The organism is bacterium (assembly GCA_035529855.1).
In the GTDB taxonomy this organism is placed as follows: Bacteria; RBG-13-66-14; B26-G2; order WVWN01; family WVWN01; genus WVWN01.
Genome location: DATKVX010000063.1, coordinates 1 through 54,334, shown reverse-complemented (window position 1 = coordinate 54,334; position 54,334 = coordinate 1). Strand labels below are relative to the sequence as shown.

General features: G+C 60.8%; 44 protein-coding genes. 41 read left to right on the top strand and 3 right to left on the bottom strand.

Annotated features, from left to right (window positions below; all coding sequences use genetic code 11):
• The 5 genes from VMX79_06920 to pckA form a co-directional block, all read left to right on the top strand.
• Positions 1-1,405: TonB-dependent receptor (locus VMX79_06920; GenBank protein HUV86828.1), on the top strand; the 1,405-nt coding region annotated here is incomplete at its 5' end.
• Between the two features lie 81 nt (positions 1,406-1,486).
• Positions 1,487-3,448 carry a glycosyltransferase family 39 protein gene (locus VMX79_06915; protein HUV86827.1) on the top strand — a complete coding sequence of 654 codons (1,962 nt, stop codon included), beginning with the start codon at positions 1,487-1,489 and terminating at the stop codon, positions 3,446-3,448.
• A gap of 21 nt (positions 3,449-3,469) precedes the next feature.
• Positions 3,470-5,443: a glycosyltransferase family 39 protein gene (locus VMX79_06910; protein HUV86826.1), complete on the top strand. Its 1,974-nt coding sequence runs from the start codon at positions 3,470-3,472 to the stop codon at positions 5,441-5,443.
• On the top strand, positions 5,440-7,398 hold the full coding sequence (locus VMX79_06905) for a glycosyltransferase family 39 protein (protein ID HUV86825.1): 1,959 nt from the start codon (positions 5,440-5,442) through the stop codon (positions 7,396-7,398). Before VMX79_06910 ends, VMX79_06905 begins: the two co-directional genes overlap by 4 nt.
• Before the next feature lie 90 nt (positions 7,399-7,488).
• Positions 7,489-9,069: a phosphoenolpyruvate carboxykinase (ATP) gene (gene pckA, locus VMX79_06900; GenBank protein ID HUV86824.1), complete on the top strand. Its 1,581-nt coding sequence runs from the start codon at positions 7,489-7,491 to the stop codon at positions 9,067-9,069.
• 63 nt (positions 9,070-9,132) lie between these two features.
• Here pckA and VMX79_06895 read toward each other — a convergent pair whose 3' ends face one another.
• Together VMX79_06895 and VMX79_06890 are read right to left on the bottom strand one after the other, a co-directional pair.
• Positions 9,133-9,426, bottom strand: a complete 294-nt coding sequence (locus VMX79_06895; protein HUV86823.1) for an HU family DNA-binding protein — start codon at positions 9,424-9,426, stop codon at positions 9,133-9,135.
• 20 nt (positions 9,427-9,446) lie between these two features.
• On the bottom strand, positions 9,447-9,953 hold the full coding sequence (locus VMX79_06890) for a cyclic nucleotide-binding domain-containing protein (protein HUV86822.1): 507 nt from the start codon (positions 9,951-9,953) through the stop codon (positions 9,447-9,449).
• Between the two features lie 122 nt (positions 9,954-10,075).
• On the opposite strand from VMX79_06890, the gene VMX79_06885 reads away from it, so the two are divergent.
• From VMX79_06885 to VMX79_06710, 36 genes are all read left to right on the top strand, one after another.
• Positions 10,076-11,080: a PQQ-binding-like beta-propeller repeat protein gene (locus tag VMX79_06885; protein HUV86821.1), complete on the top strand. Its 1,005-nt coding sequence runs from the start codon at positions 10,076-10,078 to the stop codon at positions 11,078-11,080.
• A 166-nt stretch (positions 11,081-11,246) separates the two neighbouring features.
• Positions 11,247-12,725 (top strand): hypothetical protein, encoded by a 1,479-nt coding sequence (locus VMX79_06880; protein HUV86820.1) that lies wholly within the window; start codon positions 11,247-11,249, stop codon positions 12,723-12,725.
• 104 nt (positions 12,726-12,829) lie between these two features.
• Complete coding sequence (locus VMX79_06875; GenBank protein ID HUV86819.1) at positions 12,830-13,012, top strand: hypothetical protein; 183 nt, start codon at positions 12,830-12,832, stop codon at positions 13,010-13,012.
• Positions 13,013-13,347: 335 nt separating this feature from the next.
• On the top strand, positions 13,348-14,214 hold the full coding sequence (locus tag VMX79_06870) for a transketolase (protein HUV86818.1): 867 nt from the start codon (positions 13,348-13,350) through the stop codon (positions 14,212-14,214).
• Positions 14,215-14,247: 33 nt separating this feature from the next.
• On the top strand, positions 14,248-15,234 hold the full coding sequence (locus VMX79_06865) for a transketolase C-terminal domain-containing protein (protein ID HUV86817.1): 987 nt from the start codon (positions 14,248-14,250) through the stop codon (positions 15,232-15,234).
• 103 nt (positions 15,235-15,337) lie between these two features.
• The gene (locus VMX79_06860) at positions 15,338-16,414 is read left to right on the top strand and encodes a glycosyltransferase family 2 protein (protein ID HUV86816.1); all 1,077 of its coding nucleotides are present in this window, start codon (positions 15,338-15,340) and stop codon (positions 16,412-16,414) included.
• A 36-nt stretch (positions 16,415-16,450) separates the two neighbouring features.
• A complete protein-coding gene (uvrC, locus tag VMX79_06855) occupies positions 16,451-18,259 on the top strand; it encodes an excinuclease ABC subunit UvrC (protein HUV86815.1) in 1,809 nt (602 codons plus the stop codon).
• On the top strand, positions 18,256-19,467 hold the full coding sequence (locus VMX79_06850) for a hypothetical protein (GenBank protein HUV86814.1): 1,212 nt from the start codon (positions 18,256-18,258) through the stop codon (positions 19,465-19,467). The genes uvrC and VMX79_06850 overlap by 4 nt, the downstream gene beginning before the upstream one ends.
• Before the next feature lie 169 nt (positions 19,468-19,636).
• Entirely contained in the window at positions 19,637-21,877 is a 2,241-nt protein-coding gene (locus VMX79_06845; protein ID HUV86813.1) for an amino acid permease, read from the top strand.
• 8 nt (positions 21,878-21,885) lie between these two features.
• Positions 21,886-22,590 (top strand): hypothetical protein, encoded by a 705-nt coding sequence (locus VMX79_06840; GenBank protein ID HUV86812.1) that lies wholly within the window; start codon positions 21,886-21,888, stop codon positions 22,588-22,590.
• A gap of 295 nt (positions 22,591-22,885) precedes the next feature.
• On the top strand, positions 22,886-23,428 hold the full coding sequence (locus tag VMX79_06835) for a right-handed parallel beta-helix repeat-containing protein (GenBank protein ID HUV86811.1): 543 nt from the start codon (positions 22,886-22,888) through the stop codon (positions 23,426-23,428).
• Between the two features lie 599 nt (positions 23,429-24,027).
• Complete coding sequence (locus VMX79_06830; protein HUV86810.1) at positions 24,028-24,444, top strand: hypothetical protein; 417 nt, start codon at positions 24,028-24,030, stop codon at positions 24,442-24,444.
• Positions 24,432-25,187, top strand: coding sequence for a F0F1 ATP synthase subunit A (gene atpB, locus VMX79_06825; protein ID HUV86809.1), 756 nt, complete (start codon positions 24,432-24,434; stop codon positions 25,185-25,187). Before VMX79_06830 ends, atpB begins: the two co-directional genes overlap by 13 nt.
• A gap of 13 nt (positions 25,188-25,200) precedes the next feature.
• Entirely contained in the window at positions 25,201-25,608 is a 408-nt protein-coding gene (gene atpE, locus VMX79_06820; protein ID HUV86808.1) for an ATP synthase F0 subunit C, read from the top strand.
• Positions 25,609-25,615: 7 nt separating this feature from the next.
• Positions 25,616-26,128, top strand: a complete 513-nt coding sequence (gene atpF, locus VMX79_06815; protein HUV86807.1) for a F0F1 ATP synthase subunit B — start codon at positions 25,616-25,618, stop codon at positions 26,126-26,128.
• 7 nt (positions 26,129-26,135) lie between these two features.
• Entirely contained in the window at positions 26,136-26,726 is a 591-nt protein-coding gene (gene atpH / locus VMX79_06810) for an ATP synthase F1 subunit delta (GenBank protein ID HUV86806.1), read from the top strand.
• Positions 26,689-28,248, top strand: a complete 1,560-nt coding sequence (atpA, locus tag VMX79_06805; protein ID HUV86805.1) for a F0F1 ATP synthase subunit alpha — start codon at positions 26,689-26,691, stop codon at positions 28,246-28,248. Before atpH ends, atpA begins: the two co-directional genes overlap by 38 nt.
• Before the next feature lie 3 nt (positions 28,249-28,251).
• Positions 28,252-28,770, top strand: a complete 519-nt coding sequence (locus VMX79_06800) for a hypothetical protein (protein HUV86804.1) — start codon at positions 28,252-28,254, stop codon at positions 28,768-28,770.
• Entirely contained in the window at positions 28,770-29,678 is a 909-nt protein-coding gene (gene atpG, locus VMX79_06795; GenBank protein HUV86803.1) for an ATP synthase F1 subunit gamma, read from the top strand. The genes VMX79_06800 and atpG overlap by 1 nt, the downstream gene beginning before the upstream one ends.
• A gap of 28 nt (positions 29,679-29,706) precedes the next feature.
• Positions 29,707-29,910 (top strand): type II toxin-antitoxin system HicB family antitoxin, encoded by a 204-nt coding sequence (locus VMX79_06790; GenBank protein ID HUV86802.1) that lies wholly within the window; start codon positions 29,707-29,709, stop codon positions 29,908-29,910.
• A gap of 14 nt (positions 29,911-29,924) precedes the next feature.
• Positions 29,925-31,415, top strand: coding sequence for a hypothetical protein (locus tag VMX79_06785; GenBank protein ID HUV86801.1), 1,491 nt, complete (start codon positions 29,925-29,927; stop codon positions 31,413-31,415).
• Positions 31,416-31,444: 29 nt separating this feature from the next.
• Positions 31,445-32,857 carry a F0F1 ATP synthase subunit beta gene (atpD, locus tag VMX79_06780; protein ID HUV86800.1) on the top strand — a complete coding sequence of 471 codons (1,413 nt, stop codon included), beginning with the start codon at positions 31,445-31,447 and terminating at the stop codon, positions 32,855-32,857.
• Positions 32,858-32,875: 18 nt separating this feature from the next.
• Positions 32,876-33,745 (top strand): GNAT family N-acetyltransferase, encoded by an 870-nt coding sequence (locus tag VMX79_06775; GenBank protein HUV86799.1) that lies wholly within the window; start codon positions 32,876-32,878, stop codon positions 33,743-33,745.
• 13 nt (positions 33,746-33,758) lie between these two features.
• Positions 33,759-33,998 carry a F0F1 ATP synthase subunit epsilon gene (locus VMX79_06770; GenBank protein ID HUV86798.1) on the top strand — a complete coding sequence of 80 codons (240 nt, stop codon included), beginning with the start codon at positions 33,759-33,761 and terminating at the stop codon, positions 33,996-33,998.
• Positions 33,998-35,011 (top strand): polyprenyl synthetase family protein, encoded by a 1,014-nt coding sequence (locus VMX79_06765; protein HUV86797.1) that lies wholly within the window; start codon positions 33,998-34,000, stop codon positions 35,009-35,011. The genes VMX79_06770 and VMX79_06765 overlap by 1 nt, the downstream gene beginning before the upstream one ends.
• On the top strand, positions 34,993-36,642 hold the full coding sequence (locus VMX79_06760; GenBank protein ID HUV86796.1) for a cytochrome c biogenesis protein ResB: 1,650 nt from the start codon (positions 34,993-34,995) through the stop codon (positions 36,640-36,642). The genes VMX79_06765 and VMX79_06760 overlap by 19 nt, the downstream gene beginning before the upstream one ends.
• Positions 36,643-36,646: 4 nt before the next feature.
• The gene (gene ccsA, locus VMX79_06755) at positions 36,647-38,143 is read left to right on the top strand and encodes a cytochrome c biogenesis protein CcsA (protein HUV86795.1); all 1,497 of its coding nucleotides are present in this window, start codon (positions 36,647-36,649) and stop codon (positions 38,141-38,143) included.
• A gap of 19 nt (positions 38,144-38,162) precedes the next feature.
• Entirely contained in the window at positions 38,163-38,927 is a 765-nt protein-coding gene (locus tag VMX79_06750) for a tetratricopeptide repeat protein (GenBank protein ID HUV86794.1), read from the top strand.
• Between the two features lie 297 nt (positions 38,928-39,224).
• On the top strand, positions 39,225-40,184 hold the full coding sequence (locus VMX79_06745; GenBank protein ID HUV86793.1) for a DUF1385 domain-containing protein: 960 nt from the start codon (positions 39,225-39,227) through the stop codon (positions 40,182-40,184).
• Between the two features lie 2 nt (positions 40,185-40,186).
• Positions 40,187-41,263: a peptide chain release factor 1 gene (prfA, locus tag VMX79_06740; protein HUV86792.1), complete on the top strand. Its 1,077-nt coding sequence runs from the start codon at positions 40,187-40,189 to the stop codon at positions 41,261-41,263.
• A gap of 2 nt (positions 41,264-41,265) precedes the next feature.
• Positions 41,266-42,156: a peptide chain release factor N(5)-glutamine methyltransferase gene (gene prmC, locus VMX79_06735; protein ID HUV86791.1), complete on the top strand. Its 891-nt coding sequence runs from the start codon at positions 41,266-41,268 to the stop codon at positions 42,154-42,156.
• 3 nt (positions 42,157-42,159) lie between these two features.
• The gene (locus VMX79_06730) at positions 42,160-44,631 is read left to right on the top strand and encodes a glycoside hydrolase domain-containing protein (GenBank protein ID HUV86790.1); all 2,472 of its coding nucleotides are present in this window, start codon (positions 42,160-42,162) and stop codon (positions 44,629-44,631) included.
• 12 nt (positions 44,632-44,643) lie between these two features.
• Entirely contained in the window at positions 44,644-45,228 is a 585-nt protein-coding gene (rdgB, locus tag VMX79_06725) for an RdgB/HAM1 family non-canonical purine NTP pyrophosphatase (protein ID HUV86789.1), read from the top strand.
• Positions 45,229-45,263: 35 nt separating this feature from the next.
• Positions 45,264-46,238, top strand: coding sequence for a sugar phosphate nucleotidyltransferase (locus tag VMX79_06720; GenBank protein ID HUV86788.1), 975 nt, complete (start codon positions 45,264-45,266; stop codon positions 46,236-46,238).
• 92 nt (positions 46,239-46,330) lie between these two features.
• Positions 46,331-50,833 carry an alpha-2-macroglobulin family protein gene (locus tag VMX79_06715; protein ID HUV86787.1) on the top strand — a complete coding sequence of 1,501 codons (4,503 nt, stop codon included), beginning with the start codon at positions 46,331-46,333 and terminating at the stop codon, positions 50,831-50,833.
• 152 nt (positions 50,834-50,985) lie between these two features.
• The gene (locus VMX79_06710; GenBank protein HUV86786.1) at positions 50,986-51,702 is read left to right on the top strand and encodes a creatininase family protein; all 717 of its coding nucleotides are present in this window, start codon (positions 50,986-50,988) and stop codon (positions 51,700-51,702) included.
• Between the two features lie 37 nt (positions 51,703-51,739).
• Here the strand turns inward: VMX79_06710 and uvrA are convergent.
• On the bottom strand, positions 51,740-54,334 hold a 2,595-nt coding region (uvrA, locus tag VMX79_06705), incomplete at its 5' end, for an excinuclease ABC subunit UvrA (protein HUV86785.1).

The following is a 54,334-nucleotide window of genomic DNA, read 5'->3' as shown; positions in this document are numbered from 1 at the left end:
GGGCGTCGTGAACGTCATTACGCGCGGCGTGCCGGCCGAGCCGACGGTGACGTTCGGCGGCAGGTACGGCACTTACAACGGCGTCGGGACCGCGGTCGAGGCGGGGGTGCCTTTCGGCAGGATCGGCGTGACCGGCGGCGGTAATTACCGTCGTTCCGACGGCTTCCGCGGAAACGACGATTACGAAGGCGAAGGCGGGCACCTCAAACTCTCTTACGCGGTAACCGAGGAGGCGACCTTGTCGGCCCGCGGCCAATATCAAACCTCCGAGTTGGGAGTTCCCGGGTCGCTGTCGTTCCCGTCGCCGTCGGCGCGGCAGGATGACGACTTCGCCAGTGTGAACGTAGGTTTCGACGGGGCGTTAGGCGAAGGGTGGTCTGCGGAAGGGCGCGTTTACGGTAAAAACCAGAAACGACACTACGTCGACCCGGCTCCGATACCACCCGTGGACGATACGCACCGCAACGGCGCCGTCGGCGGCCGGGGCGTCGTCTTCCGCCAAATAACGTCTTGGAATCGAGGCGCCCTCGGCGGTGAATGCGAGAGAGAGGCGACCGACAGCACGGCGATAGGCAAACGCGTGGGGATGACGTGGGCCGTTTTCGGCCAAGAGGACCTACGCTTCGACGAGTTGACGACCGTTTTCGGGGTCCGTTACGATTCCTCCGGGATTTACGGCGACGCCGTTTCGCCGCGCCTCGGCCTAAAGTACCGCTTTAACGATTACGTGAGCGCGCGCGCGTCGGGGGGGCGGGGCTTCCGGGCGCCTACCTTCGACGAGCTCTTCTGGCCGGACACTGGTTACGGCCCCGGCAACCCGGACCTTAAGCCGGAGTACTGCTGGTCATACGAGGCCGGGCCGACGTTGCGGTGGGGCCCTTATTTTAAAGTCGACGTGATTTACTTCTATTCTAATTACGACGACCTGATAAGCGGTTGGCCGCCGGACAACGTCTCCCGGGCGTTCATACGCGGCGGCGAGGTCGGCTTCCGGGCGGCGCCGCTGCCCTCGCTGCGGGGGCTGCAGCTCGACGCGACGGCCACCTTCCTCCAGACCAAAGATAGGGAGACGGACGAGCAGCTGGACTATAGGCCGGTACATACCGAGTTCGCCGAGTTGCGCTACCGGCACGACTTCGGCGACGGCGCGTTCGCGCTGACGCCGTCGGTTTCGACGGAACTGGTAGGCCGGCAGCAGTATACCGACTACGACCCGGTAACGTTCGAGCCGTTCAAGGTCTGGCTGGACGCGTACGCGCTTCTGAACGCGCGGCTGGCCTTCAAGGTTTATTACGCGGAGGTCTACGTCGCCGGTAAAAACTTGGCCGATAAGACGTACCAGACGATTTACGATTACCCGATGCCGGGCCGTACTTTGTACGGAGGCGTAACGGTTACGTTGTAGCGGGGGGGATTGACGTGAAGCCGGCCTGCGGGCCGGCTTTTTTGTAGCGGCTAGGCGTATTCTATTTTAATATGTTCGGCGATGCGGCAAACCGTCAAAGCGGTTCTCGCCGCCGCGGCCGTGGCCGCCGCGGGAACGGCGTTTGTTTTATTATACGCGAGATATTCCCCCGGGGAATCGAGCGTGTTCGTCGTCGTCCTGGGTAAGTTGTGGCACCTGGGCCTGTTCCTTTTTTTCTGGTTAGCGGTATACGCCGTAGGCCGCGGCGTCCAAAAGCTCGTCCTCGGTCGTTCGGCCGGACCTCCGGAAATCGCCGTAGCCTTCGGCGTGGTGGCATTCGTGGCCTTGGCGTTCCTTATGTGCGCGGTCCGGTTGGCGTACGTTTGGGTTGCGCGGGGCTTCATAATCTCGGCTGCGGTCGCGGGGGTCGCGATTTTACGGGGCGAATTCGGCCGCGCGCCGGGACGGTTTAGGAAGTGGCTCGGCGATTTGGGGTTATCCACCGCGGCGCTCGTTGCGGGGGTTGCGGTGCTCGCGGCGCCGGTAGCGCTGACCGCGGCCCACCCTCCCACGTACGTCGACGCGTTGGTGTACCACCTCGCCGTTCCCAAGGCGTACGCGGCCGCGCACGGGTTCACGTACCTCGCGTATAACGCCTACGCCTCTATGCCGCTGGGAGGGTCGCTGTTTTACCTCTGGCCTTACTTGTGGGACGGCCTTATCGCCGCCAACGCTTGCCACCTCGTCGCGACGTTGCTCGCGGTCTCGTTGACCTATCGCCTCGCGCGGCGCTGGCTTAGCCAATTCTACGCCGCGCTGGCCGGGGCTTTCGTAATCCTGACGCCGGTCGTTTTTATTTCAATGGGCGGTGCCCAAAACGACCACTTCCTCGTTTTATTCGTAGTCGCCGCCCTTTACGAATATTTTAAAATCGAAGAAACCGGACCGCGAGCGAGGGCGCGCCGCTGCGTATCCGCCGGCCTGTTCGTGGGCGCGGCGCTCGCCGTGAAATATTCGGCCGTCGCCGCGTTGGCGGCTCTCGCGGTAATTTTCTTCTACGATATTTCGCGGAAGCGGGTGCGGCTCCGCGACGGCGTTATTATATTCGCCGTTGCCGTCGCGGTTTTCATACCTTGGTTGGCCAAAGCGTACGTCGAACAGGGCAACCCGGTTTTCCCCGTTTGTTACGACTTTTTCGGCGGCCGCGGTTTTACGCCGGAGCAGGCGGGACGGGTCGCGTCCTGGCTAACGGGTATGGGGCGGGGCCGGGGTTTCTTAGACTACGTACTGTTACCGTACCGGATATCGGTTCAGGCCGGCGCGATGTACGAGGACTTCGCCGGTAAATATTTGCCGTTTCTACTTCCGCTGGCGGCGTTGGGAGCGGTCTTTTTCCGCCGGGGAGGTCGAGTCGTAGCGTTCGGTTGGATTTACCTCGCGGCCTGGGCTTTCGGGCCGCAGCAATTGAGGTTTCTGGACGGCGCGCTTCCGGCGCTTGCGATCGCCGCGGCCGGGGCCCTCGGCGTTGCGGACGGCGCGTATACTACTTGGGTGAGGAGAGCGTCGCGAGCGGTAGTCGCGGCGGCCGTTATTTTCGTAGCGGCGGTCACGGTCGGGCCCGCGGATTTCGCCATGTTGCCGCGTCACCTTTATTTGGGCGGTATGCCTCAACGGGAGTTCCTGCGCCGGTGGGTCGCCTTCTACCGGGCGCAGGAGTTTATGAACGAGCAATTACCGTCGGATGCGAAGGTTTTACTTCTATATTATAACCAGACGCTGTACCTCGAGCGGCCTACCGCGTATGACTCGTTTTTAAACGCGTCCGCGCTACTACTGGCCGCGGAGAAGACCCGCGACGAGGCCGAGCTTTACGACCTCGTCCGGAGCTGGGGCGTGACGCACATCCACGTTTACCAGTACGGCGAACCGCGGCTCGAGGGGTTTTATTCGGCGGAGGCGGTCGAACGGGTGCACGCGTTCGCATCCCGCTTCGGCGTCGTGTTGTACGAGGACCCTTACGGTAAGGTTTACGAGTTGATATAGGCGGCCGGAAGGCCGGTATTTATGGATTTTGACGTAAAGAGGGCGTTGCCGTTAGCGGCCGTGGTGGCCGTTTGCGCGTTATTCGTGGCGTTGAGCGTCGCGGCGCCGCGGGAGGGGCTCAACGCTTTCGACGTACTCGCCGGCAAGTTGTGGCATCTCGCGCTCTTCCTCGTTTTCTGGTTGGCGGTGTACGCATTAGGGCGGGGCGCCGTGAAGTTACTATTCGGGCGTTCGGCGTGGCCGCCGGACCTCGTATGGGCGTTAGGCGTCGCGGCGGCGGTCGTATCGGCGTTTGGGTTATGCGCCGTCGGCCTGGCGTACGGTTGGTTGGCGAAAGCGCTGGTAATCATAGCGGCGGCGGCGGGCGTAGTTCTTTTGAGGAAAGAGCTCGCGCGCGTTCCCGGAAGGGTAAGGCGGTGGCTGGCCGAGATGGAGACGTCGTCGGCGGCGTTGGTCGTCGGGACCGCGGCGCTGGCGCTGCCGATCGCGCTTAACGCGGCCGTACCGGCGTTTTACTGGGACGCGCTCACGTACCACCTGGCCGTGCCGAAGGCGTACGCCGACGCTCACGGTTTTATTTATATGCCGTATAACGTGTACGCGTCGATGCCGATGGGGGGCTCGCTGTTCTATCTGTGGCCCTATTTGTGGGACGGCCTTATTACGGCCAAGGCTTCCCACCTCGTCGCGACCGTACTGGCCTTGTCGTTGACGTACCGGCTGGCGCGTATTTGGCTGAGCCAGTTTTATGCGGCGTTGGCGAGCGCCTTCGTAATGCTGACGTCGCCGGTGATGGTGGTCATCGGCGGCGCGCACAACGACCACTTCCAGATCCTGTTTACGGTCGCGGCGCTCTATGTTTATTTTAAATGGGCTGGGGGCGGGGAAGCGGCGCCGAAGCGGGCGTGGCTCGCGCTGGGGATATTCGTAGGCGCGGCGCTGGCGGTGAAGTACTCGGCGTACGCCGTCGTCGCCGCGTTCGTGCCTATCTGGGTATATGACGTAATAAGGAAGCGGGTCCGGCCGTCCTGGGTTGTGAAGGCGGCGGCCGTCGCGTTAGTAATGGTCTTGCCGTGGCTGGTCAAGGCGTTGGTAGAGCGCGGCAGCCCGGTTTTCCCGCTGTTCTACGATCTTTTGGGGGGCCGGGGCTTTACGGCGGAGCAGGCCGAACGCCTGATGGCGTGGCAATTCGGTATGGGGAAGGGGCGGGGGATTATGGATTTAATCCTCTTGCCGTACCGCGTTTCGGTCGAAGCGGACGTTGGGTACAAAGAATTCTCCGGCATATATCTGCCGTTCTTGCTGCCGCTGGCGGCCTTGGCGGCCTTGTTTTTCAGGCGCGGGGGGCGCCTGGTGGCGTACGGTTGGTTATACCTTGTAGCGTGGTTTTTCGGGCCGCAGCAGCTTCGTTTCCTCGGCGCCGCGCTCCCGGCGTTGGCGGCCGCCGCGGCGGGGGTCCTCGCCGCCGCGGAAGGGCGATGGGGCGGCTGGCCGCGACGGCTTTGGCGGTCGTTTATAATCGTCGGCCTGTATTTGGTCAGCGTTCCCTTTTTCGCGGGCGCTTTACTAAGCGCGACGGCCAACTACACGTATTTATTCGCCCCGGACCGCGACAAGTTTTTACGCACCCGCGTCGGCTTCTTCGCGGCCCAGGAGTTCATCAATAAAGAGCTCGCGCCGGACGCCAAGGTCTTAATGGTATTCACCAATCACACGTTGTACCTGGAGCGCGACGCGGCGTACGACTCGTTCCTCGAGGCGTCGGCGTTGCTCCTCGCGGCGGAGAAGGCGAAGGACGGCGCCGAGCTGTACGCGCTGGCGCGGGAGTGGGGGTGCGGGTACGTTCATATTTACCACTCGTTCGAGCCCAAAGTTTGGCCTTACTACGCGCCGCGCGCGCGCGACGTTTTTTACGACTTCGTGCGACGGTACGGCGTTTTGATATACCAGGACCGCCTTAACGAAGTGTACGAACTAGTCGGAGGCGAACGGTGAGGAAGTACTTGTGGCTCGTCGTGGCGGTTGTCGCGGCCGGCCCGTTCCTGGCGTTAAACGCCGTCGTGCCCCACATTTACCGCAATATGGTCGGTGCGCTGTTGCCGAAGATGTGGCACCTGCTTCTCTTCGGCGCGCTGTGGCTCGCCGCGTACTTCGCCGGCAAAGCGGTATTGAAATTATTGCGCTATCCTCCCGAAATCCCGCCCGAGTTGGCGATAGCGGCCGGCGCGGTCGTTTTCAGCCTGGCGGCCTTCGGCCTCGCGGCGGTCCATCTGGCGTACGGTTTTATAGTCAAAGCGGTTGTAATCGCGGTCCTGGTGCTCGGCTTCTATCCGTGGGCGCGGCGTCTTCGGGCCGCGCCGACGCGCGCCCGGCGTTGGCTTGCGGAGCTCGAGCCGGGGCCGGCGGCCTGGATATTCTTCGCCGGCTTGCTGGCGTTTCCGCTCGCCCTGGCCGCGGTGCAGCCGCCGTTGTACTGGGACGCGCTCACGTACCACCTGGCCGTGCCCGAAAAGTACGCGGCGGCGCACGGCTTTATCTATCTCCCGTACAACACCTATTCGTCGATGCCGTTGGGAGCGACGATGTTTTACCTGTGGGGGATGTTGTGGGACGGGTTGACGTGCGCTAATGCCTCGTACTTCGCCGCGTCGCTGGTCGTCGTCGCCCTCGTATACCGGCTCGCGCGGTTCTGGCTGCCGCAGTTTTACGCCGCGGCGGCGGCGTTCCTGGTGTTCTTTACGCCCGTATTCTTCGTCGTTATGCCCGGGGCGCACGTGGACCATTTTCTGATGTTGTACGTCGTCGCCGCGCTGTACGCGTACTTCTTGCCGGGGCTCGCCGGCGACGCGAGGCCGCCGCGGCGTGCTTTGGCGGTCGGGATATTTTTGGGCGCGGCGCTCGCGGTCAAGTATACGTCGATTTACGTTCTGGGCGCGTTTACGCCGATTTTAATTTATGACCTCGTCCGCCGGCGCCTCCGGTGGCGCGACGCCGCGGTCATACTGGCGGTCGGGTTTGCGTTCGTCGTGCCGTGGCTCGTCAAAGCGTACGTCGAGAGGGGGAGCCCTCTGTTTCCGCTTTTTTACGATGTTCTGGGAGGCCGCGATTTCTCGCGGGTGCAGGCGGAACACCTCGTCTTGTGGCAGCACGGCATGGGGGCCGGCAGGAGCTGGTGCGACTACCTGCTGCTGCCGTACCGGATCTCGGTTAGGGCGGATTTCGATTACGGATATTTCGCCGGCCTGTATTTGCCGTACCTTTTGCCGCTGGCCGCGGTGGCGGCGTTGGCGTTCCGGCGCGCGGGCCGGCTCGTCGCGTTCGCGTGGGCGTTCGTGGCGTGTTGGTCGTTGGGGCCGCAGCAGCTTCGCTTTTTAGACGGCGGCCTCGCCGCGCTGGCCGTCGTCGCCGCCGGCTCGTTAGCGGCCGTCGAACGGGCGTGGGGCGCGGCCGCCCGGGGCGTGTGGCGCGCGGGCGTCGTCGTCCTTATAATATTTACCGGTTTGGCGTACAACGTGGGCGGCGTCTTACATACGCTGGAGGGGTTCGACTACCTCGCGGGGGAAAGTCGGGAACGGTTCTTGGAAACCAAGTGCGGCTTCTACCTCGCGCAAAAGTTTATTAACGAGAAAACGCCGCCGGATGCCAAGGTCCTGATGATATTTACGAACCACACCCTATACCTCGAGCGAGAGGCCGTGTACGATTCTTTCTTTGAAACCTCGGCGTTTTTATTGGCGGCGGAGAAAGGCGCCGACGCCGCGGGGCTTTACGAGCTCGCTCGTCGGTGGGGTATAACGCACGTACACATCTTCCATATGTTCGAGAAGAAGGCTTGGCCTTACTACAGCAAACATACCAAGAACGCCTTCTACGAGTTCATCGAAAAATACAATAAATCTGTATACCGGGACCCGCTGAACGACGTGTACGAACTATCCGCGGCGGAATAATAGCTTGCGAAAAAGCACGGTTTATCCTATGATGATGCGTTATTATTTTCACAGTCTGGCGCGGTTCGCGAAGCCCGAGAGGAGTCGATTATGGCCGACGATTATGGCCTAAGCAGTTTAGGACTCAAGACTGATAAAAGCATATACCGTAATCTATCGGCGCCGGTTTTGGCGGAGATGGCGCTTTGCCGCGGGGAAGGGCAATTGGCCGGCAACGGCGCGTTGTTTGTGCGGACCCCGGACCGTACCGGTCGGTCCCCCAACGATAAGTTTATGGTGCGGGACCCGGCCACCGAAAAGGATATTTGGTGGGGTAAAGTCAACGTCGAAATGGAACCGGAGACGTTCGACAAACTGTATACGAAAGTTGCGGCGCACCTTTCCCAAAGGGACCTGTTCGTATTCGACGGTTTCGTCGGCGCCGACCCTACGTATTCTTACGGCGTGCGGATCGTGACCGAGAAGGCGTGGCATTCGCTTTTCGCCCGAACCCTTTTTCGCCGGCCCACGCCGCAACAATTGGCGACCCATAAAGCGGATTTTACGGTGGTGAACGCCTGCGATTTCCACGCCGACCCGGAGGCGGACGGCGTTCGCTCGTACGTCGTCGTAGCGGTAGATTTAAGGAAGAACATCATCCTCATAACCGGCACTCATTACGGCGGCGAAATAAAAAAGAGTATTTTCACGATAATGAATTACCTTTTGCCGGCCCGCGACGTATGCCCCATGCACTGCTCGTGCAACGTCGGCGCGGACGGCGACGCGGCTTTATTCTTCGGCCTTTCCGGGACGGGGAAGACGACTCTCTCCGCCGACCCCAAGCGGCGACTCGTAGGCGACGACGAGACCGGCTGGAGCGACGACGGGTGTTTCAACTTCGAGGGCGGTTGCTACGCGAAGGTTATCCGCCTTTCGGCGAAAGACGAGCCGCAGATATATAACGCCATCAGGTTCGGCTCGCTTCTGGAGAACGTTATCGTCGACCCGGAGACGCGGGCCATCGATTACGACGACGGCAGTATTACCGAGAATACCCGGGCGACGTATCCGGTGGAATATATCCCCAACTGCATAACGGAGGGCATCGCCGGGCAACCGCGGAACGTCTTCTTCCTCGCCGCCGACGCCTTCGGCGTCCTGCCCCCCATATCCAAGCTTACGCCCGAGATGGCGATGTACCATTACCTCTCGGGCTACACGGCGAAGCTCGCCGGCACCGAGGCCGGTATCGACGAGCCGCAGGCTACGTTCAGCGCCGCGTTCGGCGCTCCCTTCCTGCCTCGTCACCCCACGGTATACGCGACGCTGATAGGCAAACGCATCGCGAAGCACAAGACGAATTGCTGGCTCGTTAATACCGGATGGAGCGGCGGCCCGTACGGCGTCGGCGACCGTATGGCTATCGGCGTTACGCGGGGCCTGTTGTCCGCGGCCATCGAGGGCGTTCTGGAGAAGCAAGAGTTCGTGCCGGACCCCCTGTTCCAGGTCCTGGTTCCGAAGGAGTGCCCGGGCGTTCCCACGGAGGTATTGTGGCCTAAAAATACGTGGAAGGACAAAGCCGCGTACGATGCCAAAGCCCTCGAGCTCGCGAAGCGCTTCGCCGACAATTTCAAGCAATTCGAGGATATGGCGAGCGACGACGTGAAGGCCGCGGGCCCGAAGGTTTAGGAAACTTTTACAGCTAGTAAAAAGGCCGCGCCTCGGGCGCGGCTTTTAAATTTAACCGGGTTACTATTCAGCGGCGGCCGGCCTCCGGTTCAGTTTTTCTTTCATCTGCTTCCCGGGTATAAATTTTACGCGGCGGGTGGGGGCGATTACGATTTCGGTATTGGTGCTCAGGTCGCGCGCTACTTTCCTTTTGGTACGGCGGACTTTAAACACGCCGAAGCCGCGTATCTCCGTTTTTTCTCCCGCGGCCAGCGCCGATTTTATCTCGGCTAGTAGCTGGTCGATGACCGCGACGGCGCGCTTGTGCGTTATGCCCGTGCGGAGCGCTACTTTAGCGGCGATTTCTTTTTTCGTCATTATATTTCCCGTTTAAGGCGTTACGAGTGAATCGCCGTGTAGAGTTGCCGGAACTCTTCGTTGGTTATCAGCGCTTTATTCACGAGGTGGTACGTCTCCAGTAGTTTATCGGTCTTGCGCATTCTCTTGGAAAATACTTCGGCCACGGCCAGCAGTAGTTTTACCCCTAACGACGGGTCCCTTTCGACGATTATTTTGAACGTTGCCCGGGGTAGGGCCAGTAGGACGCAATCTTCCAAGGCGGTGGCGGACGCGGAACGCGGATACTCGTCGATGAGCGACATTTCGCCGAAGCAATCACCGGTACCGAATTCAGCGAAAGCTATTTCATTGTCGTCGAAGACGCGGTATACTTTTATCCGGCCGCTTTTAATTATGTACATTTCGTTGCCGGCGCTCCCCGCCTCGAAGACGGTTTCGCCGTTTTTCAATCGGACTTCCGTTGTATCACTTAACACCCGTTGCGAATCTTCGGGCGAGAGATACTTGAATATCTCGATATTTTTTATCTTGTCGTTATCTTCCATAAGCGTTCTACCTGTTCCCTTTTTGTTAATACGGTCTTTTCTATCATAATCCGCCTACGATGCGCAACTAAAAAATTGCGGCCGCCTGTAACCGTCGGCGGATACGTCTTGCCCGGGCGAAGGTGATTGTAGCGGCGACGGCTTTACGTTATAATCGCGGCGTGGAAATTTTAACTACTACAGCTCTACTGTTATGGTCTTTTAAAGCCGGCGCGCCGGCGGACGCGCCGCCCCTGGTAGCGGAGGGCCGCGTATATTACGCCGCCGCGGACAAGAAGCTCTACGCGTTGCGTTTGGAGGACGGCGAAAAGCTTTGGTCGCGCCGTTTTAAAGCGCCGTTGCCCGAGGGGCCCGTTTTCGAGGGCGGCGTCGTTTACTTGTACGTCCCGTACCCTGAAGGCCGGATTTACGCCGTGCGCGCCGCGGACGGTAAAAACGTCTGGCGGGAACGGGCCGGCCCGGGCGTGGTAAAGGCCGCGGTAGGCGAACGCGCCCTCGCCGTAGGTTACGGCCAGGCCGTCGTTTTTTACGACCGTTTGTCGGGCGCGGAGGAGGGTAGGGTGCAATTCGACGAGCGCGTCGTGGGCGCGGCGTACGCCGACGGCGGGGCGTTTTTAGTTTGGACCGGGGGCGGTTACGTAGCGGCGTGTAAGCCCGGTGTGAGTGAACCCATATGGGTCTTACGGGCCGCCGCGGGCGGCGTTTACGTCAGCGCGGCCGCCGGGCGGGCGTACGCGGCCGCGGCCTCGGGCGAACTGGCCGCGTACGATTTGCTCACCGGCGACGAATATTGGCGTGCCGAGTTCGACGAACCTTTGGCCGGGCCGGCGGTCGCCGGCGGCGACGTATTATTCGTTCCCGGCCGGCGTACGGTCTTTGCCTGTGACGGCCTAACGGGGGAGGTCCTTTGGACCTTTGAGCCGGGGGGCAACGTAGTGGGCGTTGCCGCTCATCGCGGGCGGGCCGTCGTGGCTTGCGAGGACGGCCGGGTGTACGCCGCGACGGCGGAGGGGGGGGAGGAACTATTTAAGTTGGAAGATTATGCGGCTACTGCGCCGGCGGTCTCGGCGAATTCGATTTTAGTCGCTGACGGTAAAAAACGTTTATGGTGCTTCAAATTAGAGTAAGTATCGGCGTCCGGGGGCGGCAAAAAATGACTTGACACCGTGGGGGGTGTGTGGTAGTGTTTCGAAAAATAGCGCAAACGGGCACGGCCGTCAAACGGCTTGGTGGCCAGAGAGTAATGACGACGGAGCTCAAAGCCTTCATTCCTACCCAGGAGGGTGAAAAGCGATGAGGCTGAAGAAGGGATATATTTTATTAGCGGCCTTCGGCGTTGCTATCGGCGTTACGGCGTTCTTCCTCGCGGCTTGCGAAGAAGACGTACCCGATACGACGAGGCCTAAAGTCGAATACAACGACCAGACCTTCTCGCTCTTGGTCTGCGACGGTAACGGCAACGACCCGGCCGGTTGGGACCACGACGGCGCTGCGGTATGTACGTTGGACTGGAACGGCGACGGCTCGGGCTCCAACCGCGTTCCGGTAACGTACGTCTACGACCGGTATCCGCTTATTGACGGCGTCGCCGAGAATCTAAGCGGTAAGGTAGCCAAGGCCGGCGATTACTGGTTGTGGGAGACGACCCCGTGGACGGTTATCAAGACCGCCCCCGTAATCGGCAAAGGTAGCGGCGTGAAGGAGGTTTGGGTCAAGGCCCTCTACACGTACGTCAATCCGCCGCGGATTTGGTTCTTCTTCCGCTGGGAAGACCCGAGCCACTCTATACAACCGGTACAACCGAAATCGGAACGCGGTACGGTAGGAGCGCCCGGAGGCACCCATCATTATTACTGGTATCAGAAGGGCGGCTTCCCCATCCCGAGCGACGGCTTTACGAATAACCGTCAATGGGAATCGCACGAGGATTGGATCGCGCTGGTGTGGTCGACGTGGTTCTTGCGGAATACTGTGAACGCCAAGCAGCCCGCTGACCCTGAAGGTTACGATTGGCAGTTGGTGGAGACGGTTCCCGGTTTCCAAGCGAAGGGGATAGAGCTCTTGAAGGGGAGCGGGAACGTCGTATACAAGACGCCGAAAGTCGACACCAACAAACCGCCTTATGACCAGGTCGGTTACCCCGGACCAGTCTGTGACCTCTGGTTTTTCAGCGCTTCCAGGTCTAACTACACCGCGGCCGGCGGTTGGCTGGATAACGAGGCGGCGTACCTGTTCGATTGCCGCATAGACAGTAAAGGCTTCAATTACCCGCCGGTAGGGTCGAACACGAATCCGGAATCGCTCGACGAGTGGCTCACGTTCGACAGCGGCATCGTCGGCGTAACGCGGAACGGCGGGGTCGGCGGGTCTCCCGAACGACAGGCGGTCAGCGACCCGCAATCTAATCCCCCGGGCGCGTACTACATATGGCGCGCGTCGGATACGGCGCCCATATTCGGGCAGGCCGCTCCCTGGATCAAAACGGGCGGCGCCCGCATCCCCGGTTATATGAATCTCCCGGCCTTAGGTTCCGTAGCCGACATAATCTGCCGCTGCCAGTGGCAGCAGCCCAACCGCGAAGCTTACGAGCCGTGGGAAGGTGAACGCACTACCAAAGACCCGCAAAAACAGGCGGAAAGGCTAAAGAAAAACGTCTACGGCAAGGATTGGAACTACACGCTCGAGATAATGCGGGATATCGGGAACATAACGAAGATCGACCCGGGAGAGGACGTTCTGCTGGGGCTCTTCAACCCGCACCCGGGCGAGTAAGGGTTGCCCGAGCCGGACATCGTACTTGACGTTAACGCCCCCGCTCGGCGCCGCGCCCGGGCGGGGGCTTTGCCGGAAAGTAAATAAGCGACGGGAGTTGCGTTATGTCCAATATGTGGGCCGCGGTGGTGGAGATAGGCTTTCTGGGCTGGGTCGGGTCCACTATCGGCTTCATCTTCCGCGCCATAAGCAAAGAGAACAAGTTCGTAAGCAGGAAAGCTTTGTTCTGGGGCGTACTCATCGCGGTCTTCTACACGCTCTGGATCGTGGGGCTGGTCAACGCGTAAGCCGTTCTCGATTCCTAAAAAATGACTAAACGAAAGCCGGGTTTATCCCGGCTTTTCGTATAGGCGGCGGCGGCGGCGGCGGCGGCGGTCGTTTCCTTTCGGGTTTATACGACTGGAAAAAGCTCGGCCCCGGGGGAACGTCGGCGTGAGCATCTTCAACCCGGGCGCGGCGTTTGACGTATACGCCTTACCCGGCGGCGATGTTATTTAGCTAAACGCGGTAAAAAATACCTATTCGTGTATAATTTCACTTGCGGCGCGAGGTGTTTTCGCGTATAATAAACCCCCGTTTCGGTAACCGTTCTTTGCTGGCCCAATTAAAATTAGGAGAGGCTATGGTCGAAATAAAAGAGCTTGAAGAGACAAGCCGCAAGATCCGGCGCGACATAATGGTCATGCTCGCCGAGGCGGGTTCGGGCCATTCCGGCGGGTCGCTCTCGGCGGTCGAGGTCCTGGTCTCGCTCTACTGGGACATCCTGAAGCACGACCCGGAAAACCCGGATTGGGAAGAGCGCGACTGGTTCGTACTGTCCAAGGGCCACGCGTGTCCGGTTTTGTACGCCGTAATGGCCGCCCGGGGGTACTTCCCGCGGAAGACGCTGTGGACGCTGCGTAAGTTGGATTCCATACTACAGGGGCACCCGCACCGCCTGAAAACTCCCGGCGTCGAATTTTCGACCGGGTCGCTAGGGCAGGGTCTTTCGCTCGCCGCCGGCGCGGCTATGGGCCTTAAGCGCCAGGGTATGCCCAACAGCGTTTTCGTCCTGACGGGCGACGGCGAACAGAACGAAGGCTCGATATGGGAGGCCGGCATGACGGCGGCCCACTACCGCCTCGATAACCTGTGCGCCATCTGCGACCGCAACTACCTGATGATCGACGGCAATACCGAGGAGGTTATGGGCCTCGACCCGCTTCCGGAAAAATGGCGGGCGTTCAACTGGCAAGTGATCGAAATTGACGGCCACGACCTCCGGCAGGTGACGTACGCCTACCAACGGTTCCTCCTGGAGAAGAATCGCCCCACTATGGTCATCGCCAATACCATTAAAGGCAAGGGCGTTTCGTTCATGGAGAACCTGGCCGATTGGCACGGGGCGTCGCCGAAGAAGGGCGAGCAGGTGCAGCAAGCGCTCGCCGACCTCGGTTTTAAGGCGCCTTGGGAAGAATACAAGAAGCACGATTTCGATTGGGTTGGCTAGCGATCATTTAATATATCAGTCGAGGAGACGACGATGGGCGGCATACGCGAAGATGCACATTTAGTTGATTACCGTAAGGGCGTCGACATGGTGCCGAGCCGCGACGGCTACGGCCACGGCCTGTTGTGGCTGTGCGAGCACGACGACCGCGTCGTGGTGTGCGACGCCGATTTGGCGAAATCCACCCGGACCGTCTGGGTGCGCGATAAATTCCCCGAGAAATTTGTCGATTTCGGCATCGCCGAGCAGGATATGCTGGCGGAGGCGGGCGGCATGTCGCGGACGGGCCTGGTGCCGTTCGTGACCACGTACGGGATCTTCGTTGCCGGCCGGGCGTGGGACCAGATCCGCACGTCGATCTGCTACGGCGGCTTGAACGTTAAGATCGGCGGGGCGCACGGCGGCATATCGGTGGGGCCTGACGGGCCGACGCACCAATCGCTGGAGGAAATACCGCTGATGCGGGTCCTGCCCGGTATGACGTTAATCGTACCGACGGACGCTATTGAGGCGCAGAAGGCGACGATATGGGCCGCTTCGCATGAGGGGCCGGTATACTTGCGTTTCGGCCGCGAGGGGGTGCCGGTCATCACGACGGAGGAGACGCCCTTTACGGTGGGCCGGGCGGAGGTCTATCGCGACGGCGGCGACGTCGCCATCGTGGCCTGCGGGCCGCTGGTCTACGAGGCGTTGGCGGCCGCCGATAAGCTCGAGAAGGAGGGCGTCGACGCCCGCGTCATAAATTGCCACACCGTGAAACCTCTCGACGTCGATACGCTGCTTACGGCCGCGAAGGAGTGCGGGGCCATCGTAACCGCCGAGGAGGCGCAGGTCTACGGCGGCCTGGGTGGCGCCGTCGCGGAGGTTATTTCCCAACGTCACCCGGTGCCGATGCGAATCGTCGGCATCGAGGACGTGTTCGGCGAATCGGGCAGCCCGCGCGAGTTGCTCGACCGGTACGGCATGAACTCGGGCAATATCGTGGCCAAGGTCAAAGAAGTCCTCGAGATGAAGAAATAATCCGCGAGGCGCAGCGATACCATCACGAAGCCCGGTACCCGCCGGGCTTTTTTTACCTTTTTGGAAATGTCCGGTTCTGATATTATTTAACGGCATGGAGAACGTGGGCGAAGGCGGAAGAGAGATAGCGCGGTCGAGCGGGGAAGCGCCGTTGGTTTCGGTCGTCGTCCCTTGTAGGAACGAGGAGGCTTTTATCGCGAAGGCCGTCGGGTCCGTCCTCGCAAACGAATGGCCGGGTGACCGGTTGGAAGTTCTTGTCGTCGACGGGATGAGCGCCGACGGTACGCGGGATATAATAAAGGAAATCGCAACCCGCGACGCTCGCGTAAGATTAGTCGATAATCCCGATTTATTCGCCGGTAGCGCGATGAAGGTCGGGTTGGCGGCTGCGCGCGGCGACTACGTCGTACGCGTCGACGCCCACGCCGAAATCCCGCCCCAGTACGTCACGACGGGCGTGGGAATCCTTGAGCACCACCCCGAGATATGGGCCGTGGGCGGGCCGGTCGACCGGGTCGCCGCCGGCGAGGAAGGCCGGCTGGTAGCGGCGGTTAATAGCAATATATTCGCGACCGGGAATACGCCGGTTCGCGTAGGCCGCGCCGAGGGGCCGGTCGACGCCGTCTTATATCCCGTATGGCGGCGGGACGTTTTCGACCGGGTGGGGGATTTCGACGAGTCGCTGGTACGCAACCAGGACGACGACTTCCACTATCGCATCCGCGAGGCGGGGGGCGTAATTTACCAAACGCAAAAAATGAGGGCGAAGTACTACGTTCGCGGTTCGGTTCGGCAGCTTTTGCGGCAGTACAACCAATATGCTTTTTGGAAAATGGCCGTGGCGAAGAAGCACGGCCGCTTTATCGATTGGAAGCCGCTCGTGCCGCCGGCGTTCTTTGCGGCTTTAGCCATAACGGCAGCGGGGGGATTCGTTACGCCGTACCTTTGGCTTGTGAGCGGGGCGTTGGCGGCGGCATATATAATAGCGGACGTGGCGGCGTCGGCCGCCGTGGCTGCCAAGACCGGCTTGCGGAATTTTTTCAAGGCTTCGGCGATTTTCCCTGTTTTTCACCTGAGGTACGCGCTGGGGATCGTTGCCGGGATATGGTGCTTTTACGTACGCGGTTTTTCGCCCGCGGAAACCGCGCGGCGCGGTATCTTTAACCGGCTGACGCGTTGAAGGGGCGTCGAGCCGGTAGGCGGCGGTTACACCATTATGGAGTACGCGCTTAAAGAGCTGAAAGAGAGGATAGGCGAAATCCCGGACGAGGCGGGTTGTTACATCTTCAAAGGCCGCGGTAAGCCGATATACGTAGGGAAGGCGAAGTCTTTGCGTAAGAGGTTGAGTCAATACCTTAGCGGCAAAAGGTCGGGCGACCCCAAGGCCGAGGCTATGTTGGAACGCGCTACCGACGTCGAGCTTGTGTTGACCGCCAACGAGACGGAAGCGCTTTTGCTGGAGATGAACCTCATAAATAAGTACCGGCCCAAGTACAACGTCAGCATCCGCGGCTTCCCGCATATAAAAATTACCAAAGAGAGATTCCCGCGCGTTTTCTTGACGCGGGAGCGGCGCGACGAGCGAACGGGTCGCTACGTCGGCCCTTTCACGGACGCGAAGGCCGTCAGGCGGACGGTGGCGTTGACCAACCGCGCCTTCGGCTTGCGGACCTGTAAGTACGACCTCGACCGCAAGCTGCCCCGCCGCCCGTGCCTCGACTACGAGATCGGCATCTGCCTCGGTCCGTGCGCCGGCGCCGTATCGCAGGGGGATTATGCGGCCTTACTCGAGAAGGCGTTAAAATTTATCTCAGGTCGGCGGGCCGGCGTTACGCGGGAACTCGAGCGGAGGATGACGGCCGCGGCGGCGGCCCTCTCGTTCGAGGAAGCCGCGAAATGGCGGGACGTAGTCCGCGGCCTGAACCGCGCCGTCGCCGACCAGTACGCCGTCGCCCGGAAGAATACGAACGCGGACGCCGTGGCCTGCGAGGTCAGGGCGGATAAATTGTACGGCGTCGTGTTGCGGGTTCGCGAGGGCCGGCTCGTGGACCGGGTGGCGGTAACGACCGGTGCGCCCGCCGGCGATGAGCTTGAGCAATTTTTACTAAGCCACTACGGCGCCGGTGCCGAGGTGCCGCCCAAAATAGCCGTAGCGCGAAGTTTCCCGGGGCGGAGCGCGCTGGCGGCGTCGCTGGCGGAGAAGAGGGGCGGGACGGTGAACGTCGTCGTCCCGCGGTGGGGGGAGTACGCTCACCTCGTCGCCGTCGCGGCCAAGAACTTGGAATATTTTATCGAGGCTTCCGAGTTGTCCAAGGCTCGCCGGGGCGAGCTGGCGGCGGTTTTCGAGGAATTGGGCGCGGCATTGGCGCTGGCGGAGCCGCCGTGTCGACTCGAGATGGTCGACGTATCGAATACCGGGCCGAAGTCGATAGTGGGGAGTTTGGTGGTCTTCGACGGCGGCGTACCGGATAAAAGCGCGTATCGGCGTTACCGTGTGCGGACGGTCACGGGCCAGGATGACCTGGCCGCCATCGCCGAAGTCGCGAAACGGCGCTTCGCGCGCATACGGAGCGGCGACGACAGGCCGCCGGACATCCTCCTGGTAGACGGGGGCCCTAACCAGCTGGTCGCGGCCGCCCGAGCGGTCGGCGAAGCGCGCTTCGAGGGGCAAACGGTTGCGGCCTTCGCCAAGGACCCGGACCGCCTTTACGTTTCCGGGAGCCGCGAGGCCGCGGCCTTAAGCGAGGCGGCGACCTTGTTCCTGGCGCGAGTGCGCGACGAGGCCCACCGCTTCGCCGTTGAATACCACAGGAAAGTACGCGCCCGGGCGGCATCCAGGTCCATACTCGACGACGTCGCGGGGATAGGGCCGGCGCGTAAGAAGGCGCTGCTTAGGCACTTCGGCTCGTTGGAGAAGATTATGGCGGCGTCCGCGGACGAGTTGGCGCGGGCGCCGAAAATGACGACGCGCGCGGCCCGAGCTCTCTTCGATTTTCTACACGGCGCGCGGGAAGGAGAAGCGTGAGCGCGAAAAGGGCAACCGTCGGTTTCGTCGTTCTTTTCTTCGTCGCGGTGGCGGCGCTCGTCGGCTACCGGGTGTTGAACGTCTGGCTACCCCGGCGCGTAGGCGAAGCCATAACTGAACGTTTCGGCGAATACGTTACAATCGGTGAGGTGAGGTACGTCTTCCCGTTGGGCGTCGAAGTCCGCGACGTCGTCTTTGTCAAAAGGCCGCGCTCGTTTGTGAGCGGCGAGGCGTCGCGCGTCCGCGTAAAACTCCGGCCGTTGGCGTTTATATTATTGCGGTTCGACGCCCGCGTGTTGAAGGAAATTACGACCGAAGACTACACGATATACCTCTATCCGTTGAAAGTGCCGCGGCCCAGGTTAATGAAACCGTGGGATAAAGTGGCGGCCGGAACCGGCGAGGCCGCGGCTGTCGCCGGCGCCGTTTTACCGTCGCCGGCCGCGCCTGCCGCGGGCGCGCCGCCGGCTCCCGCCGTCGCGAGTGGCGCCGGGGGGGAGAAACCCCGAAAGGCGAAGTTGGTACCTTTCGATTTCTCGTTCGCGGCCCGGCGGGGGCGCGTAGTCTTCCGGGGTGGCGCCGGCGACACCATTATCCTTCGCGACGTCGACGTCGGCGGACGTATCTCAGATGAAGAGGTAGAGGCGTCGCTCAAAGGTAAAACGGCGCGGCAGCGCTCTTTCGAATTTTCCGCGAACCATTCCTTCGTAACCAAGGAGGGCTCGGCGAAGTACCGCGTCGAAGGGGTGGAGGCGGTTCATATCCTACCTTGGGTGGGGAAGCCCGGGTACCTGCTCGAGGCGGAGGGCGTTTTGACGTTCGAGGGAACGTTGACGTGGCGCGGCGGTAAGCTCGACCACCGCGCGACGGGCCGGCTAAGCCACGGCCGGCTGGTCCTCGCCCCGGACAACGTCGAAGTACGGCTGGAGGACGTTAACTTCCAGTTCACGCTCCACAACGCTGACTTCACGGTCGACGAGGGCTCGTGCCGGGCCGCGGAGGCGCGGTGGCATTTCGGCGGCCGTGCGTCGAAGCTGGCCGTCGAGGTAACGTTCCGCTCCGAGAATATGACGCTGCAGAACCTCGTGGATATGTTCGTGGGCGAGGTACGCGTCAGCTACGCCGGCGTGGGCGTTGCCGAGCTTCGCATCTTCGGTACCCCCACAAGACCCGAGTTTTATATTCACGTCGAAAGGACGGATAGGTAACAAACTAATATGCAGGGTAATAATAGGCCGCGTAGCGGGGCTTTTTTCGGCATCAAATCGTCGATTTTTAAGCCTTAGATGGCTAAGTTTTTAATGGTTTTTCCCGATTTCCCTTGTTTTTTCCATACCCTTTAGTATAATTTCCGGAAGTAGCTATCGGCTGAGAAAAATGGCTGAGCGAATACCATTACCGGGCGAAGAGCACGAGGTCAAGCTGACGCGGTCGCTGGGCCTCCTGACGGCGACGATGCTGGGCGTGGGCGCGATGATCGGCGCCGGCATCTTCATCCTTTCGGGGTTGGCCGCGGGCACGGCCGGGCCGGCGGCGACCGTCTCGTACGTCATCGTCGGCTTTATGACGCTCTTCACGGCGCTGTCGTACTGCGAATTGGCTGCGGCCATCCCCATAGCCGGCGGCGGGTACACCTTCGTGCACGAGGCCATCGGCGGCTTCACGGCCTTCATCACCGGCTGGGCCATGGTCTTCGGCCTGGTCGTCTCCGCGGCCCTGTACGCCATCGGCTTCGCAGAGCATTTCACTCCCCTCGTAGAGTTGGCGTTGCCATATACTTTAAACCGAGCCGTCGCGGCGGCGGCGGTCATAGTCCTATTGGCGTTGTTAAATATCAAGGGGACGAAAGAGGCGGGGCATACCCAAAACCTCTTCACATTAGGCAAAGTCGCGATTTTGGTCGTATTTGTTATATTGTGTTTCCGGTTCGTAGAATGGGGGCGCTTCGAAAATTTCGCGCCCTTCGGCGCCGCCGGAATTCTTGCTGCGACCTCTCTTATCTATATTTCGTTCTTTGGCTTCGAACAGATTTCGGAAGCGGCGGAGGAGATAAAAAACCCGGAAAAAAACTTGCCCCGCGCCATCTTAATAGCGCTTATCTTGCCGACAATAATATACGTTTTTGTGATATTGGTCTCCGTCGGGATAGTCGATTACGAAATCTTAGGCGCTTCGTCGGCGCCACTTGCGATCATCGCCTCGAAAGTCCTGGGGGAGTACGGCCTACTCTTCGTGTTAATCGCCGGTATTATGTCGACGATCTCGGCGCTAAACGCCGCGGTCCTCTCGACCTCGCGGGTCACGTACGCGGTCGCGCGAGACGGCTTTATGCCCGGCTTTTTGGCTCGGGTAAGCGCCCGCTTTCGGACGCCGCACTGGGCGATTGCGGTTGCGGCCGGTTTGGCGATAATAATTGCCGTGATGGGCGAAGTACGGTTCGTCGCCCACTTAACGAACTTCTGTCTGCTTTTCGCGCTTATAATCATTAATTATTCGGTAATAATGCTAAGGCGGCGCCGCCCGGAACTTAAACGTCCTTTCCGCTTACCCTTCGGCTACTTGATACCGGCCTTAGGCATCGCGTCCAACTTTCTTATGTTGCTCTTCATGGAGTGGAACACTTACCTTTTGGGCGCCTGTTATCTGGCCGCCGGAGGGTTGGTTTATTTAGCGTACTCGAAGGGTGCCAAACGTACGCTCGAGCGCGGGCGCGTTATACGGTACTTAATGGTTAAGCAAGCCCGCAAGGAGTATAAGATATTAGTTCCGATCGCGAACCCGGACACGATGAAGTCGTTGGTGACGGTTGCCGCGGCCATCGCGAAGAAGTTCGACGGCGAGATATTGCTGCTTTCGGTAGTCGAAGTACCGTATTACGTACCGCTGGAGCGCGGCGTGGCTCGAGCCGGCGATTACCGCCCCCAACTTACTTTGGCCGAGAAGATATGCGAACGCGAGGGCGTCGCCGACGTTAAGCGGATGATAAAGATATCTCACCGCCTCTCGCACGGCATTTTGGAAACGGCGCGCGAGGAGAATTGTAACTTCATCGTAATGGGACGGGTCAGCCGGCGGACCCTGGGCGATAGGTTGTTGGCTACCGTTATCGACGCCGTGCTCGAGCACGCGCCTTGCGACGTGGCTGTTGTAAGGCCGGGCGCCGACGATTTGACGGACGTAGGCCGCATACTGGTCGCGGTTTCCGGCAGCTCCAACTCCCGTCTCGCCGCGGAGCTGGCGCCCGCGTTCGCCGACCGTTTCGACGCCAAATTACGCGTCGTAACCGTATCCGGGGCAACCGACGAATTCGGCACTCCGCGATATAGCGCGAGGAACCTGTTGGACGAAGTCGTTTGCGAAGTGGAGTGCCGACGTGGTTTCGAACGAGGCGTGCTCCACGGCGAAGAAGTAACTGAAGCGTTAATGGCGGAGATACGGCCGAAAGACCTGGTCGTGTTGGGCGCGCGCAAGGGCGGCGCGTGGGAACAGCTGCTGTTTAAATCGGTCCCGGAGGAGATCTCCGAGCGGGTGGATAACACAGTTCTGATAATAAAGAAATTCACGCCCGTACGGCGGGGCCGGCTCGAGCGCCTTCTGTCGGGCACGGCGGCGCCTTAAATTTGGATATGCGCGAATTTTTCGAACAAACGGTAGTGGAACCGTTTCTCAATACGGTGAAGGCCATAGCCGGATATCTACCGGTATTGTTGGTCGCGGCGGCGGTTTTCGCCGCGGGCCTGCTTTTGGCGTACTTGTTGTCGCGGCTCGCGCGCCGCGTTTTCCTTGCGCTGCCGATAGAAAAGGGCGCCGCGAGGTTGGGCTTCGGCGCGCTTGCCAAGGGGGATATTAAACACTCGGCCGCCGAAATTTTCCGGCGCGTTATTTGGTGGGTCGTCGTACTCTTATTCTTGGATTTTTGTGCTGAGCTCTTGGGGTTCACGCTGCTCACACGCGTATTCGACTTCCTAATACTCTATCTACCCCGTATCCTCTTAGCGGCGGCGATACTGTTCGTAGCCCACATCGCCGGGTCGTTCTTGGGGGGGCTCGCCCGGGTATGGGCAACCAAGGCGGAGGGGTTAAACGCCGCGGCCATAGGTAAGGCCGTTCGTTATGGCATCCTGTTCGTAGGCGCCGTGATGGCGATGGAAAAGCTGTACTTAACGACGACGTTCCTCATAGCCGTGTTCATTATCATTTTTGGTGCGGTTATGCTTGCCGCGGCGATCGCGTTCGGCAACGCCTTCGCGGGGCCGGCTAAGGACTTGGTAGGCCGGTGGTTAGAAAAGCGCCACGCGCGTGAAGGCGAAAACCGCAACGGGCGGGGTTAACTTAAATCGGTAGAGGGTAAAAATTTAACCGAGGAGGTAGTCGGGCCCGTACGTACTCGGCTGCGCGGCTGCGACCGCGAAGTCGGAATTACGGTGCGCGGGGGCTTGCGTTAAGTAAAGAAGTATATCATTACTATCTTAGTAATATATGTTTGTATAACAGGCATATCACGTTTTTACTTGCATCCTAGGCGGTTTTGGTGTAGAATCTTTTATAAGGAGATAAGTTGGCAAAAAGGCGTGCTCCTAGTCGTTGTAGCGCCCAACGCAAATGGAAGGAAGGAGGTGAAGTACTTTGCGTTACTTAGTCGTTTTATTAGCGCTAGCGCTCGTCGTTCCCGCGGCGTTGGCGAAGACGCTGCAATCCGCTTACGATGAAGCCGGCCCCGGTGAGGGATACGATAAGCTTCTCGTCCTCGATACCAAAGTAACGTACACCGGCGGTTTAGGTGTGGTGCAAGGAAAGAAGTCGTGCATCCGCGGTAACGGCGCGCTCTGCGACCTCGAAGGCAGCCAGATATTCCTTTCTCAACCCGGCACCCTATGCGACGTGACGGGTTGCTGCTTCGTAGACGGCAGCTACTTGGGAGCGATCTACGTCTCGGACGGTGCCAGCGCTAACGTCGACGGGAATACGATTTGCAAAAGTGGTACCGGCGTCTACGTATGGATGAACGCGATCGCAACCGTCAAGAATAACATCATCTTTAAGAATACGAAGGCCGGCGCGCCGATGTACGGCATCGCGAAGCACCAGAGTACTACCAGCTTGAACATCCTCTACAACGACGTCGAATCTAACTACGGCGGCAACTACATGTATTTCTGCCCGGGTTGAGGCGGCGGTTCATGGTACAGTTTTGTACCGACCCCCGGCACAAAAGAAATCCACGCAGACCCGTTATTCGAAGACTTCGAGAATAACGACTTCGGTTTAACCGCGACTTCCCCTTGTAGGGGCGCTGGCGAAGGCGGCAAGGATATGGGCGGGAGGCCGTACGCGACGGCTATAACGCCGACGTCCTTCGGCAAGGTAAAGGCGTTGTTCGAATAGGAATGCCGATTGCTCCGGAGCTATAAAGAGGGCGCAAGCCCTCTTTTTTTACGGCTTCGACGCGTCAAATTATCTTGTTTTTAAAGGGCCAAAATGTTATATTTCCGGAAAATTCAAGTTAGCTAGCCTTTCGCAGCAGTTATATAAAGCGTGACAGAAAAAGGCGAGAATCGTGGTGACCGCGGCCGGCAGTTGATTCGGAACGCGGCGATCGTTATTAACCTTGTTTGGACTTTTATGGCGGTTATATTTGGGGGGTTCTTCGCGGGATATTTCTTAGATAAATGGCTTGGAACCTCGCCTGCACTGACGCTCTTATTCAGCTTTTTTAGCATAGCCGCGGCTGCGTATTTGATAATACGCGAAACTTCTCGCTTACTCAAATGAGCGAACGCCGCGAAGTATATCACCCGGTCGGTTTTTACGTCGGCTTAGCCGCTACCGTCGCCCTGGCCGTCTTAGTCGCCGCGATATGCGGCGGCGGCGAATGGGTACGGGGAGCTTTATTAGGGGGCGGAGCCGTAGCGGCCGATTTCTATTTGCTGACTTTTTTCGCTGTCGCCTGGTTGGATGGAGCACGCCGGGGCGGCCGCGGGCCCGTAATTGCCGGCATCGCGGCGCTGAGCGCTAAGGCGTTATTGCCCCCGGTAGCGGTTTGGGCGCTCGTGCGGGGCAACGTGGTTTCACCGTACGCCGTAGCGTTGGGGGCGCTCGTGGTAGCGACGGCCGCGCCCGCGCTCCTTTCACTTTATTATTTGCGCGGAACTTACCGGCTACCCGATAAGTTATGGAAGAGTTAAAAGTAGGCTTGGAATGGGGTCTACCGCTGCCGGGGTTGGACGCGCACGCGGCCGTTATCGCGACGAACGCTATCCTCGTGGCCGTCGTCGTACTCGTAGCGTTTTACGTTATCTGCCGTTCGGCGAAGTTAAAACCCAGCGTTCCGCAATTCATGTTGGAAGCGGCGGCGGCGGTGGGCGAGAATTTCCTCCGGGAAATCGGCGGCCCGAAGATCGTAAAGTACCTGCCGTTTTGTTTGGCCTTATTTATTTATATATTGTTCGCTAACCTGGCGGGGATGGTTCCCGGCTTCGTTTCGCCGACGAGTAACGTGAACGTGAACGCGGCCATGGCGTTGTGCGTCTTCGTTATGACGTTTTACGTCGGCATAAAGGAGCTCGGGCTAAAAAACTATTTCCGGCATAAAATGGGGCCGATTTTAGCGATAGGGCCCGTATTCCTGCTCCTGGAGACGTTCACCGAAATATTCAGGCCGTTGTCGCTAACGCTGCGTCTTTTCGGTAACATTCGGGGCGAAGACATTTTCGTAATCGTCCTCAACAACCTGGTAGTCGGCGCCGACCAGTTGTTCCCGTTCCTCAAGCTCGACGGCGGCCACGTACAATATGCAACGGCGCAGCTGGCCATGCCTTTCGTGTATTTCCTTATGGCCTTAACCAGCTTTTTACAAGCGTTTATCTTCGCCTTCCTGTCTATCCTTTATTTCGGCGCGGCCGTAGGGTGGGGGGAAGAGGAGTACTGACGGCGTCTGGCCGTTGAATAAACGAGAGGTCGAGGAGGCTCAAGAGATGGGTTTAAAAGCGTGGATTCTGGTCGGGTTGTGTTTGTGGGTATTCGCCGTGGGCGCGGCCTACGCCGCGGAAGAGAAACCCGCGACGCCGGCTAAGGCGGACAGCGTTGCCGAGACCGCGACGAAGGGACTTTCCAACGTACTTATGTTCGCCGTCGCCGGGATGGCGTTTGCGGCCGTCGGCGCCGCGTTCGCCCAGGCCATAACCGCGGCGGCCGCCCTTCACGGCATAGCTCGCCAACCGGAAGCGTCGGGCAAGTTATTGGTCCCGATGATATTGGCGATAGTCTTCATCGAAACGCTTGCCATCTACACGTTGGTTGTGGCATTGTTGCTCATATTCTCGAATCCGTTAAAGGGACTGCTCGGTTAAGCGGCGTGTGCTCGAGTTAAACGTAAACTTGTTCCTCTACCAACTCGGCGTTTTCATCATATTCGCCGTAGTCGTCGCGGTTATATACAAGGCGCTGCTCGCGCCGGTCCTCCGCGAAAGGCGCGAGCGTATCGAGGGTGATATGGCGCGCGCCGCGAGTGCCCGAGCCGAAGCCGACTCCCTCAAGTCGAGGTACGAGGAGAAGATGGCCCAGGTGGGCGATGAGGCTTCCGCTATACTCAAACGGGTTAACGAAGAAGCCGGCCGCCACCGCGAGGACCTTCTGGCGCAGACGCGCCGCCAGGCCGACGCCCTAATGCAAAAGGCGGAGGAACTTATCGCCATCGAGGAGGCGCGGGCGGTGGAGAGGATCAGGGGCGAGATGGCCGATTTGGCCGTCGCCATCGCCGGCCGGGTTCTCGAGGAGACCAGGACTACGACGCGCGAGCGGAAGCTCGCTGAGAAGTTTTTAGCCGAGATGGAAAGCCGTAAGGCTTTCGATAAACCGCTGGAATCGTAGGCGCGAGATGCGAGATTCGGTAATCGCGCGGCGCTACGCCCGGGCGTTCTATAAGCTCAGCTTCGCCCAAGGTAAAGTAGCCGAAGTTTTGAAGGCCTTGGCCGCCTTCGCCGAGTTATTCGTCGAGCGCGCCGAGATTAGGGAGTTCCTGGCGCACCCCGCGATCCCGTTCGAGGCCAAGGTGAAATTGATAAAGGAGCTGACGGCCTTCGAGATTACCGGGGATTTCGTACAGTTCCTTATCGAAAAAGGTCGCCTATCTCTCCTGCCGGCCGTTTACGAAGATTTTTTGCGGATATACCGTCGCGACGCGGGGATAGTGGCGGCGGAGGTGACGTCGGCCGTACCCCTGGGCGAGGATTTGCGGGAGCGGCTGGGGACCGCGCTCGCGCGGCTTACGGGGAAGCGCGTCGAAATCGAAACCGTCGTTGACGAGGCGGTAGTGGGCGGTTTGAAATTGACCGTCGGCGACCACGTCATCGACGGTACGTTGGCGTCTCGTTTGGAGGATATGCGGGAGTCGATAGCCGGCGTGGCCGTCGGCTTCGAGGAGCGCTCCTATGAAGATAAGTCCCGACGAGATAAGCGAAATACTTAAAACCGAGATCGCCCGCTACCGCAAGGAACTCGACGTCACGACGACCGGGATCGTGACGAGCGTCGGCGACGGCATCGCCCACGTCTACGGCCTCTCCGACGCGATGTACAACGAAATGATACTCTTCAGCGGGGGCGTCTACGGCATCGCCATGAACCTCGAGGAGACTACGGTGGGGGTCGTGGTCTTGGGGGACGACCGCGCCATAAAGGAGGGCGACGTCGCGCGCACCACGCGCAGGATCCTGGAGGTCCCGGTGGGGGAGGCGTTGTTGGGCCGGGTCGTAACTCCGGTAGGCGACCCGCTCGACGGCCGGGGGGCCGTTCCGCGGGATAAAACCCTACCCCTGGAGGGAAAAACCCCGAGCGTCGTCCAACGCTGGCCGGTCAACCAGCCGCTGCAGACGGGCTTAAAGGCTATCGACGCCATAACGCCCATCGGGCGGGGGCAGCGCGAGCTTATCCTCGGCGACCGGGGCATAGGGAAGACGGCCATATGCGTCGACGCCATCATTAATCAGCGGGATACCGACGTCGTCTGCGTTTACGTAGCCATAGGACAGAGAAATTCCACCGTCGCCAAAGTCGTAAAGACGTTCGAGGAGTACGACGCGATGTCCTATACGACGGTGGTCCACGCCGGCGCGTCGGACCCGGCGCCGTTGCAATACATAGCGCCGTACGCCGGGTGCGCGATGGGGGAGTACTTCCGCGATAACGGCGGCCACGCGCTCGTCGTGTACGACGACCTCTCGAAGCACGCCTGGGCTTACCGTCAGCTGTCGCTGCTTTTGAGAAGGCCCCCGGGCCGCGAGGCGTACCCGGGTGACATCTTCTATCTTCACGCGCGCCTGCTCGAGCGTGCGGCGAAATTATCCGACGAGATGGGCGGGGGGTCCCTTACCGCGTTACCCATAATAGAGACGCAGGCGGGCGACCTCTCTACGTACATCCCGACGAACGTCATCTCTATTACGGACGGCCAGATATACCTCGAGGACGGCCTTTTCTACGCCGGGATAAGGCCGGCTATAAACGCGGGTCTTTCGGTGTCGCGCGTAGGCGGCAAAGCGCAAAATAAGGCGATGACGAAAGTAGCCGGTATGTTGCGCCTCGACTTGGCCCAATATCGCGAGCTCGAGAAGTTCGTCCAATTCGGAACCGAGCTGGACAAAGTGACCCAAGACCAGATCCGCCGGGGAGACCGCCTGGTGGAAATTCTTAAGCAAGACCAATATTCGCCCATGCCGGTCGACGAACAGGTTCTGATTATCAACGCCGCGGTTTCCGGCGCGCTCGATGACGTCCCGTTGGACTCCGTTCGGGAGTGCGCCGGTAAATTCCTCGAGTACATGAGTACCGTCCGTCCGGACTATGGCCGGCGCATAAGGGAGACCGGCGATTTACCGGACGATGTACACGAGAAACTCAACGAAGATACCGCGACGTTTATATCGGGCTTTCTGAAAAAGAAAGGCGTATCCGTCGAGAGCGAAGAGGCTTCGGGACCGGACGAAGCTTAAATTATGCCTCGAGCCGTTGTAATACTCGCGACCGTTGCGGTCACTTTTTTATCGGCGTCTTGTTTAGAAGTCGTCGACGTTGGCCAGCCTTTGGAGGTGGACGCGGGCTCGACGTTCGAGGTGGTGTTGCTGGTGCGCGCCGCCGCCCCGGCTCGCGCCCGGGGTCCGGTGTTCGGCGTTTTGGCGGTATCGCTGCCGGAAGGCGCCGTCGCGAAGGAGGGCTCTTTCCGCGGCGCGGCCCGAGGGAAACTTCGGCGTTTGGAAGGCGTCGGCGCCGCCCCGCCGAGCGAGCGGCCCGGTTACGGGTGGACCTTTTTCCGCACCCGCGACCAATACGAACCGTCGAAACTCGCGGCCGGCGTTTTCGACGTTAGGCTGAAGGTCAAAGCGGAAACCGCGCCCGGCGATTACCGCTTCACGTACGCGGCCGCCGCCGTACCGACGGCTCGAGGCGGCGGGCCGAACCTCTCCCGGCTCGAGTGGCCGGAAGCGACCTTGGCGAGGTGGGTAACGGTTAAATAATGGCGACGCTTCGGGCCGTACGACGGCGCATAGCTTCCGTCGAGAAGATACGCGAGATAACCGCGGCCATGAAAACCGTTTCCGCGGTGAAGGTCAGGAACGCGCAAGCTGCGTTAATGGCGATGAGGCCGTACGCGGCGCACCTGGCCGAGATTATCGCGCACGTGGCCACCTGCGGCGAGCCGGTTTACCACCCACTGTTGGCGGACCGCGGCGATGAGAACGCTATCCTCGTAGTCGTAACTTCCGACCGGGGGTTGTGCGGGTCCTTTAATTCCAACGTCATCAGACGCGCGCTGGCTTATCAGGAAGAACATAGGGCGCGTTACGGCCGATACGCCGACATGATTTGCGTCGGTAAGAAAGGGTCCGATTTCTTTCGCCGAAAAAAGTTTACTATACTGGAGAGTTATATCGGGTTTTTCCGCGGGATAACGTACGACGACGCCCGGGCCATAGGTCGAACCGCGACGGCGGCGTTCCTCGCCCGGGACGTCGACCGCGTAGATTTTTTGTACCACCATTACTTTTCGGCGGGGACGCAGGTGGTTAGCGAGCGGGCGGTGCTGCCGATCCGGTTGGAGGAGATGCTCTTACCGCAAGAGGCCGCCGGGGCACCGGGAGACGCCGCGCGGAAAGGGTGCCCGTTTTTGGAGTATATATTCGAACCGGATAGCGAGACTATCCTCAACGAGCTGTTGCCGCTTTACGTAAGCGTCCAGGTTTGGCGTATCCTGCAGGAGCATACGAGCTCGGAGCACGGCGCGCGTATGATGGCGATGGAGGCCGCGACGCGAAACTGCGGCGATATGCTCGGGGCGCTAACCCTCGACTACAACAAGGCGCGTCAAGCCGGGATTACCAAGGAGCTTATCGAGGTTACGTCGGTCGCGGAAAGTCTACGCTAGGAAACCGGCGTGATGGGGTTTTAGTAACATGGTCGTGAAATTCCGTGCGTACCATAACGGCGAGCTCCGGTGCACCGAGGCCGAGCGAGACGATATATTCGCCATCGGCGACACGCCGGCGGAGTTGATGAAGAACGTCGACGTCGTGGCCCGCGTCCGCTTCAGCGGCTGTTTGGCGCCGGGGGACGTTCTCCATATCTTATGGGCGACCGAAGCCGGCGCCGCCGAGTAATGGGGGGCGGTGGATTGGCGGGGCGAGTAGGGCGTCGTTTGCTGGCGGGCGCCGTTTGGTTTTCGTGCTGGACGCCGACGCTCGCGCGGGCCACCGCCGTAGCCGGCGAAGTATACGACGTGCGTACGGGGACCGTCGTGGCAGGCGCGAGGGTCGCTTTGGGGGGCGAGGCCGCCACGGCGGGCCGGGACGGCCTTTTTAAACTGGTCGCCGCGCCGAGGAAACCGTCGCATATCGTCGCGACGGCGCCCGGGTACGCCGTTACCGTTATTGAATACCTCCCCGTAGCGCCGGCCCCGCGGGAAATTTGGCGCAACGTCCCGCTTATGCCGAAAGCTACTGCGGGCCGGTACGACGGCGACTTCGTTGACCTTTTTTTCGATAACGCGTCGTTGGAGGAAATGGGCGACGGCTACCTTACGGTTCGCCGGTTTGAAGGGCTGCCTTTGCGGATAGGTATTACCGGCGGGGGCCCGGGCGAGAAGGCCGACGTCGTCCAAAGGATGGAGCTTTTGAACGAGCGGTGGGGTTTGAGCATTTTGGGAGTATCCGACGAGGGAGAACCTTCTATAGATTTGAGGTTCGTTAGCGGTGACGAAACCGTTTCGTTCGGATATAGCGACGGGCATCCCGCAGCTACGTTTCCGGAGGGTACGACGGCCGAGAATTTAGACCTGGCAGAGGCGTTTTTGCGACGCGTTGTACTAACAGGGCAGCTCGAAGGTATAGAAGTAACGGCGGAGGGGTTACGGGCGGATATACCGGTGGCCGAGGATTTAAACGCCGTCGTAGAAATAATTTACCGGGAGCCGGGCGATTTTAACTACGCGATCTTCAAAAGGCGACCGCCGGCGCGGTTCTCGATTTTGACGGATTTGTATCTGGGCGTCGGCGGTTACAAGCGACACGGCGTCGCGGACGGCGAAGGTCGGCCGGTCGATTTCCCGGTGGAGTATCAACTGGGGCAAATTACCGTAGCAGGGGGAGGCGCTTATCGCGGCGTTTGGGCTAAAGCCGGCCTTTGGTTCGCCGGGATATGGGACGTCAACGCGGAGGAGTTGTTCGCTCCCGCCGCAGGGCCTACGGAGAGGGTATTACGTCGCAACTTCAGTACGTATTACCGCGGCGGGGTTTGGCTCGAGCCGGCACCGGGTATTAGGCTGGCGCCGCTCGCGGGTTACAGAACGTTGTCCGTGCGGGGGAAGTTTAAAGGGGCGGAAGACAACGCCGCCGCCACAGCGCCTTTGGATGTAGACTATACGACTCGTTACGACGGCTTCGAATTAGGTTTGGGCAGCGACGTCGCTTTCGGTTGGTATAATTTAGGCCTCTTCGGCGAATACGCGCGGGTCTTCGCTAACCGGCCTTTTAATTTGGCCGAATTCGGCTTCGGCGCGGCCAGCCGCGTCGGCATGGGTACGTTTGCGTACGTCCGTTTCTACTGGGGCGAAACTTTAAAGTATACCTTCGGCGGTTTGGCGATGAGGTTAGCGGTACCCTTATAAAGGAGGCCCGGCACGAGGTTAAGTTTGCGATGACCGGCAGAGCGGAAGGTAAAATAATCCAAATTATCGGGCCCGTCGTGGACGTGGAATTCGACGCGGATACTCTCCCGCCGATCCGCAACGCGATAGAAATACCGCGGCGCGAAGGCGGCGTCCTTACCGCGGAAATCGAACAGGCGTTGGGCGAGAACCAGGTCCGCTGCATTGCATTAGGACCGGTCGATGGCCTGGTCCGCGGCGACGCCGCGTACGACACGGGCGGCCCAATAACGGTACCGGTAGGACCGGGCACGCTGGGGCGGCTTATGGACGTCGTCGGCGAGCCCATCGACGGCCTCGGGCCCTTAGAGGCCGACGAGAAGTTGCCGATCCACAGGCCGATACCGCCTCTGACCGAACAGGATACCAGGTCCGAGATGCTCGAGACCGGTATTAAGGTCATAGACCTGCTCGAGCCCTTTTCCAAAGGGGGCAAGACCGGTCTATTCGGCGGCGCCGGCGTGGGCAAGACGGTTATTATTATGGAGATGATCCACAATATCGCGACGGAACACGGCGGGTACTCGGTCTTCGGCGGCGTCGGCGAGCGGACGCGCGAGGGCAACGACCTGTGGTTGGAGATGAAGGAGTCCGGCGTCCTTAACAAGACGGCGATGGTCTTCGGCCAAATGAACGAGCCCCCGGGGGCGCGTTTTCGGGTGGGGCTCACGGCGCTGACGTTGGCGGAATACTTCCGCGACGTCGAAGGTAAAGACGTTTTATTGTTCATCGACAATATCTTCCGATTCGTGCAAGCCGGTTCGGAGGTCTCTACGCTGCTGGGCCGGATGCCGTCGGCGGTGGGGTACCAACCTACGTTGGGTACGGAGATGGGCGAGTTCCAGGAGCGGATTACTTCTACGACGAGGGGTTCCATAACCGCCGTGGAGGCCATCTACGTGCCGGCGGACGACTACACCGACCCGGCGCCGGCCACGACCTTTTCGCATCTCGACGCCGTAACGCAGCTGTCGCGCCAGATATCCGAGCTCGGCCTGTACCCCGCGGTCGACCCGCTCACGTCTACGTCGCGCATCATGGACGCGCGCGTTTTGGGCGAACGCCACTACCTGGCCGCAAGGCGGGTTCAGGAGATATTACAGCGGCATCGTGAATTAATAGATATTATAGCTATTTTGGGTATCGACGAGCTGTCGGACGAGGATAAGGTGGTCGTAAGGCGCGCCCGCCGCATACAGCGTTTCCTCAGCCAACCCATGTTCGTGGCGGAAGCTTTTACGGGAAGGCCCGGTTGCTACGTTAAATTGGAAGATACGATCGAAGGTTTCGAGAAATTAACCGCCGGCGAGTTCGACGAGCTCCCCGAGCAGGCTTTCTTTTTGGTCGGAACCATCGACGAGGCCGTAGACCGGGCGAAGAAGCTTTCGAGCGGGCGGGCGTAAAAAAGGTGGGGGCGGCGTTTGAAGGGGAAAATAGTTAAAGTCAGGTCCGCTATGGCGACGGAGCTCGACGACGTCGCGGCTTTCTGCGCCGGTAGGGGGAAGGACCCGAAGACGCGCGAGATTAAGCGACGGCGCCGCTACTGGCTTCAGGAAATGGCGCCCCGCGGCCTTAAGGTGCTCCTGGCGCTCGAGCCCCGGCCTCCCCGGTTCGTAGAGGTCGGCGGCGAACGCATAGGCCGCGACGAGTTGACGCTCCTGGCGGACGGTTTGGTGGTGGGGCTTTTGGAATACGTGCCGATCGAAGAGACGCTGTACCCGGTGGAAGGTCGAGGGTATTTATTCGTAGATTGCCTGTGGGTGATACCGCCGTACGTAGGCCGGGGCGTAGGGCGCGCGCTGATGGACGGCGTTATCCGGCAAGCCCGGGGCAGCGGTAGCGGCGTAGCTACCGTAGCGTGGCGCGGCGCGGCTCTAGCCGACGATTCGCCTTATATGCCGGCGGCGTTTTTCCGCTCGTTCGGCTTCGAAGCCGTGGAGGAGGAAGGAGACCGGGTATTGATGGCCGTGTCGTACGGCGCCCGCGGTAAGCCGACTCTCGTTCCGCCGAGCGCCACGGAAGACGAGGGGATTACGTTCCTGTGTCATCCCAGTTGCCCGGCGAGCCTGTGGGCGGCGGAAGAGGTCCGCGGAATTTCCGACGGGGTCGAAGTTGGTAGAGTAAACATAGTGGAGCTCGAGGGAAAGGAAGGTTCGCGGCGCGTCGGTGCGTTGTTCGGCGTGTGCGTCGACGGCCGCTGTACCGTGAACCGGTTGGCCTTCGCGCGCGACGTAAAAGACGAGTTAAACAGGAGAGAAGCCGATCGCCCTACCGACGGAACTGGACCTTAGCCTGGTGACGCCCATGGCGGTGGAATTCCACGGCCGGGTGACCTCCGTAATCGCTCCCGGTACGGAAGGGTACCTGGGCGTATTGCCGGGTCACATCCCGCTAGTGACGTCTCTCCAACCGGGGACCGTAACGGTCGCCGCGGAAAAGCGGCGGTACAAGTTCGACGTGGGCGCCGGGTATATGGAAATAACGCCGGCCTCGATTATAATAATAGTGGAGTCGGCGACGCCGAAACGCGAGGGGAAATTATAGTGACGACTTCGAATAACGACGGGGTTTTTGCTGAAAAGGTCCGCCGCGCGATGGGCGAATCCGACGTTTTCTTGGCCCACGGCCTGGCCGCGACGGAAGAGAAGATCGCGGAGCTTTTGGGCGCGGATTTACCGTTCATATCGGAGGTACTCCGGTACGCGGCCGGTTCCGGCGGCAAGAGGTTCCGGCCGCGGTTGACGTTGCTTTCGGCGGCTACGGCCGGTCTCGAGCAAACTTGCGTCGCCGGCCTCGCCGCCTGTATGGAATGCATCCACTTGGCCACGCTACTGCACGACGACGTAATCGACGAAGCTAAGACGCGGCGCGGCCGGCCGGCTACGCACCGGCGTTTCGGCAATCACCTCTCGATTTTGGGGGGCGACTATATATTGACGCGCGTATTTCAATACCTCGTCAAAGAGGTGAGGAATTGGGAGGTGCTCGGCGTCGCCGTCGCGACGACGAACCGCATGGTGGCCGGGGAGTTCTTGGAGATGTGGCGCCAGGGACGCCTCGACGTCGCGGAAGAAGATTACGTCAAGATGATTACGTTGAAATCCGCGAAATTGTTGGAGGCCTCCTGCCAGGTGGGCGCCATAGCCGCCGGGTACGACGGGTGCGAGTACGGGGCTTTTACCGACTACGGTTTGAATACGGGCATTTCTTTCCAAATAACGGACGATTGCCTCGACCTCGCCGGGAAAGGCGAGTTGTTGGGGAAGGACGGGTTCGCCGACGTTCGTTCCGGGAAGATCACGCTTCCGGTAATTTATGGGTTAGCGTCGCAGCGCGGCCGTGACGTGGGTGCCGCGGTGCAAGCTATATGGGAGGGTGAAACGGCCGAAGAGGAACTCGTGCGTACGTTAAGGGAAGGCGGCGCGTTTGAGAGGTCGCGCGCCGTGGCCCGGGCGTACGCCGAAAAAGGGAAAGATGCCCTCGTGAGCGTACCCTCGGGAGAAGCGCGGGACTTCTTGGCGGCTATGGCCGATTGGACGTGGTGCCGCCAGTACTGATTCCGCAATCCGCTTTGAGAAAAATATTTACTTTTTTATCGTCGCGCCGCTTGGCGGTGTTTTTAACGTTGGCGTTAGGCGTCGTTGCGTTAGTCGGCGCCTTGGTTCCGCAGAATAGGCCGCCCGAGTATTATGAAGCACATTATAAAGAATGGGCTTATAATGTATTGAATACAATAGGGTTAACTGATGTCTTTAAATCGTGGTATTTTATAGGGATTTTAATATTTATCGCCGTAAGTTTGGCCGTTTGTACGGGGCGGCGTGTTTCGGCGGCGTTCGCCGCTTTTAAGGTTCGACCGCCGCGACTTCCATTTGACGAAGGGACGTTTTGCCAAACCGAGATAGGCCCGGAAACGGCGTTTAAGCCGGTTATCGCTGCGCTCCGCCGTTTACCTTTCGATTCGTTTGAGGGCGAAGGTATCTTCTACGGGCGGCGCGGGCGACGTGCGCTAATCGGCGCGCTTTTAATTCACGTCGGCCTGTTGTCCGCTTTGTTGGGAGTTTTACTGGGGGTATTCGGCCGCCGGGACGAAATTTTCGTTTTCGAGGGACAGCGGTTGGCGCTACCCCGTACGTACGGCGAGGGTTTCGAGATAAAGGCCGACGCCGTCGACGTAGCCGCGGACGCGAATACCGGCAAAGTTCTATCGTACCAAACGAAAATAAATTTATTACGTAACGGCGACGAGGTTGCCGCGGGAGAGCTCGAGCTTAACAAGCCGCTTCGTTATCACGGCCTGGCGATATACCAATCCGATAAAGCGTCGGCCGACGCGAAGGGCCTTATACTCGAGGAGCTCGTCCTTAAGAAAGGCGCTGCGGCCGACGACTACGGCGGCGCTAAATTTTCTTGGGAAGTAGGGACCGAAAGCGGCGACGTGACTATGGTCCCGGGCGAAACCGGCGCGCTGGGTACTACCGGCCTGACGCTGCGCTATGTCGAGTACTTCGAGCGTTTTTACGCGTCCGAGGCCGGCGTCGGCGACGACGGCGCTGACTATAACCCGGTGGCGTTCGTCGAAATCGAGAACGTTGAGGGGGAGAAGGCTAAAGGAGTTTTATTTAAATTGTACCCGGAGCGGTCGTTTATTCGAGCCGACGTTCCCGACTTCACCGCGAAATCGGTCCGGGTCGATTACAGCGGCGACGACGGCCCTTGGCGCGCGGCGCGGCGAGAACACATTTTAGCGTCCGGTTCGTACGTCGCGGTCGCCGGCGAAACGATGAGAGTGGTAATGGCGGGAGGGGAAGGCAGCGACCTTAGCCAACGCGCTTTGGAAGGCGTAATCGAACGGCGCGGCGGCGCCGAGGAGCGAATAAAATTCCCATTCGGCGCCGGCGTTACCGTCCGTACGGACGACGGCGATAGAATATTTAGATTTCTGGGGAGTAGGACCGCGCCCGTTACCGCTTTGACGGTTGCCCGCGAACGGGGCCTCGCCTTTTTCTATGCGGCTTGTTTGCTCTTTTCGGCCGGCGTCGTAGCGGCGGCGCTGTTGCGGTACGACGAGTTAGTGGCGTACGTGCGGGGCGGCCGCGTGTACCTGGCCGCGCGCTCGAGCAAGGGCGCCGGCGTGCTCAGGCCGGCCTTCGACGCTTGGGTAGCCGGCGTGAAAGAAAACGTATAAAACGATGCGGGTTAACGTAATATGGGCTTTCGTAATCGCGGTGTCGGTCGCGGCCGCATCGGCCGAGGACGCGGGAAAGGATTTTCCAGGCCGGCTGGAGTTCGTAAAGGGGGCGGATTTAAGCGGGATTTTCGAGGGTGTAGCGGTTAAGGTCGACAGGCCCATGTCCTGGCGCACGTTCGTGCGCGGACGCTATAGGCTCCTTAAAGGGCGGGGCCGCGTCGGGGAAGGGGACCTCGGCGACGACCCGGACGCGGCGGTTTGGCTCGCGATACTGGACCCGGAGTACCGTCGAGACGGCCGCCTGATATTCGTGGAGGGGGGCGACGTACCCGGCGTTGCGGACGATAGGTGGCTGTCCTTGAGGGAGTTCGAGGGCGACGTCATGCCGGGCATCGTACGTAACCCGGAATCCTTCGGCGGCGGCGACGCCGAACGAGCGATTACGGACATCGTTGGTAGGGCTACGGCGTTGCACTGGTTATCGTGGTCCGGTTTGCTCGTCATCCCGGGTTCCGACGTGGCGGGGTGGCGGCCGGTCAACGCAGAAAGTCTGGTTTGGCGGCGCGTCCGCGACCTGAACGAAGCTTACGAAAGACGCGACGCCGCGGCTATGCGGGAGGCGGCCGGGACTTTGGCCGTCGCCTTAAAGAGGCAACCGGGGTACCCGCCGCGGGAGAAGTTATCGCTCGAGAAGTATCTGGATAAATACGCCGTTTTGAAAATCGGTTTCGGCCTATACGCCGCGTCGGCGTTGCTTTTCTTCGTATGGGCTGCACTCGGCAGACGCCGCGTCGCGGACGCCGGCGCTTGGGCGGCGCTGGCGGGGTTCGCTCTCGTGACGGTCGTTTTAGCGGGACGCTCGGTAGTCGCCGGCCACTTACCGGTCGCCGGTACGTACGAGCTTTTATTGCTTTTTTCGTGGAGCGTCGTATTATTCTTCCTCGTTTTCTATTCGAAGACGCGGGGAGCGTTCCTCGGCCTGGTGCTTATGCCGGCGGCCGTGATAGTCGTCGTTGCCGCGTCGTTCTTTCCTTCGGACGTGGAGACGCAACTGGCGCCGGCGCTGCGGTCGGGATGGTTTACGGCGCGCGGTATAATGGTTAGTTTAGGCGAAGGGGCGTTCGCCGTTGGGTTCGCGGCCGCGGCTTTGCGGCTTTTTAGGTCCGGCGCCGCTTCTAAAAGATTCCCTTCCGGGGATGCCCTGGACGGTATCGAGTACCGCGCGATGGCGTTGGGATATCCCTTGTTCGCGGTAGGGGCGTTGGTCGCGGGTGCGATTTGGGCCCAACAAGCCCGCGCGGCATGGTGGAACTGGGAGCGCAGCGACGTGGCTTCGCTGGTCGTCTTCGCCCTCGCGACGGCGTATCTGCACGCTCGGGGCGCGCGCGGTTGGCGGGGGAACGGCGCCGCGGCGTTGGCGGTTTTAACGTTCATCGCGGCGGTATGGGCGCTTTTCGCAGGCGCGGTATTCGCCGGCCGGCCTTCTCACGGCCTTTAATCTATAGGAAGTTTGACGTATGAAGATAAAGAAGAGAAAAGAGAAGCCCATACTGAAGCGGGCCAGGAAGCCGGCCGAGGCGGCGGCCGAAACCCGTTTTAAAAGGATCGTAAAACCCTTCGTCGAGCGGTGGAAGGTTATCGTAGCCGTGGCCGGCGGCGTTGCGGTCGTCGCGGCCGCGATAGGCGGTTACGGCTGGTATCGCCGGGACCGCGAGGTGCGGGCCGCCCGGGCGTACGCCGGCGTCCAGGAGAGGGTAGCGGCAGAAGTCAAGAAGGCCGCGGAGGCCGCGGGCGAGGAGGGGAAGTTGGACGAGGATAAGCTCGCGGCCAAGACGGCGGCCGAACTCGAGAACCTGGTAGAACGCTTCGGCGATACCGGGACCGGCCGGGGCGCGACGTACGAGCTGGCATCCTTGTATTTCGACCGCGGCGAGTACGAGAAGGCGCGCGAGCTGTTCGTTAAAGTCGAGGCGAAGTCGTCGGGTTTGGAGAACGTGCTGGCGGCCATAGGGGCCGCGGATTGCGAGAAGGCGTTGGGTAACTACGACGCGGCCGTCTCCAAATACCGGTTAATATTCGATAATCACCGCGGCGAGTTCCCGTCCGTACCGGTGGCGATGGACTTGGCCGAGTGTTATCGCGCAACCGGGAAGTTGGAAGAGGCCGTAAAGACCTACCGGTACGTCCTCGATTACCACCGCCTTTCGCCGTACGCCGCGGAGGCGGAACGGGAGCTGAGGAAGACCGAGGCCGTGCTCGCGGCGAGGCGCGGACCGCTTTAACGAGCTCGACGGTCGCTACCGCTATCGGCCTCGGCGCCTTTGGATACGGGGCGGTAGGGTTAAGCCCTCGGCCCCGGATATATATTGAGAGTATAGCGTTAAGGGCCGCGCCGTTACGAAGCCGCGGCGTAAAAAATTATTTGAGGTCGTTTTCGACGCCGGTTTAAATCGATAAAAAACACCGGCCGCGGCGATGTTGACGCGATGCCGTTCGTCGTTTATAATATTATATTAGAATACTCAGTGCCGGGCGTTTTATAAGTTGACCGGTTCACTGGGTGCTCAGACGGAGTTGCCGTGAATACCACGCACATTTCGGCCAAAGGTCGGCGTCCTTTCATCGGCGGCCAGGCGGTCATCGAGGGTGTGATGTTCCGCTCGCCTCACGCGTACGCCGTCGCGGTGCGAAACCCGGCGGGCGAAATCGTAACGGAAGCCCGGGAGCACGCATCGCTTACTTCTAAGTCGCCTTGGAGGTTGCCGTTTATACGCGGCGCGGTGGCTTTGTACGAATCCCTCGCGTTGGGGTATAAGGCCCTTATGTTTTCCGCGGAAATCGCCGAACCGCGCAAGGAAGGCGAGGAACGGAAGAAGGCTTCCTTCTGGGAAAAAGCGGGCCTCGTGGCGTTTTCGCTGGCGTTCGGCTTGTTGCTCTTCGTCGGCGTCCCGTACGGCGTGGCGTATCTTCTCAAAGGGCCGCTAGGCGTTACCGCGGAAGGGTCCGTCGTATTCAACCTCGTAGACGGGTTGTTGCGGGTGGTCGTGTTTTTGGGTTATTTGCTGGCGATCTCGATGCTAAAGGACATCAGGAGGATGTTCGCCTATCACGGCGCCGAACACAAGGTCATCAATACGTACGAGCACGGCCGCGAGCCCCGAGCGGAAAACGTCCCGGCGGCGAGCCGTTTCCACCCGCGCTGCGGGACGTCCTTTATAATCGTGTTACTTCTGATATTAATAGTTTTCCATTCCGTCGTCTTCACGCTGCTGCCCGCCGACCTCAACTTTTTGACGAAGTTGCTGGTCCGATTAGCCCTCATAATCCCGATCGCGGGGGTGGCGTACGAGCTGATACGTTTGGGGAGCCGCTTCCCCGATAATAAAATAATAAACTTTTTCCTCTTGCCCGGTATGCTTACCCAATACCTAACCACCCGCGAACCCGACGGCGATATGGTCGAGGTAGCGCTGTCGTCGTTTCGCCGGGTGCGGGAGGAGGAGGACGCCGCCGGAGGGCCGCGCGAAGCGGGGGATTGATTATGGCGAACCTTTTGAAAACGTTGGAAACCGCCGAGGACGAGTTGGCCCAAGTGAACGACAAGCTCGCCGACCCGACGGTAACCTCGGACCACAGACGCCTGGCCGAGTTGGGCCGGCGCCGCCGGGAGCTCGACGACCTCGTAGCCGCGGGTAGGCGGGTCCGCGACCTCGAGCGCGAGATCGCCGATACCCGTGCCATAATGGAGGGCGACGACGACCCGGCGATGAAGGACCTCGCCCGGGCGGAACTCGAGAAGTTGAAAACCACCCTCGACGAGGCGGAACAAATTTTCCGATTGCTCCTTCTGCCCACGGACCCGAACGACGAGCGGAACGTCATCGTCGAGATACGCGCCGGAACCGGCGGCGATGAATCGGCGTTATTCGCGACGGACCTTTTCAAGATGTACCAGCGGTACGCCGAGCGAGCCCGGTGGCGGGTCGACGTAATGAACTCGCACCCGACCGGTATAGGCGGGTTTAAAGAGATAATATTCGGCGTGGAAGGCCGCGGCGCGTACTCGCGTTTGAAGTACGAATCCGGCGTACACCGCGTCCAACGGGTGCCGGAGACCGAGAGCCAGGGCCGCATCCACACTTCCGCGGTTACGGTGGCGGTCCTGCCGGAAGCGGACGAAGTGGATGCCGACGTCGCGCCCGAGGACTTACGCGTCGACGTCTTCCGTTCTACCGGCCCGGGCGGCCAGGGCGTAAATACCACCGATTCGGCGGTCCGCATTACGCACCTCCCGACCGGGGTGGTCGTAACCTGCCAGGACGAGAGGTCGCAAATTAAGAACCGAGCCAAGGCGATGAAAATTTTACAGGCCCGGTTGCTCGCGAAAGCGCAGGGGGAGGCCGACGCCGAGCGCGCCGATAAGCGGCGGTCCATGGTGGGGACGGGCGACCGGTCCGAGCGGATCCGCACGTATAATTTCCCCCAGAGCAGGGTGACGGACCACCGCGAAGCGTTAACGCTCTATCGCCTACACGACGTTTTAGACGGCGACTTGGACGAGATAATAGACACGCTGGCCGCGGCCGACCGCGAGAAGATGCTCGCCGCGGCGGAGTAATTATGACGTCGACCTGCCTTAATACCCGCGAGGTAGCCGCCGCGACCGCCGGCCGCCTGCGGGAATGGGTCGAGGCGGAGTTGGCGCGGGGGGCCGTACCGTCGCCGCGGAGCGACGCCGTCGCGCTGACGTCGTACGTATGCGGATGGGATGCGGGTGAACTCGCCAAACACGTTCGGGACGCGGTACCGACGGACGCTTTCGAACGGGTGGCTGCTCTTACCGGCCGCCGCGCCGGAGGGGAACCGCTCCAGCTGATAACGGGTGCGGCCCCGTTTTTAGAGTTGAGCTTAGCGGTGGCGCCGGGCGTCTTTATCCCGCGGCCTGAGACCGAAGGCTTGGCCTTGCGGGCCGAAGAGTCCATCGCGGCCGAGGACGCGCCGGTAATAGTGGACCTCTTCGCCGGCGTCGGGCCGGTAGCCGTCCGGCTGGCGCGGCGCCGCCCCGACGCGCGCGTCGTCGCGGTGGAGCTCGATGAGAGGGCGTCGTCGTTGCTCCGGGACAACGCGTCGGCGTACGGCGTACGGGTAGACGTAATAGTCGGCGACGTAAGGGACGAGGGGTTTACGTCGCGGCTCCCGACGGCGGACCTCGTCGTAGCCAACCCGCCGTACGTGGAGACGGCGATTATACCGACGCTGCCGGCGGAAGTGCGCGATTGGGAGCCGCGGGCGGCGCTGGACGGCGGCGACGACGGCCTATTTTTCTATCCGATTATAGCCGCCTTGGCGGCGAAGATTTTGCGCGACGGCGGCGTCGCACTGGTAGAAATAGGCGAAACGCTCGGCGATAGCGTATCCGATATATTCAGTGCGGTCGGCGACGTGGAAGTAGGCCATGACCTCGCCGGCCGGGATAGGTACGTACGCGCGCGCAAGGGGACCGGTATTTAAACTATGCGCCGTTTCATCCAACTGCTCGTTTTCGCGGCCGCGGCGTCGTCGTGGGTCGTCGGTTGTCGACCGGGCGAAAAGAAGCTGGAGCGGGTCGACGTATACACGCAGTACCACGGCGTTACTTTCGTCGAAAAATTTAAAATTTGGGCGACCGGGCCGGACGAACTAGTAAACAGGGATGCTTTTTACGAGCCGGAAAACTATATCTACGACGGCTCGGCCGTCCATTTGACGGCGCTGCGCGGCGAGACCGAGGCTTTCCAGTTAGTAGTAAACGCCGATTACGGCAACGTAAACGACGTCGAAGTGGAGGTAGGGCCGCTGGTCGGGCCCGGCGAAGCGCAGATCGGCGCCGACCGCATTTCGGTTTATTTCGAATACTACCTTAAGGTAGAGACGCCGAGCGACTACCGGGGCCTCGCGGGGGATGTTCCCGACGCGTTGCCGCCCCTAACCCGGCCCTTCGACCTCGCCAAAGCGCAGGCGCAACCGTTATTCGTAGTGGTCGACGTTCCCGGCGACGCGAAAGCGGGGAAATACGCCGGCGACGTAGTGGTCCGGGCAAGGGGCGCCGAAGCGCAGAAGCTGACGTTGGAAGTCGACGTGCTCGCCGAGGCGCTCGAGCCGGCGTCGTTACCTCCCGCGTTGCTCGAGCCGGACTACCGCGCCGTCGCCGCGTGGGAAGAGGGTAAGCCGGAACAGCCGGTTAAAAAAGATAAGTTACAGCCGTATTTGGACTTGTTCTCGAGCCGGGGCGTAACCCCCCTCGACGGCGGATATTCGCAGCGCCGCTTGACGGCGAGCGCGAAGAAAGCCGCCGAGGCCTGGGCGGAAGCGGGCCGGGCGTCCGGCCCTACGGTCTTTTACTTATCGCCCACGGCCGAAGACGCCAGGCCGGACCTCGAGGCAATGGCCGAGGAGTATCAGATACTCTACGACGCGTTCGGCGGTAAAAAACCGGCGGCGCCGGTTATTTGGCCGGCGTTCGAGGGAGGTTCGCCGTCGCCTTTTACGGAAGGGGCGGCCTCGGCGGCGTGGTGGTCCGATTTAGCGAAGGCCGCGTCGGCGTGGCCGGGTAAACCGGTTTTGGCCGCGGCGACGTCGCCGTATCGCGGCGCGCCGGGGGTGTCGCTGTCGGGCGCGGTATCTTACTGGCTGCCCACGTTCCACGACGTGGCGGTTTGCCCGGAGCGTTATCAAAACCTGGCCAAAGGCCAAAAGTACTTCATCCGCGCCGATGGCTCGGGCGGTGACCTCCTTGACGGCCGCCGGGCCGGCGCGCGCCTGATTTCGTGGTACGGCTATCTGTGGGGTGCGGAAGGGGTAGCGGCGCTAGCGCCGCCCCGGGACGCGGTGCGCCCGAATAATCCGTGGTTGGATGACCCTATGGCCGGGACGGCCGCGGCGTTCGGTAATGGCCTCGGGGCGTGGGTTTACCCGGGAACGCCCGCGGGAGCGGAAGGGCCGGTCTCGTCGGTTCGCCTCGAGCTGCTCCGCCAGGGCCTGGAGGATTGGGCGCTTTTCAAAATGGTCGAAAAGAAGCGGGGCCGCGAGTACGTCCGTGAGCGGTTGCAATCGCTATTGCCGTACGCCATAGACGACTTGGCCGACGTTTCCGCCCGCGACCTGGGCAATAACCAGATATTCGAGTTGCGCCGGGCTTTATTGGCGGAGCTGAGCGGCGGCGCGTCTATAGGGCGCCCGGTCAATGTATCGGGCCGCGTCGCAGATGCCGCGGGTAACCCTTTATACCACGCGCGCGTCGGTAGTGGGGATTTCGGCGTGTTCACCGGCGGGGACGGTTCGTACTCGCTGCGGTTCAAAGAAGGCGGGAGTGCTTTACAAGTTTCGGCGTCGGGTTTCAGGGGCGGCGATACGCGCGGGGGCGGCGTTACTCTTTACCGTGGATTAAAAGGCTTATTGCCGGTCTTCGACTTCGAGGCGGGTATCGACGGGGCGTTTTGGCTGAGCGGCGACCAAACCGACGCGCTGGCGGTAGTGGAGGAACGCGACGTCGTGCTCGAAGGCGAGATCGCCCTCGCCGCGGAATTCCCCTGCGGCCGGATAGGCCGGATCGTAAACCTGTACCCCCGACTCAAAGATTTTTCCAAACATCACCGCCTCGAGTTCGCCGCGTACAACCCCAACGATTTTATAGTGGATATATGGCTGCTCCTTTTGGACGACGAGACGCTGGACGTCGACCGTCAGTTCCGGCGTCGTATCTCACTCAGGCCGCGCGCGTGGACGCGCGTCTCGTACCGGATTAAATATTTAGACAAGGCGGGGGAGCCGAAGTTCGACGCCAAACGGGACGGTTCGTACGTAATCAAGACGGCCTACCGCCCCAACCTGGCCGGTATCGTGGGCGTCGGCTTCGAAGCCGACGGCCTGGCGGCGTGCGGCGGTAAAGGAAACGCTAAACCTTATAAGGTACTAATCGACGACGTGAAACTCGTCGCGTTCGAGTAGTACGTCCTCGCGATGCGGGTCATATTAGCAACGAGGAACGTCGGCAAATTGGCGGAAGTGGCGGCGATCGTCGGTTCGGCCGCGGAGGTCGCGGGGTTCGAGGCTTTGGCGGGAACGGAGCTGCCGCCCGAGGAGGGCGCGACGTACGAGCAGAACGCGCTCGCGAAGGGGCGGGCCGTGGCGGCGGCCGCCGGCGTCGCGGCGTTGGCGGACGATTCGGGGTTGGAAGTCGACGCGTTGGACGGAGTGCCCGGCGTACGCTCGAGCCGGTACGCGGGGCCCGCCTGCGACCCGAAAGCCAATAACGAGAAGTTGTTGCGCGAGCTCGACGGCATACCGACGTGTGAAAGGGGGGCGCGGTTCGTTTGCGTCGCGGCGTTGGTAACCCGCGACGGCCGCGAACGGCTCGCCCGGGGCGAGGTCGAGGGGCGGATAGCGGAAGCCCCCCGCGGAACCGGCGGGTTCGGTTACGACCCGCTGTTCATCCCCGCGGGTTACGAACGAACGTTCGCCGAAATGGCGCCCGAAGAGAAGAACGAGATGAGCCACCGGACTAGGGCGTTCCGAGAAATTAAAAAATACCTTAAAGAGATATAACTCCCAGGCAAGCGACGATAATAAGGGAGGTTCCAATGAAAGCGGTTATACCGGTAGCGGGCCAAGGTACCCGCCTCCGCCCTCATACCTATACCGTCCCGAAGGCGATGCTACACGTCGCCGGGAAGACTATAATCGAATACATCGTGGACGAAATCTCTTCGGTCGAACCCGACGAGTACGTCTTCATTATAGGCTACCTCGGCGACAAGCTCCGTGCTTTCCTCGAGAAGAAAATCCGTAAGCCGGTTAGTTTTGTCGTCCAAAAGGAGACGCTCGGCATCGCCCACGCGCTGCGCGAAAGCCGTGATTACTTGGGAGACGGCCCGGTTCTCATCGTATTGGGCGATACTATTTTTCAGGCCGACCTGGCCAGGATAGTGAAAAAGGGCGTCTCGGCCATCGGCGTGCGGGTCGTGGATGACCCTCGGCGCTTCGGCGTCGTCGTGCTCGACGGCGAACGCGTGATGAAGCTCGTTGAAAAACCGCAGACTCCTATTTCCACGTTGGCTATAGCGGGCGTTTATTACGTGAGCGACCCCGAGCTGTTGGTCAAGAGCCTGGACCGCATCGTGGAGGAAGATATCAAGACGCGGGGCGAGTACCAACTCACCGACGCCCTCCAGTTAATGGTCGACGCCGGCCACGAGATAGAGACTTTTCCCATAGAGGGGTGGTTCGACTGCGGCGAGCCGGGCGCGCTGCTCGAGACTAACAGGGCCCTTTTGGCGCGGGTGGAGGAGGTGCCCAAAAGGCCGGGCTCCATAATTATCCCGCCGGTGTGGATAGACGAGAGCGCGGCCATCCAGAACTCGATAATCGGACCCAACGTTTCGGTAGCGGGCGGCGCCATAGTGAAGGATTCCATCGTCCGGGACAGCATCGTAAGCGAGTACGCCGCCGTCGAGAACCTCATCCTCCAAAGCTCCATTATAGGCGACCGCGCGACGGCTCAAGGGAGACCGGCATCTCTTAACGTGGGCGACTCGTCTCAGGTTGAATTAACGTAAGCAGACGTTTAAACCCGTGGCCTCTTGTCGCCGTCCAATAGGAAAACCCGCGTTCTAAGCAGGGAAGGGGGACGGGCGAGGTGACCGTCGCAATGGCGAGAGTAGCGCAAAAGAGATTCGTACGATGCGGCTCGGCCGTAGTCGTCCTATTCACGGTCGTCGCGGGCTTGAGTTGCCGCGTTACCGAGAACGAAAGGCACCTGTGGCTGTCTTCTTCCCATATTTATTATCCGGGCGACGACGTAATCGTGGAGCTGCAGAGCCACGGCGTGGATGAGGTCGATATGGCGGCCTACTCCCTCGACCTCAAGGCCGCGGCGGAGCATCCCGATCTGGATTTACATTCCCTTACGGGGATAGACTTCGCCGGCTCCGACCCCCTATCTACGTGGAAAGAGGAACTAGACCGCGGATACTACTGGGATTACCGGGACGTGAACGTGCCCGTAAAAGAAGAGGGAGCGTACGTCGTGACCGCGTCGGCCGGAGGGGAAGTGTCGGCGGCGCTCGTGGTTATAAACAGAATATCGCTGGTGGTTAAAACCGACAACGACACCCTTATGGTATACGCCGCGGAGCGTATGTCCGGCGAGCCGCTCGAGGGCGTCGAAATACTCACGGTACCCAAAGTAGCGGACGAATTGTATACCGACGCCGACGGCCTGGCGGTCAAGGACGGGATAGTTTTACCGGAGGAAGAATCGAGCTTCCTGGTCCTCGGTCGGAAGGGCAACGGCGTCACGCCGTGCGACTCGTACTTCGGTTATTATTCCCCCGAACGGTACAAGGGTTACACTTATACCGACCGGCCCGTGTACCGGCCTAATCAGATAGTGCGTATGAAGGGGATACTCCGCCACTACGTGGGGGAGGAGTACCGCAACCTTCCGGACGAGAAGGTAACGGTAGAGGTCAACACGCCGTCGGGCGATACGGCCTTCAAGGCGGAGTTGACGACGTCGGCGTTCGGCTCGTTCGCGGCCGAGTTCACGCTGGGCGAGGAGCCGCCGCTGGGTCGGTACTATATCAATACCCGTTTCCGCGACCAGCAATTCTCGTCCTACTTCGACGTCGAGGAATACCGTAAGCCGGAGTACGAGGTGACGGTTACGACGCACAAGGATTACTACCTCGCCGGCGACATATTGACGTTCGACGTTACCGGGCGGTACTACTTCGGCGAACCGGTCGCCCGGGCGGACGTGGATTACGCTATTTATCGCCGGGCGAAATATTATTACGGGTGGCGCTCCTATCGCTACAGCTGGTATTACGACTACGACGATTACTACGACTATTACGGCTGGGAGTACGTTGCCGACGGCGCGGGCCAACTTGACGACGACGGCCATTTCCGCGGAACGTTGGCGGTCGAGGCCGAACTCCCGTACGATTACGATTACCGCGTCGACGCGGTGATGACCGATGCCAGCCGGCGCGAGGTTACGGGGTCGGCTACGGCGCCGGTGTGGCGAGCGGGGTTGGCCCTTAATGTTTATATGGATAAATATTTTTACGAACCGGGCGACGCGGCCGTTATAACCTTCCAGAGCCGCGACCCCCTCGGTACGCCGTACCCTGCCGACGTCTTGTTCGAAATTACGACCCAAAGGTGGGAAGAGAGCGGGAATACTAAACACGGCCGGTGGCTCGAGCAGACCTTGGTAAAGGACGAACTCGGCATAGGTGCGAGCGGGGAAGGGCGCTACCGCTTCGTCCCCGACGAGGTCGGCTACTACACCGTGAAGGCCACGGCCTTCGACGACGCCGGTAACGACGTCGATTATACGGCGACCTTTTACGTCGCCGACGAGAGTTATTACCACTCCTACTACTCGGGCTCGGGCGTAACGCTAACGCTGGACAAGGAATCGTACGCGCCGGGCGACGTCGCGCTCGCGATGGTCCAAACGGATAAGGCCGGCAGCGGCGTGCTTTTGACGGTCGAGGGCGACGAGTTGTATCACGCCCGCGTCGTACGGCCCCAGGGCAATACCGCGCTGGTGGAGATACCGATAGAACGTAGCTTCGCGCCGAACGTTTACCTGAACGCGTATATGGTCGCGGACGATTCGTTCACGAGCGCGCAACGGGACGTCGTCGTACCGCCCGAGGACCGTTTCTTGAGCGTAGAGATAATTCCCGACAAAGATACGTATAAACCGCGGGAACCGGCGACGTTCTCGGTTCGGGCGACGGATTGGCGCGGCGCGCCGGTGGTCGCGGAAGTGTCGCTCGGGGTCGCGGACGAATCCGTGTACGCCATCAAGCCCGAGGCGGCCCCGGACATCCGCCAATTCTTCTACGACCGCCGCGGCAACTACGTCTCGAGTAATATGTCGTTCTACTTCTCTTCGTACGGGTACGGGTACGCCGAGACGGGGGCGATGGGCGGCGGCGCGTTAATCGACGAACTGGCTTTCGAAGAAGCGCCGGCCCGGGGCGCGCCGATGGCGAAGAAGGCGGGTAAATCCAAGGACGGCAACGGCTACGTCGAGCCGGTGATACGGGCGTACTTCCCCGACACGGCTTTCTGGGGGCCGCAGCTCGTGACCGACGAGACCGGCGAAGCGACGGTCGATTTCGCGATACCCGATAGCCTCACGACCTGGCGCGCGACGGCGCGCGCGGTAACGACGGATACGCTGGTCGGCGCCGCTACGAAGAAGGTAATCGCGCGCAAGAACCTACTCGTACGCCTCGAGACGCCCCGGACGCTGACGCAGTGGGACGACGTTATAATTTCCGGCGTAGTGCACAACTATTTGCCGTCGGCGCAGCGCGTCAAAGTAGAGCTTCGGGCCGGGCCCGAAATCAAGATTAGGGGCGCGACGGCGAAATACGTAACGATGGCGGCCGGCGGCGAGGCCCGGGTGGATTGGCCTTGCTTCGTCGAGGGCGTCGGCGAAACGACGTTTACGGCGTCGTCGTTGACGCGCGTCGAATCCGACGCGATGGAGCTTAAAGTACCGATACTGCCGCACGGCTTGGAGTACAACGTGGCGTCGGCGCGCGCGGAGAACGCGACGTTCGCGGAAACGGTTACGGTTCCGGACGACGCCGTAGCGGGGGCGACGGTATTGGAGGTCTCGCTCGCGCCGTCGCTGGCCGGGACGATGCTGGACGCGTTAGCGTACCTGGCGGGTTACCCGTACGGCTGCGTCGAGCAGACGATGAGCCGCTTTTTACCGACGGTATACGTCGCCCAGACGCTGCAGAAACTCGGCCTTGAGAACGACGAGCTCGAAGGCGAGTTACCGAAGATGGTCAAGGCCGGCGTCGAGAGGTTGTACAATTTCCAACACGGCGACGGCGGTTGGGGATGGTGGACCGAAGACGAGACCCACCCCTTCATGACGGCGTACGTGTGCTACGGCCTGCTCAAGGCGCGCGAGGCCGACTTCGACGTACGGGACGACGTGCTGAGCCGCGGCCTGGATTCCTTGGCGGACCAACTGGACGGCGTGAAGAAGGACGAGCGTTCGACGTATCTGTACATGTTGTACGTCTTGGCGGAAGCGGGCCGCGAAGACGGGGAAGCCGAGCTCGTCGACGCCTTTAGGAAACGCGGCGATTACGACCCCTACGAGCTCTCGTTGCTGGCGCTCGCGTTGGCTAAGAGAGCAAAGACGGCCGAAGCGCAAACCGTGGTCGAGGACCTCGACGAGTTGGCCGTTAAAGAGGGCGGCTTCGTTCACTTTACCGGCATCGGCGAATGGCATTATAGTTGGCAAGACAGCCCCATACAGACGACCGCCACGGCGCTCCGGGCCATCGTCGCAACGCGGGGAACCGACGACGAGAACTTGGAGGGCATCGTACGGTGGCTGTCGCTCAAGCGGCGCGGCAACTACTGGCGCAGCACGCAGGAGACGGCGGCCGTCGTCTTCGCGCTGAGCGATTACCTGGCGGCGACGCGGGAACTCGAGGGCGACTACGTCGCGCGCGTTATCGTCAACGACGCCGAGGTGGGCTCGCTGGCCGTCACTCCGGGGAACGTAGCTTCGGCCAAACTGCACCTCTACCTCAAGGACAAGGACGGCGCCGTCAAACCGGGCACCAACGACGTTAGCGTCGAAATCGACGGCGTCGGGAAAGCATACTATTCGACGTTGTTGACGTATTTCAAACAAGAAGACGAGATTGCGCCCGTGGACGAGGGTTTTGTCGTGAGCCGGAAGTATTACCGCTTGGCCAAAGGGGGCACCGAGGCGCTCGAGGGTATACCGGATATCGTTCGCCCCGGCGACCGGTTCCGCGTTGACGTAACCTTTACCGTCGAGAACCCGATGGAATACGTCATCCTCGAGGACTATTTCGCGTCCGGCTTCGAAGTGGACGAGGACGCGCTGGGGCGCGATTACTATTACGATTGGTATCGGGGCAACTCCCACCGCGAACGTCGCGACGAGAAGATGGCGTTCTTCTTCACCGAGCTCTCGCCCGGCGATTACACCGTCTCGTACGTCGTCCACGCGGAACAACCCGGCAAACACCTGGCGCTGCCGGCCCGGGCGTCGTTGATGTACGCGCCGGAGGTCTGGGGGAGCTCGCGGGAGGCGTCGTTCGACGTGGCGTTGGAGGCGCTCGAGTAGGCGGGTATCCGTTACGAACAAGTGAAGAAGCCGGCTCGCTCGAGCCGGCTTTTATATCGGGGACGTCATTCCAATATGTTAATATCCGCTCGGTGGTCAATAACGCGCCGAAAAACTAGCGGCGAGCCGCGTACGAAGGCGGAGAGGAAATAATGCGGTTGGATTATGCGTTCTGGCCGGACGTCGAGGATTATCTAAAAAAGGACGACCGCTTATTGTTGGCCGCCGGGTCCGTCGAGCAACACGGCCCGGCGGTAGCGACGGGTATCGATTATATAATCGCCGAGGCCGTCGCGGAACGCGCGGCGGAACGGCTCGGCGTCTACGTGGCGCCGCCGCTCTGCTACGGGATGTCGCTGCACCACGCGGCGTTCCCCGGGACGGCGAGCCTAAAACCTTCATCCTATTTCCACATCCTAACCGATTTGTTCGGCTTCCTGGTAGGGCAGGGGTTCAACCGCGTCGTCGTAGTGAACGGCCACGGCGGCAATGTGCCCACGCTCAAGGCCGCCGCCGCCGAGGTCGCGTACGAGCACGACGGCGCCCGCATTTTAATCCAGAACTGGTACGACCCGCCCGAGGTCGCCAAACGCATCGAAGAGGCCTTCGGCGCTAAGGAGGGGAGCCACGTAACCCCCGCGGAGGTCTCGATTTTAATGTATTTACGGCCGGAGCTCGTGGGTGACGTGACGCAGGTGAAGGCGACCGAACCGGGTCTTATTACGTGGCAGGCTGGCCGGCGCGACATCCGGGATAATTACCCTCAAGGCGCGGTCGGCTCGGACCCGAGTTTAGCGTCGCCCGGAGTCGGGAAGGAACTGCTCGAGCTTGCGGTGGACGGCGTCGCGAAGGCCGCGGCGGATTTGTAGCGGCGATTACTTAATGAAAAACCGGCCGGTCGGCCGGTTATTTTTTGGCGAGTACTTTCTTTAAATATTTCCCGGTGAAAGATTTCCTTTTGCGGGCGATTTCTTCCGGCGTGCCGGCCGCGACCAGGTGGCCGCCCTCGTCGCCGCCCTCGGGGCCCAGGTCGATTACGTAGTCGGCGTTCTTGACGACGTCGAGGTTGTGCTCGATGACGATTACGGTGTTGCCGGCGTCGACCAGCCGCTGCAGAACCGCGAGCAATTTCTTCACGTCGTCGAAATGTAGGCCCGTGGTGGGCTCGTCCAGGAAGTAAACGGTCCGGCCGGTGGCGCGCTTGGCGAGTTCGCGGCTGAGCTTTACCCGTTGGGCCTCGCCGCCCGAGAGGGTGGGTGCCGGCTGGCCGAGCTCGACGTAGCCGAGGCCCACGTCATACAGCGTTTGCAATATCTTTTTAATCCTCGGGTGCGCGTCGAAGAAGGCGAGCGCCTCTTCCACCGTCATCGCCAAGACGTCGGCGATGTTCTTGCCCTTATAAGTTACCTCTAAAGTCTCGCGGTTGTACCTTTTCCCTTTGCAAACTTCGCAGGGTATGTATACGTCCGGCAGGAAATGCATCTCGACCTTGATGATGCCGTCGCCGTTGCAGGCGTCGCAGCGGCCGCCGCGGACGTTGAACGAGAACCGGCCCGGTTTGTAACCTCGCGCCCGAGATTCCGGGAGCTCGCCGAAAAGCCGCCTTATGGGGTCGAAGACCTTGGTATAAGTCGCCGGGTTTGACCGCGGGGTTCGGCCTATGGGTTGCTGGTCGATCTCTATTACTTTGTCGAGGTGGTCCAGGCCGTCGACGTCGTCGTAGGCGCCGGGGCGCACCGGCGACCGATAGAGGCGTCTTTTGAGAACGCGGTACAACGTCTCGGATATGAGGGAGGATTTACCGGAACCCGAGACGCCGGTGACGCATATAAACGTGCCGAGCGGGAAAGATACGTCGATATCCTTGAGGTTATTGTGGCGGGCTCCCCGGAGGGTAAGCGTCGAGCCGTTGCCGGGCCGGCGGCCGGCGGGCGTCGTGATATACGCGTCGCCGCGGAGGTAGCGGCCTGTTAACGACTTCCTCGATTTCTCGATGCGGGCGGGCGGGCCGTAAGCGACGACCCGGCCGCCGTGAATGCCGGCGCCCGGGCCGAGGTCGATTACGTGGTCGGCGGCGCGTATTGTCTGCTCGTCGTGCTCGACGACGACGACGGTGTTGCCCAGGTCGCGCAGGGAGCACAGCGTTTTCAGGAGGCGTTCATTGTCGCGTTTGTGGAGGCCGATGGTCGGTTCGTCCAGGATGTAGGTAACGCCGACGAGGCCGGACCCTACTTGCGTCGCGAGGCGGATGCGCTGCGCCTCGCCGCCGGAGAGCGTGGGCGCCGCGCGCTCGAGGGTGAGGTATTCCAGGCCGACGTCGGCTAGGAAGCCGAGGCGGGCGACGAGCTCCTTTAAAATCTCTTTGGCTATGACGGCCTTGTTGCCCGCGAGCTCCAGGTCTTTGAAGAAGCGAAGCGCGCCGGCGACGGATAGCCCGCATACGTCGGCGACGTTGTTGCCGCCCACGGTCACGGCCAAGGCCTCCGGCCGCAGGCGGGCGCCGTCGCAAGAGGGGCAGGGGTCCTTGCGGAAGAAGCGGCCGTAATAGAATTCGCGGGCCTCTTCCGATTGCGTGTCGCGGTATAGCCGTTTCAAGCGCGGTATGACGCCTTCTATCTCGTGGACGAACTGGTAGACGCGGCCGTCGCGCTCGTAGCGTATTCGGAACCGCCGGCCTTCGCTGCCGTAAAGCAGGACGTCGCGGACCCGTTCCGGCAATTCCCGCCAGGGAGCGTTCAAGTCGAAGCGTAATTGCCGGGCCAGGTTTTCGAGATATTGCCATATGTAGGAGTCGCCGTCCCGTCGGTAAGGAAGGATGGCGCCGTCGTTGAGGGACAGCGTATCGTCCGGCACGACGAGTTCTTCGTCGACCTCGAGCGTGAAGCCCAGGCCGCCGCAGCTCGGGCACATCCCGTACGGGCTGTTGAACGAAAACAGCCGCGGGCTTATTTCGGGGTACGAGATATTACAATCGGGACAGGCGAAATGTTTGCTGAAGACGCGGTCATCGAACCCCTTTTCGTTGAATACTCTGGCGAGCGCCGTGCCTTCGCCGAGCTCGAGCGCGGTCTCGAGCGAATCGGCCAGCCGCCTCGCGAGTTGCTCCTTCATAACCAGGCGGTCGACGACGGCGTAGATGGTGTGCTTCTTGTTCTTGTCCAACTTAATGTCGTCTTCTAACTCGTACTCGCCGCCGTCGACGACGACGCGGGCGAACCCCTCGCGCCGCAGCCGTTCGAATTCGTTTTTGTGTTGGCCCTTGCGGCCTACCACGACCGGCGCCATAAGGTAAAGTTTCGTACCGACCGCGAGCTTGAGCAGCTCGTCCACCATTTGTTCCGGGGCTTGGGCCGCGATGGGTTTGCCGCATTTATAACAGTAGGGGTCGCCGGCGCGGGCGAAGAGGAGGCGGAGGTAGTCGTGGATTTCGGTAACGGTCGCGACCGTCGAGCGCGGGTTCTTGCTGGCGGACTTCTGCTCGATGGCTATGGCGGGGGAAAG

Bases quoted from the DNA above. Each gene is read 5' to 3' on its own strand.
- VMX79_06840 (HUV86812.1), top strand. From the start codon at position 21,886: ATGCGCGAATTTTTCGAACAAACGGTAGTGGAACCGTTTCTCAATACG.
- VMX79_06875 (HUV86819.1), top strand. From the start codon at position 12,830: ATGTCCAATATGTGGGCCGCGGTGGTGGAGATAGGCTTTCTGGGCTGG.
- VMX79_06865 (HUV86817.1), top strand. From the start codon at position 14,248: ATGGGCGGCATACGCGAAGATGCACATTTAGTTGATTACCGTAAGGGC.
- prmC (HUV86791.1), top strand. From the start codon at position 41,266: ATGACGTCGACCTGCCTTAATACCCGCGAGGTAGCCGCCGCGACCGCC.
- ccsA (HUV86795.1), top strand. From the start codon at position 36,647: ATGCGGGTTAACGTAATATGGGCTTTCGTAATCGCGGTGTCGGTCGCG.
- rdgB (HUV86789.1), top strand. From the start codon at position 44,644: ATGCGGGTCATATTAGCAACGAGGAACGTCGGCAAATTGGCGGAAGTG.
- VMX79_06895 (HUV86823.1), bottom strand. From the start codon at position 9,426: ATGACGAAAAAAGAAATCGCCGCTAAAGTAGCGCTCCGCACGGGCATA.
- VMX79_06790 (HUV86802.1), top strand. From the start codon at position 29,707: ATGGTCGTGAAATTCCGTGCGTACCATAACGGCGAGCTCCGGTGCACC.
- VMX79_06710 (HUV86786.1), top strand. From the start codon at position 50,986: ATGCGGTTGGATTATGCGTTCTGGCCGGACGTCGAGGATTATCTAAAA.
- atpD (HUV86800.1), top strand. From the start codon at position 31,445: ATGACCGGCAGAGCGGAAGGTAAAATAATCCAAATTATCGGGCCCGTC.
- VMX79_06890 (HUV86822.1), bottom strand. From the start codon at position 9,953: ATGGAAGATAACGACAAGATAAAAAATATCGAGATATTCAAGTATCTC.
- VMX79_06910 (HUV86826.1), top strand. From the start codon at position 3,470: ATGGATTTTGACGTAAAGAGGGCGTTGCCGTTAGCGGCCGTGGTGGCC.
- pckA (HUV86824.1), top strand. From the start codon at position 7,489: ATGGCCGACGATTATGGCCTAAGCAGTTTAGGACTCAAGACTGATAAA.
- atpA (HUV86805.1), top strand. From the start codon at position 26,689: ATGAAGATAAGTCCCGACGAGATAAGCGAAATACTTAAAACCGAGATC.
- atpG (HUV86803.1), top strand. From the start codon at position 28,770: ATGGCGACGCTTCGGGCCGTACGACGGCGCATAGCTTCCGTCGAGAAG.
- VMX79_06715 (HUV86787.1), top strand. From the start codon at position 46,331: ATGGCGAGAGTAGCGCAAAAGAGATTCGTACGATGCGGCTCGGCCGTA.
- VMX79_06830 (HUV86810.1), top strand. From the start codon at position 24,028: ATGAGCGAACGCCGCGAAGTATATCACCCGGTCGGTTTTTACGTCGGC.
- VMX79_06880 (HUV86820.1), top strand. From the start codon at position 11,247: ATGAGGCTGAAGAAGGGATATATTTTATTAGCGGCCTTCGGCGTTGCT.
- VMX79_06915 (HUV86827.1), top strand. From the start codon at position 1,487: ATGCGGCAAACCGTCAAAGCGGTTCTCGCCGCCGCGGCCGTGGCCGCC.
- VMX79_06750 (HUV86794.1), top strand. From the start codon at position 38,163: ATGAAGATAAAGAAGAGAAAAGAGAAGCCCATACTGAAGCGGGCCAGG.
- VMX79_06730 (HUV86790.1), top strand. From the start codon at position 42,160: ATGCGCCGTTTCATCCAACTGCTCGTTTTCGCGGCCGCGGCGTCGTCG.
- VMX79_06720 (HUV86788.1), top strand. From the start codon at position 45,264: ATGAAAGCGGTTATACCGGTAGCGGGCCAAGGTACCCGCCTCCGCCCT.
- uvrC (HUV86815.1), top strand. From the start codon at position 16,451: ATGGAGTACGCGCTTAAAGAGCTGAAAGAGAGGATAGGCGAAATCCCG.
- VMX79_06845 (HUV86813.1), top strand. From the start codon at position 19,637: ATGGCTGAGCGAATACCATTACCGGGCGAAGAGCACGAGGTCAAGCTG.
- atpH (HUV86806.1), top strand. From the start codon at position 26,136: ATGCGAGATTCGGTAATCGCGCGGCGCTACGCCCGGGCGTTCTATAAG.
- prfA (HUV86792.1), top strand. From the start codon at position 40,187: ATGGCGAACCTTTTGAAAACGTTGGAAACCGCCGAGGACGAGTTGGCC.
- VMX79_06770 (HUV86798.1), top strand. From the start codon at position 33,759: ATGGCGGTGGAATTCCACGGCCGGGTGACCTCCGTAATCGCTCCCGGT.
- atpB (HUV86809.1), top strand. From the start codon at position 24,432: ATGGAAGAGTTAAAAGTAGGCTTGGAATGGGGTCTACCGCTGCCGGGG.
- VMX79_06800 (HUV86804.1), top strand. From the start codon at position 28,252: ATGCCTCGAGCCGTTGTAATACTCGCGACCGTTGCGGTCACTTTTTTA.
- VMX79_06870 (HUV86818.1), top strand. From the start codon at position 13,348: ATGGTCGAAATAAAAGAGCTTGAAGAGACAAGCCGCAAGATCCGGCGC.